Genomic DNA, 54,923 nt, shown 5'->3' on the forward strand with positions numbered 1-54,923 from the left:
GTGCCACCCACGTTGACCACAACTTCCGTGGTGTACTTCTCAGCGCCGGCTTGATCGGTCCATTTGCGGGTACGCAACTGACCTTCAATATAAACCTGAGAACCTTTACGCAGATACTCACCAGCCACTTCCGCCAGTTTGCCAAACAGCACAACGCGGTGCCATTCGGTCTGCTCTTTCATCTCACCGGTCGCTTTATCACGCCAGGATTCGGAAGTAGCCAGCGTAATGTTGGCAACTGCGCCACCACTCGGCATGTAGCGTACTTCCGGGTCCTGGCCCAGATTACCGACGAGAATCACCTTGTTTACGCCTCTGCTGGCCATGTTCGTGTCTCCTGAATACGTTTCTTAATAGTGTAAACGCGCGAGTGTACCATTTCCACGCTGCAATTTGCATAGTTGCGTAGTCGGTTCCGAAATCTCTCGCGAACTCGACATTGTTACACAGTGAATCAGAAAATGCATTCCAATACTGTATATTCAAACAGGTCATTTTGTGTCATAATTAGCCGTTTCTGACAGCCGTTTGTCCTTCAAACAAACCAGGCAATCCGTGTTCCAACCGGGAAAGGTGAATGGATAAGATCGAAGTTCGGGGCGCCCGCACCCACAATCTCAAGAATATCAACCTCATAATCCCTCGCGACAAACTCATCGTCGTGACCGGGCTTTCGGGGTCTGGCAAATCCTCACTGGCTTTCGACACTTTATATGCCGAAGGACAGCGTCGTTACGTGGAGTCACTCTCTGCATACGCACGTCAGTTCCTGTCACTGATGGAAAAACCGGATGTAGACCATATTGAAGGGTTATCACCTGCTATCTCCATTGAGCAGAAATCCACCTCGCATAACCCGCGTTCAACGGTTGGTACGATTACCGAAATTCATGACTACCTGCGTCTGCTGTATGCACGCGTGGGTGAGCCGTGCTGCCCGGATCACGACGTCCCGCTGGCCGCGCAGACCGTAAGCCAGATGGTGGATAACGTGCTGTCGCAGCCGGAAGGTAAACGCCTGATGCTGCTGGCGCCCATCATTAAAGAGCGTAAGGGCGAGCACACCAAAACGCTGGAGAACCTGGCAAGCCAGGGCTATATCCGCGCCCGTATCGACGGCGAAGTGTGTGACCTGTCGGATCCGCCTAAGCTGGAGCTGCAGAAGAAGCACACCATCGAAGTGGTGATTGACCGTTTCAAAGTCCGTGACGATCTGGCGACCCGCCTGGCCGAATCCTTCGAAACCGCGCTGGAACTCTCTGGCGGTACGGCCGTGGTCTCCGATATGGACAACCCGAAAGCGGAAGAGCTGCTCTTCTCCGCCAACTTTGCCTGTCCGATTTGTGGTTACAGCATGCGCGAGCTGGAGCCGCGTCTGTTCTCGTTCAACAACCCGGCTGGCGCCTGTCCGACGTGTGACGGGCTGGGCGTACAGCAATATTTTGACCCGGACCGCGTGATCCAAAACCCGGAGCTGTCGCTGGCTGGCGGTGCGATCCGCGGATGGGATCGTCGCAACTTCTACTATTTCCAGATGCTGAAGTCGCTGGCAGAGCACTACAAATTCGACGTCGAAGCCCCGTGGGCCAGCCTGAACCCGAACGTGCACAAAGTGGTGCTGTTCGGTTCCGGCAAAGAGAACATCGAGTTCAAGTACATGAACGATCGCGGTGATACCTCCGTGCGCCGTCACCCGTTTGAAGGGGTGCTGCACAATATGGAGCGCCGCTACAAAGAGACCGAATCCAGCGCGGTTCGCGAGGAGCTGGCGAAGTTTATCAGCAACCGTTCCTGTGCGACCTGTGAAGGTACGCGTCTGCGCCGTGAAGCTCGCCATGTGTTTGTTGAAAACACGGCGCTGCCGACCATCTCAGACATGAGCATCGGTCACGCGATGGACTTCTTCAACAACCTGAAGCTCTCCGGCCAGCGCGCGAAAATCGCGGAAAAAGTGCTGAAAGAGATCGGCGATCGTCTGAAGTTCCTGGTGAACGTCGGCCTGAATTACCTGACGCTTTCCCGCTCCGCAGAGACCCTCTCCGGTGGCGAAGCTCAGCGTATCCGCCTCGCGAGCCAGATTGGCGCAGGCCTCGTCGGCGTGATGTATGTGCTGGATGAACCCTCAATCGGCCTGCACCAGCGTGACAACGAGCGTCTGCTCGGCACACTTGTCCACCTGCGTAATCTCGGTAACACGGTGATTGTGGTTGAGCACGATGAAGACGCGATCCGCGCCGCTGACCACGTTATCGATATCGGCCCGGGCGCTGGCGTACACGGCGGCCAGGTGGTCGCGGAAGGAACGCTGAAAGATATTATGGCGGTGCCGGAGTCATTGACCGGCCAGTACATGAGCGGCAAGCGCAAGATTGAAGTGCCGAAACAGCGTGTACCGGCGAACCCGGAAAAAGTGCTGAAGCTGACCGGCGCCCGCGGCAATAACCTGAAAGATGTGACGCTGACGCTGCCGGTTGGGCTGTTTACCTGTATCACCGGCGTATCCGGTTCCGGTAAGTCGACGCTGATCAACGATACGCTGTTCCCGATTGCGCAGACGCAGCTGAACGGCGCGACGCTGGCCGAACCGGCGCCGTACCGTGACATCCAGGGGCTGGAGCATTTCGATAAAGTGATCGATATCGATCAGAGTCCAATCGGGCGGACTCCGCGTTCCAACCCTGCCACCTATACGGGCGTGTTCACACCCGTACGTGAACTGTTTGCAGGTGTGCCGGAAGCGCGTTCACGCGGGTATACGCCAGGACGTTTCAGCTTTAACGTGCGCGGCGGACGCTGTGAAGCGTGCCAGGGCGACGGGGTTATCAAGGTTGAGATGCACTTCCTGCCGGATATTTACGTGCCGTGCGACCAGTGCAAAGGCAAACGCTATAACCGCGAAACGCTGGAGATTAAGTACAAAGGCAAAACCATCCACGAAGTGCTGGATATGACCATCGAAGAGGCGCGTGAGTTCTTTGACGCGGTTCCTGCGCTGGCGCGTAAGCTGCAGACGCTGATGGATGTGGGCCTGACCTATATTCGTCTGGGGCAGTCTGCCACCACGCTGTCTGGCGGTGAAGCACAGCGCGTGAAGCTGGCGCGTGAGCTCTCCAAACGCGGTACCGGCCAGACGCTGTACATTCTCGATGAGCCGACCACCGGTCTGCACTTTGCCGATATCCAGCAGCTGCTTGATGTTCTGCATCAGCTTCGCGATCAGGGCAACACGATTGTGGTCATTGAACACAACCTGGACGTGATTAAAACCGCGGACTGGATTGTCGATCTCGGCCCGGAAGGCGGCAGCGGCGGCGGTGAAATCCTCGTCTCCGGTACGCCAGAGACCGTTGCAGAGTGCGAAGCCTCGCACACCGCGCGCTTCCTCAAACCGTTGCTGTAATTGTCACACGGAGAGTTGCTGTCGGGTCGCTTCCGGCAGCAGCTCTACCGCCTGCTGATAAGACGCGTCCACCAGATAGTAAATTTGCGAACCCGGCAGTGAACCGTCGAGATAAACGGTGCTCCAGTGCGCTTTGTTGAGATGCTTGCTTGGCCGGACGTCATGGTGCTGCTGGCGTAACAGCTCCGCCAGTTCCGGGCTGGTTTTCAGCGACGCCGCCGGGCGACCCTCAACCTCTTTCACCATCGCAAACAGAATATCCCCCACTTTAATCTGCGTGGCTTTCCAGTCGCTGTGAACGCTTTGCTCAGCGCCAGGTTTACTCATGCAGTACTGAAGTAGCTCCGAAATTGTCATCTTTATTCCCCTTGTAGCGTTGCGATAATTTTACGCGAACCACCGTGAATACGATGTTCTCCCAGCCAGATCCCTTGCCACGTTCCCAGCAGTAACCGACCATTGTGCACCGGCAGCATCAGCGATACGCCCAGCAGAGAGGATTTGATATGCGACGGCATGTCATCTGCTCCCTCATAGTCATGTTCATAAGGGGCGTTGTCCGGAACGGTTTTGAGAAAATGCTGCTCCATGTCAGACCGGACGGTGGGATCGCAATTTTCATTAAGCGTGAGAGAGGCTGACGTGTGCTGAAGCAGCAGATGCAGTAACCCCGTCCTGATGCGCGAGAGGTCGCGAATTTGCCCAATGACTTCATCAGTCACCAGATGAAATCCACGAGGTTTCGCGCTTAAGGTCAGGGTCTGTTGATACCACATGTGCTGCTCCGTTATGAAAGATGAATCTTTCTAAGTGTGCAGCAAGAAAGCGAAAGGTAAAACCCACAGCGGCGAGATTTGATTAAAAAAGAGGCAGCCTCGCCGCCCGGCGGTTAATACTCAGAATTAACAATTACTTCTTCGCCAAACTTTCCGGCCATTGGCAACGGTCGATACGTAGAGTTTGAGGCGCGTAGCACCCTGATCCCTCTGGCTCCGACGTCATGCGCGGCGGTGATATCGTTATCTGAATCGCCATAGAAGACTTTGATGTTCTTCTGTTCCAGCCATTGGGTTTTGGTGTTTTGGCCGGGTTTGTCGCCGGCAAAAATAACCGGATTCATGCTGGAAGCCGGGATCTGAAAATCATCCTGCAGCGTTTTAGAGACGGTTTCGGTTTTGGTCTGGCTGCGTCCGGTCACAAAGTAAATGCTGTCACCGCGTTTAACGTGCATGGCGATAAGCGCGCGCGCCACCTCTTTAGGAATGCTGAACTCGTCCCAGCCGTTATTCATCTTTTCCCAGAACTCGGGGTTCTTCAGATACGCTTCGCTGTCCGGTGAGTAGGTTTTTTTGCCCCGCCAGAATCCCGGGCTGGAAAACAGGACCGTATCGTCGATATCAAATCCTACAGCCATTGGCGGGCGCCCTAACAGGCTATTTTCGATTTGGGCTACGGATACCCAGTGAACAGGTGCTTGCTCGGCAAGCATGGCGGCTGTTGTGCCGGTGTAAAGCGGCGTCGGTGCGGAAGCGCGCGCGACGACGGCACTATTTAGCGAGAACAATAAGCAGGCGGCGCTGAGCGCCAGTGTGATCTTGCGCATGTTTTCCCCTGAATATTCAGTTTGTTATCGTTTTATTTTGAGTGAATGGTCAAAAAACTATCCGACCATAACCCCGGGGGGAGATGAAGGGAAGGAGTTTTTACTTATGAAGCTGAATAAAAAGAAGAAGATCACAAAGCGCGGATGGGGTCTGAAAGCCCGGTAGACGCAGCGCCACCGGGCAAGATTTTTGTGCGTCCTGATGCTCTCATTCGGCCCTCTCCCGCAGGGAGAGAGGGATGATAGTGAGTGCTTACATCACTGCAGCAAACGCCTGCGCAACACGATGAACGTTGCTGGCATTAAGCCCCGCCACGCACATACGGCCGCTGGAAATCAGGTAGACGCCGAACTCTTCACGCAGGCGATCGACCTGAGCCGCGCTGAGGCCGGTGTAGCTGAACATCCCGCGCTGCTTAAGCAGATAGTCAAAATTATGCCCTGGGACGGCCTCTTTCAGCACGTCGACCAGCTCCTGACGCATCGTCAGGATGCGCTTGCGCATAGATTCCACTTCGGCGATCCACGACGCTTTCAGCCGATCGTCACCCAGCACCGTGGCGACTACCTGCGCACCAAAGTTTGGCGGGCTGGAGTAAATGCGGCGCACGGTCGCCTTCAGCTGACCGAGCACACGCCCGGCCGCTTCAGCGTCCTCACAGACCACTGACAGGCCGCCGACGCGCTCACCGTACAGGGAGAAGATTTTTGAGAACGAGTTGCTGACCAGCGCAGGCAGTCCGGCGCTGGCAACGGCGCGGATAGCGTAGGCATCTTCTTCCATGCCCGCCCCAAAGCCCTGATAGGCGATGTCGAGGAAGGGGATCAGGTTACGCGTCTTCAGCACGTCGATTACCGCATCCCACTGGGCATTAGTCAGGTCTGCACCGGTCGGGTTATGGCAGCACGGATGCAGCAGAACAATACTGCGCTCCGGCAGCGTATTCAGTTTTTCCAGCAGCGCGTCAACACGCACGCCGTTGGTTTCGCTGTCAAACCACGGATAGGTCTGCACCGTAAAGCCTGCGCCCTCAAAAATCGCCACGTGGTTTTCCCACGTCGGGTCACTGACCCACACACCAGAATCCGGGAAGTATTTTTTCAGAAAGTCAGCGCCAACTTTTAATGCGCCCGAGCCACCCAGCGTCTGGATGGTCGCCACCCGTTTTTGTGTCAGCACGGCGTGATCGGCACCAAACAGCAGCGGCGCAATGGTGTTGCGGTAGCTGTTTAACCCTTCCATTGGCAGATAGAGCGAGGCCCCGTGCGGGACGGCATTAAGACGCGCTTCCGCTTCTGCCACGGCTTGCAACTGAGGAATAATGCCCTCCTCGTTGTAATACAAACCAATACTGAGGTTGACTTTGTCGCTGCGAGGATCTTCTTTGAAACGCTCCATTAAGGAGAGAATGGGGTCGCCGGCATAGGCGTCAACTTTCTGAAACACGCGATGATTCTCCGGAATTCGATGAGGCAGGGATTTCAACAATAAACCGGATATGACAGAAGATCGAGAGCGATATCAGATCCGTTCCTGCAGATGTCGTCGAATCTGTTCAATGCGTTCAGCGAGCGAACCAGAAACAGGCAGATAGGGGATATTTCTGTCAGTTAACGCGCGGATGTACCATGCCTGTTGTCGCTGGCGGAATGCAGCCCCCTGACGGGTACCATCCTGAACAAAAGGAAACTCATCGCCACAGAGCACCACCAGAGAATATGCGCGCCCGGCTAATTCTTCTAGCTCGCGTGGCGCGCTGCCAAACTGGTCGAGCATATAAAACAGCGTGGTTAAGGGCGAGGTATCGCAAACCAGGAAGGGAGCCGTGCTGGCCATCGCTTCACGACGTACCTGCTCGCGGGCAATATGCAGCAGATCGTCGCATCCCAGCACGCCGTTCTTGTCTTCCCAGTATTCTCGGCCAAACTCGGCGACAAATGGGGCGTTGAGCGTCGTCGCCAGCGCGCGGGAAAGCGTGCTTTTTCCTGTCGATTCGCCCCCTAATAAACAAATCCGAAAGACAAAGCTACGGTAGACCTCCGGGGACATCAGCGTGCGGTAGCGATGGACGTCAGAACGTATCAGGGTTCCCGAGGGCGCATCAGGCCCCTTCGGACGCTGGAGGCGGACATGCGTAACCTGCTTGCCAAAACGCTGGCTTAACACCGCCGCAAATCCGTCGCCGTAGTCTTCGGCGGTAAATACGGCCTGTGGCTGGCAGTGAAGTATTTTTTCACACAGCGTTGCCACGTAATGCCGGTGAAGATCGGCATCCGCATCATTATGCGGCAGTGGTTCAAGCGCATGGGTCGCGATGACCTCCGGTGTCAGCACAAGGTGATGACATTGCGGGAAGCGCGCGCTTAACCAGTGAAGGCGCTTGTCGGGGTCATAACCCGGGATTTCCGGACGCGAATAACTAATGATATAGACCGTCTCACACTGGGCCAGCGCAGCATTTATCAGCGCTTCATGCCCCACGTGTAATGGCGCAAATTTGCCCACAACCAGACCGTCGCGATAAGGCTTCACTGGGTGCGAATCTCCTTACGCCACTGATATAAACCGTGCCAGGCATTAAACCAAAACACCAGATATAAACCCGCGGTCAAATGCAGATCTCTCATCGCATATAACGGTACCGCCAGCGTGTTTACAGCCAGCCAGACATACCAGTTCTCCAGGCGTCGCCCCATTAACATAAACTGTGCAAGCACGCTGAATGTCAAAATAACGGAGTCCACCCAGGGGGCCCAGGCGTTAGTGTAGCGATGCAAGATCAGGCCATAACCCACGGCCACCAGCAGGGCGCAGGCGAGCAGGATGAAGAAATGTCTGGGCGGGGTACGCCGAACGGGCAATACCTCCCCGCGATGACCTTTGAGCCAGTGCACCCAGCCGGTAATGCTGGTGATGATGAAAAAGAGCTGCAGGGTAACGTCAGCGTAAAGCTGAACCGAATAAAAGACCCAGCCATAAAGCCCACTGCCGATGATGCCTATCCACCACGTGTGAATACTGTTTCTGGCAGCCAGCCAGACCGAGAGGGCATAAGCCAGACAAGCGGCCATTTCGGATGGTGACATTACCCCTCCCTGGAAAGGTCTGTTAGTCGATGTACTTCATCGCAACCCTTGATGTCAGGCGCGTGATAAGTTCGTAAGCACTCACTTTTGTGATTTCAGCGATGCGTTCAACAGGTAAACCCTCACCCCACATCACCACGTCATCACCCGGTTTGTCCTGTGCATCTGGCCCGAGGTCAATACAGATCATGTCCATCGCCACGCGGCCCACGATGTTCGCTTCACGGCCATTGACCAGTACCGGCGTGCCGGACGGCGCGGCGCGAGGATAACCATCGCCATAGCCCATCGCCACCACGCCAAGGCGTGTGTCGCGCTCGCTGGTCCACGTTCCGCCGTAGCCCACGGGCTCACCCGCTTTGTGATCGCGCACGGCAATCAGGTTAGACACAAGGGACATCACCGGCTGGAAACCAAAATCCGGCCCCCAGGGTCTGTTCTCCAGCGGAGAGACGCCGTAAAGAATAATGCCTGGACGCGCCCAGTCGAAGTGCGACTGCGGCCACAGCAAAATACCGCCAGACGCGGCAATGGAGCGCATTCCTGGCTTGCCTTCGCAGAAAGTATTAAAAATATCCAGCTGCTGCTCGGTCGCGCCACACTCGGGTTCATCGGCACGGGCAAAGTGGCTCACGATATTCACCGGCTGACGGACGTTTTTGCACTGACACAGACGCTGATAAAACGCGTCCGCCTTTTCCGGGCGCACTCCCAGACGGTGCATGCCGGTATCGAGCTTCATCCAGACGGTGACAGGCTCACTCAGCTCGGCGGTTTCCAGCGCCGCGAGTTGTTCTTCGTTATGTACCGCGGTGTGCAGATGCTGGTCAGCAATGGTCGGCAGATCTGCCGCTTCAAAAAAGCCTTCCAGCAGCAAAATCGGTTGAGTGATCCCACCCGCGCGCAGGCGGATGGCTTCTTCAAGACGGGCGACGCCAAAGGCGTCGGCATCGGGGAGCGTTCGCGCGGTCTCAATAAGACCGTGTCCGTAAGCGTTCGCTTTCACGACTGCAACGAGTTTACTGGCGGGAGCCAGTTCACGCAGACGTTGCAGGTTGTGTCGCAGAGCGCGGCGGTTAATGACTACAGTTGCCGCTTGCATTTGAATTCCTTAGAAATTACTCATCATCATATTGAGGACCGGCGTAGTTGTCGAAACGCGACCACTGTCCGTTAAAGGTCAGACGTACCGTACCGATAGGGCCGTTACGTTGTTTACCAATAATAATTTCGGCGATCCCTTTCAGGTCGCTGTTCTCGTGATAAACCTCATCACGGTAGATGAACATGATTAAGTCGGCATCCTGCTCGATGGAGCCCGATTCACGCAGGTCGGAGTTGACCGGGCGCTTATCAGCACGTTGTTCCAGGGAGCGGTTAAGCTGCGACAGCGCCACCACGGGCACATGCAACTCTTTGGCTAACGCCTTGAGCGAGCGGGAAATCTCCGCGATTTCCAGCGTACGGTTGTCGGACAGCGACGGCACGCGCATCAGCTGAAGGTAGTCAATCATGATAAGGCCAATACCGCCATGTTCACGGGCGATACGGCGCGCACGGGAGCGCACTTCCGTCGGCGTCAGGCCGGAGGAGTCATCGATATAAATATTCCGTTTTTCCAGCAGGATACCCATGGTGCCGGAGATACGCGCCCAGTCCTCATCGTCGAGCTGGCCGGTACGGATACGGGTCTGATCCACGCGCGACAGCGACGCCAGAGAACGCATCATGATCTGTTCTGATGGCATCTCAAGACTGAAGATAAGAACCGGCTTGTCCTGCAACATCGCCGCATTTTCGACGAGATTCATCGCAAATGTCGTTTTACCCATGGAGGGACGCGCCGCGACGATAATCAAATCCGACGGCTGTAAACCCGCGGTTTTCTTATTGAGATCGTCATAGCCGGTGTTCACGCCGGTGACACCGTCGTGCGGCTGCTGGAACAGTTGCTCAATACGCGCGACGGTAGCATCAAGCACATCAGCGATATTTTTCGGGCCTTCGTCTTTGTTTGCCCGGCTTTCCGCGATTTTAAAGACGCGGGACTCGGCGAGATCAAGCAGGTCTTCGCTGGTACGCCCCTGCGGATCAAAACCGGCTTCGGCGATCTCATTCGCCACCGAGATCATCTCACGAACAACCGCACGTTCGCGCACAATATCGGCATAAGCGCTGATATTCGCCGCACTTGGCGTGTTTTTTGACAGTTCCGCCAGGTAAGCAAACCCACCCACGCTGTCCAGTTGCCCCTGACGCTCCAGCGATTCCGCGAGCGTGATAAGGTCAATCGGGCTGCCCGACTCCTGCAGACGTGCCATTTCGGTAAAGATATGACGGTGCGGACGGGTATAGAAATCCTCGGACACCACGCGCTCGGCGACGTCGTCCCAGCGTTCGTTATCCAGCATTAAACCGCCCAACACCGACTGTTCCGCTTCAATCGAGTGCGGCGGGACTTTTAATCCTGCGACCTGGAAATCACGCTCGCGAGGTTCAGTCTGTTTGTTGAAGGGTTTGTTTCCTGCCATAGTGAATGGAGTTACCGAGATAAAGAGTGGGTCGAAAGATTACCATATTTTTCTGACGGAGGGAGCATGGCAACGCGCATTGAATTCCAGAAACATGGTGGGCCAGAAGTGTTAAACGCGGTGGAGTTTACCCCCGCAGCGCCTGGTGAAAACGAAGTTCAGGTTGAAAACAAAGCCATCGGCATTAACTACATCGACACGTATATTCGCGGCGGTCTCTATCCGCCTCCCTCCATGCCAAGCGGACTGGGAACGGAAGCGGCAGGCGTCGTGCTCAAAGTGGGCAGTGCCGTTAAGCATATTAAAGAGGGCGATCGCGTGGTGTACGCGCAATCCGCGCTGGGTGCCTACAGCTCCGTGCACAACGTGCCGGCCGATAAAGCCGCCCTTCTGCCAAATGCCATCTCGTTTGAACAAGCGGCCGCCTCTTTCCTGAAAGGACTCACGGTCTATTATCTGCTGCGCAAAACCTATGAGATCAAACCTGACGAGCAGTTCCTGTTTCATGCCGCAGCGGGCGGCGTGGGGCTGATCGCCTGTCAGTGGGCCAAAGCGCTCGGTGCAAAACTTATCGGCACGGTGGGCAGTGCACAAAAAGCCCAGCGCGCGCTTCAGGCCGGCGCCTGGCAGGTGATTAACTACCGTGAAGAGAGCATTGCTGAGCGCCTCAAAGAGATAACCAACGGCAAAAAGGTGCGCGTGGTTTATGACTCGGTGGGTAAAGATACCTGGGAGGCGTCGCTGGATTGTCTGCAGCGTCGCGGGCTGATGGTGAGCTTCGGCAACGCCTCGGGCGCCGTGACCGGCATTAATCTTGGCATTCTCAACCAGAAAGGGTCGCTGTATGTGACTCGCCCTTCCCTGCAGGGGTATATCACTAACCGGGAAGAGCTGATCGAGGCCAGCAACGAGCTCTTTTCGCTGATCGCCAGCGGCGTGATTAAAGTGGATGTGGCGGAGGCGCAGAAATACGCACTAACCGATGCCAGGCGAGCACATGAGGTGCTGGAGAGCAGAGCAACACAGGGTTCAAGTCTGTTAATTCCCTGACCCCTAAAAAGAAATTGGGCTTCCCATGGGAAGCCCTTTCTTTTTTTTAGTTCGGCTGTATGTAGGGTACAGCTCGATGAATTGTTTAGCGGCAGTCATAGTGACAGATTCGATAAGTAAATCCTATTCTGTTCTAAGCAATGCTGCCGGAAAAGTTGCAGGTATGTGACGAACACCTCAATACCTTAGTAACGAAAACGGTTATTGCGCTGATAAGTGGGCAGTTTTGGTGATTTAATCGCCCGTATCACCCACACCACGGCAATGGCCAGCAACAGCCACGGCAGGAGCTTCAGCGTCAGGGCAAATAATCCCCCGATAAACATGACCACCGTCGCCACGACGATAGCCGCCAGAATCCCGAGCAGGGAAATCCCCGTCATCATCAGCATGACAAAAAAGCCAATCACAAAAAGTAGTTCTAACATGGTGCTCTCCCACGCGTTCCCAAATGATACCGCGATCATTACAAGAATCATGCCAACCATAACCCGCTGTTCTTAAAGCAAAACGCCCCGCACGGGCGTGCGAGGCGTGGTGAATTTGACGATCTTTTAGCGAAAATTATCGCTTATCAGCGACCAGACGTAGCGCGTGTTCCAGCACCTCGATGTCTGCACCGGCTTTATGCGCGTTCTCGCTAAGGTAGCGACGCCACTGGCGTGCTCCCGGGATCCCCTGGAACAGGCCCAGCATATGACGGGTGATATGACCAAGGTACGTCCCGTTACTCAGCTCACGCTCAATGTAGGGATACATGGCGCGTACCACGGCCACCGGGTCGGTATCTGCGCCTTCAACGCCAAAGATTTCCCTGTCGACCGTCGCCAGAATGCCTGGATTTTGATACGCCTCGCGCCCGACCATTACGCCATCCATATGCTCCAGGTGTGTTTTGGCCTCTTCCAGCGATTTAATGCCGCCGTTGATCGACATCGTGAGCTGCGGGAAGTCACGTTTTAGCTGGTACACGCGCGGGTAGTCCAGCGGCGGGATTTCACGGTTCTCTTTCGGGCTAAGTCCGGAGAGCCAGGCTTTACGCGCATGGATGATAAACATCTCGCACTCGCCTTTCCCGGAGACCGTATTGATAAAATCGCAGAGAAATTCGTAGCTGTCCTGGTCGTCAATGCCGATACGGGTCTTGACCGTCACCGGAATGGAAACCACATCGCGCATCGCCTTGATGCAGTCTGCCACCAGGGATGCATTGCCCATCAGACACGCGCCGAACATGCCGTTCTGCACACGATCAGACGGACAGCCAACGTTAAGGTTAATCTCGTCATAGCCGCGCGCTTCTGCAAGCTTCGCACACTGCGCCAGCGCAGCGGGATCGCTACCGCCAAGCTGCAGCGCAACCGGATGCTCTTCTTCGCTGTAGGCCAGATAGTCGCCCTTTCCGTGAATAATTGCTCCGGTGGTCACCATTTCAGTGTACAGCAACGTATGGCGGGAGAGCTGACGCAGGAAGTAGCGACAGTGTCTGTCCGTCCAGTCGAGCATCGGCGCAATGGAGAAACGGTGTGCAGGGAAAGCAGTCTGTAATTCTGACGACATGGCGAAGTTTTAAGCATCTGGTGAAAAGGGGGCGCTACTATAGCACAAAGAAAAGCCGGAGGCGCAGCGCCTCCGGTGCACTTTAGAAGGTCATGCTCAGCTGGGCGCCTGCGCCCCAGGTCTCGTCTTCACCATACAGGCCCATCAGGTCGACATGGACCGTGTTAAACGGTGCAAAACCGACACCGCCTGTGAAGACATTGCTGTCATTACCTTTCATGTCAGCACGGAAACCCGCACGCACCGCCAGCCAGTTCAGCGGCGTCACTTCGGCGCCTACGCCAACATACTGAGAAGTGTCTTCGCTTTTGAAGCCTTTGGTTTCCGTCAGATCGCCATCGGCGGTTAACGTCACCAGATCGTTATGCCAGGCGGCACCCGCGGTAACCAGAGGGCGGATCTGGTAGGTGTCTTTATAGCTCACCACCTCCCCCGTGCGCCCGTTGCGGATACGAATGTCTTTGGTGTCGATATCGCGTGACATCAGGTTTTGCCCGCTCACGCCGACCGTCCAGTGCTCACCAAAATCGGCCGCGATACCGGCATCAACGTTAAAGCCGGTGTCGTCAGTACGGTAGCGGCTGTCATTCCACTTGTTGCTGTCATAATCGTAAATGGAGGTGGTGTAGTTATAGACCCAGGTCTTTTGCAGTTTTGGAGTGACGCCAACAGACACCGGAACACCGCCAAGCTCGAACTGACGCGCCACCGCGATACCATAGTCGGAGACAATTGCCGCCCGGCCAGACGCCGTTGAGTTGAGGTTTTTCGTGATTTGATCGGTGCCGTTCAGCGCAGCGTCCAGTGCAACGCCGGCAGCCACCGCATCGCTGCGTTGAATACCGCGCAGGTAATCAATATCTTGCTGATCAATAGAAGAACTGACGCGTCCGTGGGCATAGCCTTTAGCCATAAAGGCCACGGAAAGGACATCGTTAGGAATACTGACGGCTATCCCCGCACCCGCCGTGGCGCGTGCCGTTTTGCCCTTAAGATAGTCCAGCTCATCGGCGAGATCTTTCGCCGCGCCCTGGAACTGGTTGATGGAACCTAACGGGTTGGTAATGATCTCAATCGGTGTAAGGTTATCAACCACGTCTTTGTAATGGTTGATTTTATCATTGATGGTATCAATCTCATCCTGAAGATTGTCTTCATCGGTCACCTGCACGCCAGCGGACGGTAAAATGACCGTCACATCGTCGTCCGGTTTCGCCTTCGCCAGTAGCGCAGGGTTGATTAACGCCCCGCTGCCATAGTTTCCGGCCGCGACACCCGTGCCCCCCATGGCGTCGCTACGTGATTCTGTCCAGGTATTGGCTGCTCCCGCCTGATTTGCCATAAACAAGGAGACAGCGATGCTAACCACCGAAAATTTAAAATGTTTTTTCACAGTATGCTCGTCTTATAGTCTGTTATTAAATAACCCCTGTCTGTTATCTCCCAAACAGGAACGAACTATTGCTGTGAATAAGTGCAAAAAGACCCGCTATTTCCTTAAGTTAAATTCCCGCCAGGCCTGTTGTTATTTGTGACGGCCCTCAATATTTATAGAAGAGGAAATTATTTTTTCCCAGGTTTTCCATCGTGCGGTCCGAAAAACTGAGGAGGGTGGTCTACCCAGCGATCTTCGCGCGTGGCGGCGTACTCCGGATTAAGCGGATAATAGATACGGTTATGCTTCTTGTTGGCCTCACCCACCACCAGGAGCCGTACCTCTTCGTTGGTGTTGTTGATGAAGGTATGACAGACCCCGGTTCCGGCGGGAAAGCCCACGCTGTCGCCAGGTTCAAGTTTCCATAAATATCCGTTAATCCAGGCTTCAGGGTAGCCTTCAAGCACGTAGATAAACTCTTCTTCGTCGCTTTCAGCATGAGGATAAGAGGTCCGTCGGCCTGGCGGTAAGCGCTCATGGTGTATACCAATGCGTCCAAGGCCGAGCTTACGCGCCAGCGGTGCGCCAATGGAAAAACGTTCACTACTGTCGGGATAGGTTGAGTCATCTGCGCCTTCTACGTCGCGCCAGTGTCGAATACAGTCAGGTCTTTTCATCGTTTATTCCCCGGATTGCGTTGCGTCAGGTATAGCACAGCCTGGCGGATCTCGGTGTTTTTAGCAGAACATGATAAAGTGGGGGTTTTCCAGCCTATAACATCCGGGGTGCTAAATGGATAAGTCCACAAAAGAGCTGTTAGCGCAGGCAGAAAAGCTGTGCGTGCAACGCAATGTGCGCCTGACTCCGCAGCGCCTTGAAGTATTACGTTTGATGAGCCTGCAGCAGGGCGCGATCAGCGCGTACGATCTGCTTGATCTGCTGCGCGAAAGCGAGCCACAGGCTAAACCGCCAACGGTGTACCGCGCGCTGGATTTCCTGCTGGAACAGGGCTTTGTGCATAAAGTTGAATCGACAAACAGCTATGTGCTGTGCCATCTGTTCGATCAGCCAACCCATACGTCGGCCATGTTTATCTGCGATCGCTGCGGCAGCGTGAAGGAAGAAGGTGCGGAAGGCGTTGAAGATATTATGCATACGCTGGCAGCCAAAATGGGCTTTGCGTTGCGTCATAACGTGATTGAAGCGCACGGCCTGTGCTCAGCCTGCGTAGAGGTAGAAGCCTGTCGTCACCAGGATGAGTGCCAGCACGACCATTCTGTACTGGTGAAGAAAAAGCCGCGTTAACGGCAAAAGAAAAGGCGGCCCGAAGCCGCCCTCAGGGGGAGTAAAGGATTACCAGCGATAATCGTTACGGGTTTCCCAGTCTTTCACTTCGTTTTCAGCACGATCTTTCTCGTAGCCGTAACGTTCCTGAATTTTACCCACCAGCTGATCGCGTTTACCTTCGATGATGGTCATATCATCATCCGTCAGCTTACCCCACTGTTCTTTCGCTTTACCTTTGAACTGCTTCCAGTTGCCGCCGATTTCGTCTTTATTCATAATCGTGTCCTCGTGTTAAGCGTCTGTAAGTTTCGTCCGCTTCGTTCTTTTCTGCTGGACGTGATTATTATTGTAGTTAAGGATCCGGCAGTTGTTTTTATATTCGGAATCTTTAACCGTCACGATATATCGTGGCGGGAAGGCAGCCAAGTGTTATTTCGCCAGTGACGATGCCAGATAAAGGCCAGCGACAGGCCACGTAACGCGAGGAAAACCGCCAGAGCCAGCCACAAACCGTGGTTGCCCAGATACGGCAGCGTCAGCAACGTCAGACCAAATCCCGCCGCAGCGACCGCCATGCTATTGCGCATCTCCGCACCTCGCGTCGCGCCAATAAACATGCCGTCCAGCAGATAACACCACACGCCCACCACCGGTAAGATTGCCTGCCAGAAGAGATAGTGACTCGCCAGTTCGCGCAGCGATGGGAGGGAGGTGAGTAAGGCAACGATCTGTTCACCCAGACAGGCGTAAATGAGTGCAAACGCCAGCGCCACCAGGCCTGACTGACGACAGGCGGCCCGCCACACCTCGCGGAGCTGGCCGCTTTCGCGTGCACCATACGCTTGCCCGGAATGGGCTTCAACGGCATAGGCAAAGCCATCCAGCGCATACGCGGTAAAGGTGAGCAGCGTCATCAGGACCGCATTAACCGCGACGATCTCCGGCCCAAGTCGCGCCCCAAAGACCGTCAGCGCGCCAAAGCAGAGCTGAAGCAGCAACGAGCGCAGCATAATGTCGCGGTTAAGCGCCAGCAGCGTGCGGATATTACCGCGCCACGCGGTTTTGAGCATCGCAAGCGAGATACCGCGCAGGGCCAGCACGCGCCAGACCATCCACAGGCCGATGAAAAAGGTACCGTATTCTGCAATTGCCGTCGCCAGGGCGGCGCCCTGCACGTTCATATGCAGGCCCATGACCAGCCAGACATCAAGCACGATGTTGAGAAGATTACCTGCCACCAGCAGAATGACTGGCGCACGGGCATACTGCACGCCGAGTAACCAGCCAAGCAGAACCAGGTTCGCCAGTGATGCAGGCGCGCTGAGCCAGCGAATTTCAAGGAAGCGCCGCGCCTGCTCAAGTACCGCCTCGCTCCCGCCAACGACATGCAGCGCCAGATCAATCAGTGGCGTGCGCAACACCACGATCAGCGCACCCGCGCCCAGGGCAAGGATCAAAGGTTGTACCAGCGCACGCGCCAGACGCAACGGATCTTTTGCGCCGTACGCCTGAGCCGTAAGCCCGGTGGTACTCATGCGCAAAAAGAGCAGCAGCATAAAAAGGAAGCTGGTTGCCGTCGCGCCGATCGCGACGCCGCCCAGATAAACGGGGGAATCCAGATGACCAATAACAGCCGTGTCTACCAGTCCCAGCAGAGGGACGGTGATGTTGGAAAAAATCATTGGCAGTGCAAGACGCCACAATGCCTTATCTGATGTCGTCAGCAGTGACATGAAAAATACCGGCAGTGGAGATTGAATCAGGCTACGGCAGGTCCGTAGCCTGTTATGACATGATTACAGCCATTCACCGTTGCGGATAACCCCAACAGCCAGCCCTTCAATAGAGAAGTTATGTTCGCGGAGATCCACCACAATCGGGGAGAACTCGTTGTTTTCAGGCAGTAACTGGACGGTGTTACCCTGCTTTTTCAGACGCTTAACGGTAACTTCATCGTCAATACGCGCGACCACAACTTGCCCGTTGCGCACGTCCTGGGTTTTATGAACTGCGAGCAGATCGCCGTCCAGAATACCGATATCTTTCATCGACATGCCGCTGACGCGCAGCAGGAAATCTGCGCTCGGTTTAAACATGCCCGGGTCAACCTGGTAGTGACCTTCAATATGCTGTTGTGCCAGCAAAGGTTCACCTGCCGCGACACGGCCCACCAGCGGAATGCCTGTCTCTTCTTCCACCAGCAGACGGATGCCACGCGAAGCGCCCGATACAATCTCAATGACGCCTTTACGCGCCAGCGCTTTCAGGTGTTCTTCGGCAGCATTCGGAGAACGGAAACCCAGACGCTGAGCGATCTCCGCACGCGTGGGTGGCATACCCGTCTGGCCGATATGATCCCGGATGAGATCAAACACCTCTTGCTGCCTGGTCGTTAACGCTTTCATTCCGCCCCCTGGGTGTATATACAGTTATGCTGTGAGTATATACAGTCAAAGGCGATTTTGGAACCAAAAACTGCACAAAAAACCAGGGACTTAATTATTTCTCGAGGCTTATCGGAAATGTGACCAAAGCAGCATGACCCAGGTGATGACCGCAGTGATAATCGCCAGCAATACGGCAGCAGACCCCATGTCTTTCGCCCGGCCGGAGAGCTCATGGAAATCAGAGCCGATACGGTCCACCACGGCCTCAATAGCGCTATTGAGAATTTCCACTATCATCACCAACAGCACGGAGCCGATCAACAAAACGCGGGTAATCGCATCAACATCAAGGAAACAGGCGATAATCACCGCGATGATAGCGGCGACGCCCTCCTGGCGAAACGCGGCTTCATTGACCCACGCGGCACGGAAACCTTTCCATGAATAGCCGGCGGCTTTGATGATTCGGGTTAACCCAGTGGTATTATTGGCCATTAAAAGAACCTTTTAATTAAAATAGCGTCAGTAACAGTAGGCGCAGCGTGTTTCGCTGCTGCCTGAAGTATGACGGGTAACAACAGAAATTTTGCGCGCTTTCTGTTATCCTTGCGCCGCAATTGCATTATTAACCAGAGGCTTTACATCGTTTATGTCCGGCTGGCCACGAATTTACTACAAATTACTTAATTTACCATTAAGCGTCCTGGTAAAAAGCAAGTCTATCCCAGCGGAACCCGCGCTGGAATTGGGGCTCGATACGTCACGCCCAATTATGTACGTTTTGCCTTATAACTCGAAGGCAGACCTACTGACGCTTCGCGCCCAGTGTCTGGCGCATGATTTACCTGACCCGCTTGAACCCCTCGAAGTCGACGGCACTCTGCTGCCGCGCTATGTGTTCATTCACGGCGGGCCGCGCGTGTTTACCTATTACACGCCAAAGGAAGAGTCCATCAAGCTTTTCCACGACTATCTCGACCTGCACCGCAGCAATCCGGGTCTGGATGTGCAGATGGTGCCGGTATCGGTGATGTTTGGTCGTCGCCCGGGCAGAGAGAAAGGTGAAGAGAACCCACCGCTGCGCATGCTTAACGGCATTCAGAAATTCTTCGCGGTCTCCTGGCTGGGACGTGACAGCTTCGTGCGTTTCTCCCCGTCCGTTTCGCTGCGCCGTATGGCGGACGAACACGGCACCGACAAGATTATCGCGCAGAAACTGGCGCGCGTGGCGCGTATGCACTTCGCCCGTCAGCGTCTGGCTGCCGTCGGCCCGCGTCTTCCTGCACGTCAGGACCTCTTCAACAAGCTGCTGGCCTCCAAAGCGATTGCCAGAGCCGTTGAAGACGAAGCGCGCAGCAAAAAGATTTCCCATGAGAAAGCACAGCAGAACGCTATTGCGCTGATGGAAGAGATTGCCGCGAACTTCTCTTACGAGATGATTCGTCTTTCCGATCGTATTCTGGGCTTTACGTGGAACCGCCTCTATCAGGGAATCAACGTTCATAACGCCGAGCGCGTACGCCAGCTGGCCCATGATGGCCATGAGATTGTCTATGTCCCCTGCCACCGCAGCCACATGGACTATCTGCTCCTCTCCTATGTGCTCTATCACCAGGGTCTGGTACCGCCGCACATCGCTGCCGGCATTAACCTGAACTTCTGGCCAGCCGGCCCGATTTTCCGTCGCCTGGGGGCGTTCTTTATTCGTCGTACCTTTAAGGGCAACAAGCTCTACTCCACCGTATTCCGTGAATATCTTGGCGAGCTGTTCAGCCGCGGTTATTCCGTTGAATACTTCGTGGAAGGGGGTCGCTCCCGTACCGGTCGTCTGCTCGATCCTAAAACCGGCACGCTGTCGATGACCATTCAGGCGATGCTGCGCGGGGGAACCCGCCCGATCACGCTGGTACCCATCTACATTGGCTACGAGCACGTGATGGAAGTGGGCACCTACGCCAAAGAGCTGCGCGGTGCGACCAAAGAGAAAGAGAGCCTGCCGCAGATGCTGCGCGGCCTGAGCAAGTTACGCAACCTTGGCCAGGGCTACGTCAACTTTGGCGAGCCGATGCCGCTGATGACCTACCTGAACAACCATGTTCCGGAGTGGCGCGAGTCTATCGATCCTATCGAAGCGATTCGCCCGGCCTGGCTGACGCCTACGGTCAACAGCATCGCCTCTGAACTGATGGTGCGTATTAACAACGCCGGTGCGGCAAACGCCATGAACCTGTGCTGTACGGCGCTTCTGGCCTCTCGTCAGCGTTCACTGACCCGTGAACAGCTTACGGAGCAGCTGGATTGCTATCTGGATATGATGCGCAACGTGCCGTACTCGGTGGATTCGACCGTACCGGTAAGCACGGCAAGCGAGCTTATCGAGCATGCCCTGCAGATGAACAAGTTTGAAGTCGAAAAGGACACCATCGGCGACATCATCATTCTCCCGCGTGAGCAGGCGGTGCTGATGACTTACTATCGCAACAACATCGCGCATATGCTGATGCTGCCCTCGCTCATGGCGGCCATCATCACCCAGCATCGTCGCATCTCGCGTCAGGAGCTGTTGCGTCATGTTGAAACGCTCTATCCAATGCTGAAAGCGGAGCTGTTCCTGCGCTGGGACAAGGACGAACTGGCGACTGAGCTGGATAAACTGACCGAAGAGCTGCGTCGTCAGGGGCTGATTACCGTCACGAACGACGAGCTGCATATCAATCCGTCACGGTCCCGTACCCTGCAACTGCTGGCGGCGGGCGCGCGTGAAACGCTGCAGCGCTACGCCATCACCTTCTGGTTGCTGAGCGCGAATCCGTCCATTAACCGCGGTACGCTCGAGAAAGAGAGCCGGACGCTGGCACAGCGCCTGTCTGTTCTGCACGGGATTAACGCCCCGGAATTCTTCGACAAAGCGGTCTTCAGCTCTCTGGTGCTGACGCTGCGTGATGAAGGGTTTATCAGTGATACGGGCGATGCCGAGCCGGAAGAGACGCTGAAGGTGTACCAGATGCTGGCCGAACTGATCACGTCTGATGTGCGTTTAACGATTGAAAGTGCGACGCAAGGCGAGTGAAGCGTGCAGCGGTCTGATGACCTGTGATGAAAGCAAAAACGGCAGCCTTCTGGCTGCCGTTTTTTTACGAAAAGTAGCTCATCGCCAGCCCTAAAAACAGCACCAGACCGACATAGTTGTTATTCATAAACGCCTTGAAGCAGGCTTCACGCTCCCGTTTCGCAATCAGCTTCTGCTGGTAGACAAACAGCATTCCCGCCACCAGCACGGCCCAGTAAAACGCCCAGTTGAGCCCGTTCAGGTAACCCATCGTCACCATCAACGCCAGCACCGCAACCTGCAGGATACCGATGATCAGCTTGTCATGACGTCCGAAGAGGATCGCCGTCGATTTAATGCCAATCTTCAGGTCATCGTCGCGGTCTACCATCGCGTATTGCGTGTCGTATGCCACGGCCCAGAGAATGTTCGCCAGGAACATCAGCCAGCAGCTTAACGGGACGGACTCACTCACCGCTGCAAACGCCATCGGGATCGACCAGCCAAACGCCGCGCCCAGTACCACCTGAGGCAGGTGGGTGTAGCGCTTCATGAACGGATAAACCCAGGCCAGAGCCAGGGCCGCAACTGAAAGCAGAATGGTCATGGTGTTCAGGGTTAACACCAGCAGGAAAGAGAGCAACACCAGTACGATAAACAACGTACGGGCCTCTTTTTCGGTCACTTGCCCGCTGGGCAACGGACGATGGGCCGTACGTTTTACGTGCCCGTCGAATTTACGATCTGCATAGTCATTGACCACGCAGCCCGCCGCACGCATCAGCCAGACGCCTGCAATGAACACCCCCAGGATCCACAGCGGCGGTACCCCTGGTGTTGCTACCCATAGCGCCCATAGGGTCGGCCACAGCAGCAACAGCGCGCCGATGGGTTTATCTGTACGCATCAAGCGGTGATAAGCCAACAGCTTATTCTGCGTCAGGCTCCACTCCATTTTTTCTTCCTCTTAGTACAACGGCGATGCCGGTAAAAAAAGCTCCGTCAGTATTAACGGTTTACCGCTCAGGCGAAGGCGGGAACGACGCCCCCACAGTTCGGCATCGCGACCAATCTCAATAAAATCCCGGGTAAGCTCGGATGACGTGAAAAGATAGCGCCCCAGCGGCGTATTCCCCAGCCGTTGTAGCGCCAGCTCTGGCCCGGAAAGGGTGGACTCGGGAACGACCGTTCGTCCGGCAAGCCATGGCTCACCGTCTGCACAGAGTAAAATTTCGCGCAGCCAGTAGCGTTCTTCCTGCGGCAACAGCGGCAGCTCAGAGGCGATCTCAGCGCAAGAGACAAACCCTTCCTGAACCAGGGTCACCGTAACGGTTTTGCCCTGCTGCTCGAAACGTTTAGTCATGGAATCTTCCAGCAGCAGCCAGTCCAGTTGCTCCGGGTCAAGCGCAGGTATTTGGTCGAAATAGCGCAGCGCACGCAGTTGCGTTAGCGCGGGGTGTGACATGCCAGACTCTCCGATACATAACGTAATGGCATTGTATCGCAGAAAAGCGGATTGAGGGGGGCCAAACGTTATTTAACGATCACGATCGCAACAAGAGCGCAACAGCCCGTGTGACACCAAAAAAAGTGCGCCCACTCAGGCGCACTAAACTACTAACAAATCAGCACTGTGGGGAAACGGTTACCCCTTGCCTTTTACACTGCTGATAAAGGTGGAACGGGCAGTGGTTGAACCTAAACGTTCGGCTTCATCAAGCAGTTTCAGCGCTTTGTCGACATCGCCGCGCTTCACCGCCTGCTTAATGGCGTTATTGAAGTATTCTTCGGTGTCGTTCAGTACCGGCTCGGCTTTCTTCGCCGGAGCTGGGGCTGCGGTTGCAGCCGGAGCCGCCGCCGTAGCAACGGGTGCGGCATACACAGGCGCAGCAGTGTTCCCCACCGTGACCGGGCCTGTACCGGATGAACCAAACAGAGGGCCAACCAGTACGCTGGAAGCACTGTTTGTTGAGACTTTCAGCTTCAGCAACCCGTCGGTGACATGACGCGCTAACGGATCCGGGATATCCGGAACAGAGTTACCGGTTCCTTTGGCATAGGCTTTTGCCGGGTCGGTGAGCTTAGTGGTCTGCTGCAAATCTTTGTCCGTGGTGAAGACCAGGACATAAATCTTCTGCTGTCCCAGAGCAGGCGTCAGGCGCATTTTGCCTTCGAGGCGGTCAGCGCTCATGACGCCAGGTTCCTGGTAGCTAAAATAGTCACTCGGGAAGAAGGCAGATGGCGTCAGGTTTTGATCCAGAATCAGGACGTTAGGCGCAAATACGCTGGTCTGCTTGCTTACTTCGCTGGTCAGCGTCAGGGTCAGCTCACCAATATTGGCCGGGACGCTGAAAGCGGCAACCGGACCGGCAATCCCCGGCACGTTAAGCTGTTGGCCTGCCGCAGAAAGTTGGGTTGACTGGGTTTTGGATTGGTCAACCGGCGTCCAGGTCAGTTGCTGGAGCGCCGCCGCCGGGATGGCAGGCGCAGCGCTGGTATTTTGTGGCACGAAATTGACATCTGCGAAGGTGATCGCCGGAACACAGGCCAGCAGCCCCGCAGAGAGGCACAGCGCGACGAGACTTTTCTTCATTTTCATTGTTATTACCTCTGATAGCGTGAGCACTGCGGTGGCCAGGCAATAGCGCGCAGCACCCTAAGGATAGAGGGGCTTGCGCCCCTCTTTTTAGGTCATTACGTCAGGTCTACCGAATTACCACCAGATTTCCATCTGGGCACCGAAGGTCCACTCGTCGGAGTCGCCACGGCTGAAGGTTTTCGCGGAAGTGTCGCTATACGCTACGCCAGAGGTGTAACCTGCGCCTGAGTCGTTGTTCGCATAGCCCCATTTCTCATCCCACTTCGCGTAGGTTGCGAAGACACGGATAGCCGGGCGAGACCAGATGCTGTCGCCTGCCTGCCATTGCTGTGCCAGGGTGATTTTGTATTGGCTGTTTTTCTCGTCAGTTTTCTGAGACTTAACGTTGTCGTAGCCCACTTCAAGCAGGGTGCTCATGATTGGCGTCCATTTGAACATTGGACGCACGCCGACAGTCCACCACTCTGTACCATTGTTGTTGTCACGATCGATATTCTGGTACATACCGACGTACATCAGGTCCCAACGGTCTGCCAGGGTGATTGCACCGTGGTCCAGCACCCGCCACATGGAACCGTCGTTATCAATGCTACCGCCCTGCGGAATACCTTTGCCGTTAGAGGTCATAGAGTCCGTACCGTACTGCAGCACGAACTTGTTGAAGCCTTTCAACATGCTCTGGGTGTGTTCAGCGGTGAACAGCCAGCCATCTTTAGAGGCGCCAGGCTGCAGATAGTAATCGTCAGGAATGTTGGTGTGACCATAGTCAACACCCAGTTCCAGTGTACCACCCGGGTTGGTTTCCAGGCCGGCCAGACGGACGTCGAAGACATCGTTTGGTACTACGTTGTCATAAATACGGTCGCCGTTCGCATCACGATCGGCGAAGGTTGCAGAACCGCCGGACTCAGAAGAACGGGTCGCGGCCAGAGACAGTTTACCGAAGCCCAGATCGATGTTTTCGATACCCGCACCAGGACCAGAGATATCCCAGTAGTAGAAGTCGATCATGTGGACGTCATGACGCTGATAGAAACGCTTACCGGCCCAGATGGTGGAGCCTGGCAGCCATTCAATCAGGTTTTTACCCTGCACGTTTGCTTCACGGAAGGCCGGGCTGGTGGATTCCCAGTCATTCTGCTGAGAAACGGAATACGCAACGTTAGTGTCGAAATAGAAGCTCTTATCGCCCTCTTTCCACACTTCCTGACCCAGTTTCAATTCGGCGTAGGTTTCACATTCGTTACCGAGACGGTATTTACTTTGTGCACCGGTTGCCTGGAAACATTGTTGTTCACCGCCACTCCCGGTCCAGCCTATGCCAGAACGAGCATAACCTTTAAAGTCCACGGCACCCGCGTGTGCAGACAAAATGCCTGCCGTCACGGCGATTGCCAGAGGAAGTTTGCGCAGAGTAATCATCATTCTATCTCCTGAGATCATTGCTTTTCTTTGTAATTGGAATGCTTAAACGCCTGGCTCTTTGTGCAACCGACGACATGCGGTGCCATCCTCACGGAACAGATGGCAACGCTCTGGCGGCAAACCGATAGCGAATGTGGCACCCTCTTCTACCAACACCACGTCATTCTGGCGGTAGACCAGGTTCTGACGGATGGCGGGGATCTGGATATGAATCTGTGTTTCGTGACCAAGTTGTTCGACGACCTGAACGTCACCTTCCAGCGTCACATCGGCGATGTGGCTCGGCAGTAAATGCTCAGGACGAATACCGAGGGACATATTGGCCCCCACCTGTACGTTGGCGCTGTCGACCGGCAGCCACACTTGCTGACGGTTTGGCAGCTCCACCTGTACCTGTTCAATGGCTGTCGCGGTCACTTTTACGGGCAGGAAGTTCATCTTTGGCGAGCCAATAAAGCCCGCAACAAAGCGGTCTGCCGGGTAGTGATAAAGCTCCAGCGGTTTACCCACCTGCGCCACGCGACCGGCGTCCAGCACCACAATTTTGTCGGCCAGCGTCATCGCTTCGACCTGATCGTGGGTGACGTAAATCATCGTGCGGCCAAGACGTTTGTGCAGACGGGAGATTTCGATACGCATCTGGACGCGCAGGGCGGCATCCAGGTTAGAAAGCGGTTCATCGAGCAGGAACACGCGCGGTTCGGCGACCAGCGTACGGCCAATTGCCACACGCTGACGCTGACCACCGGAAAGGGCTTTTGGTTTACGCTCAAGCAGGTGTGCCAGCTGTAACACTTCCGCCACCTGCGTGACGCGCTGGTTAATCACCTCTTTTTTCGCGCCCGCCAGCTTCAGACCGAAGGACATGTTCTCGGCTACGGAAAGGTGGGGATAGAGTGCATAAGACTGGAAAACCATGCCGACGCCACGTTCGGCAGGCGGAATGTCATTCATTCGGGTATCACCAATCAGCAAATCGCCGCTGGTGATGGTTTCAAGACCGGCAATCATACGCAGCAGAGTTGATTTACCGCAGCCAGATGGGCCGACAAATACCACGAATTCACCATCGTGGATGTCCAGATTGATGTCTTTCGACACCACAACGTCACCCCAGGCTTTCGTTACATTACGCAGCTGTACGCTCGCCATGCCCTTCTCCCTTCGTTACAACCTGTCACCGACAGAAACATTCAAGATAAGTTCACTATGGGGTATCCATTACTTTCGTGAATCCTCCACCCCCCGGCTTTTTTATGGGGGAGGAGGCGGGAGGATGAGAGAGCAGGCTCTGCGACCGCCGCTGGAGGGCTGAGGCGAAATTCGTGAAGCCACCTGCAAAATTCACTGTGTTTTTATGTGCGCCAGCACTCATAACTTAAATTTATGTAACGGAGATCACACAAACGGGGGGTGGGGCGTAGGGGTTGGGAGGATGGAAAGAGGATGTCAAATAAGGAGACTGAGTCACGTTGAACCACCTCAGTGTATCCACGAGCACATCACCAAAAAAGGATGGCAGATATGAAGATCAAGACTGGCGCACGCGTTTTCGCATTGTCCGCCCTTGCAGCAATGATGATTTCCGCACCGGCTCTCGCCAAAATTGAAGAAGGTAAGCTGGTTATCTGGATTAACGGCGATAAAGGCTATAACGGCCTGGCCGAAGTGGGCAAGAAATTCGAGAAAGACACCGGTATCAAAGTTACCATTGAACACCCGGACAAACTGGAAGAGAAATTCCCGCAGGTGGCTGCAACGGGTGACGGTCCGGACATCATCTTCTGGGCACATGACCGTTTCGGTGGCTACGCGCAGTCGGGTCTGCTGGCTGAAGTGACGCCAGACAAAGCTTTCCAGGACAAACTGTACCCGTTCACCTGGGATGCCGTTCGCTATAACGGCAAGATCATCGCTTACCCAATCGCGGTAGAAGCACTGTCTCTGATTTACAACAAAGACCTGGTACCCAACCCACCGAAAACCTGGGAAGAGATCCCGAAACTGGATAAAGAGCTGAAGGCGAAAGGTAAGAGCGCGCTGATGTTCAACCTGCAGGAACCGTACTTCACCTGGCCGCTGATTGCTGCCGACGGCGGTTACGCGTTCAAATTTGAAAACGGCAAATATGACGTGAAAGACGTGGGCGTGGACAACGCTGGCGCGAAAGCAGGCCTGACCTTCCTGGTTGACCTCATTAAGAACAAACACATGAACGCGGATACCGACTACTCCATCGCAGAAGCGGCGTTCAACAAAGGCGAAACCGCGATGACCATCAACGGTCCGTGGGCCTGGACCAACATCGACAAGAGCAAAATCAACTACGGCGTAACCCTGCTGCCAACCTTTAAAGGCAAGCCGTCTAAACCGTTTGTTGGCGTGCTGAGCGCAGGTATTAACGCTGCCAGCCCGAACAAAGAGCTGGCGAAAGAGTTCCTGGAAAACTACCTGCTGACCGATCAGGGTCTGGATGAAGTGAACAAGGACAAACCGCTGGGCGCGGTTGCGCTGAAATCCTTCCAGGATCAGCTGGCGAAAGACCCACGTATCGCGGCAACCATGGATAACGCCCAGAAAGGCGAAATCATGCCGAACATCCCACAAATGGCAGCGTTCTGGTACGCCACCCGTACCGCCGTCATCAACGCAGCAAGCGGTCGTCAGACGGTTGATGCTGCGCTGAAAGATGCTCAGGGTCGTATCACGAAGTAAGGCTTTTATCCCCTCTCTCCCCTGCGGAGAGAGGGAGAACAAAATGTGTTGTAGAGGAAGAACCCCATGGATGTCATTAAAAAGAAACACTGGTGGCAAAGCTCTGCCCTGAAGTGGTCTGTAATGGGTCTGCTGTGTCTGCTGGTGGGTTACCTTGTTGTTTTAATGTACGTACAAGGGGAATATCTGTTCGCCATCATGACGCTGATTTTAAGCTCTGCTGGCCTGTATATTTTCGCCAACCGTAAAGCCTATGCCTGGCGATATGTTTACCCGGGCGTGGCCGGGATGGGTCTGTTTGTCCTGTTCCCGCTGATTTGTACCATTGCTATCGCGTTCACCAACTACAGCAGCACCAACCAGCTTGCGCAGGAACGCGCCCAACAGGTGCTGATGGACCGCTCTTATCAGGCGGGCAAAACCTTTAACTTCGGCCTGTATCCTGCGGGCAGCGAGTGGAAGTTAGCACTCACTGACGAAGAAACCGGCAAAAATTATGTCTCCGACGCTTTCAAATTTGGCGGCGAGCAGAAGCTGGCCTTAAAAGAGGCTGCGGCCCTGCCGGAAGGCGAACGCGCTAACCTGCGCATCATTACGCAGAACCGTCAGGCACTGACGCAGCTTACCGCCCAACTGCCGGACGAAAGCAAAGTGACCATGAGTTCACTGCGCCAGTTCTCCGGAACACAACCGCTTTATACGCTGGCGGACGACGGCACGCTGACCAACAACCAGAGCGGCGTGAAGTACCGTCCAAACAACGACATTGGTTTCTACCAGTCCATTACGGCTGATGGCAAATGGGGTGATGACAAGCTCAGCCCGGGCTACACCGTGACGATAGGCTGGGACAACTTCACCCGCGTCTTCACCGATGAAGGGATCCAGAAACCGTTCTTCGCCATCTTTGTCTGGACCGTGGTGTTCTCCATACTGACGGTGATCCTGACCGTTGCCGTGGGCATGGTGCTGGCGTGTCTGGTGCAGTGGGAATCTCTGAAAGGGAAAGCCATTTACCGCGTGCTGCTTATTCTGCCGTATGCCGTCCCGTCGTTTATCTCGATTCTGATTTTCAAAGGGCTGTTTAACCAGAGCTTCGGTGAAATCAACATGATGCTGAGCGCGCTGTTCGGCATCAAACCGGCCTGGTTCAGCGACCCGATCACCGCCCGCTCGATGATTATCATCGTGAACACCTGGCTCGGTTATCCGTACATGATGATCCTGTGCATGGGCCTGCTGAAGGCGATTCCGGACGATTTGTACGAAGCCTCGGCAATGGATGGCGCGGGTCCGTTCCAGAATTTCTTTAAGATTACGCTGCCGCTGCTCATTAAGCCGCTGACGCCGCTGATGATTGCCAGCTTTGCCTTCAACTTTAACAACTTCGTGCTGATTCAGCTGTTGACCAACGGTGGGCCTGACCGTCTTGGCACCACCACGCCGGCAGGCTATACCGACCTGCTCGTCAGCTACACCTACCGTATCGCCTTCGAAGGCGGCGGCGGTCAGGACTTCGGTCTGGCGGCAGCGATTGCCACCCTGATCTTCCTGCTGGTTGGCGCTCTGGCGATTGTGAACCTGAAAGCAACACGCATGAAATTCGACTAAGGAGGGCACAGAATATGTCTATGGTCCAACCCAAATCTCAGAAACTGCGCCTCTTCGCGACGCATTTAGGGCTGCTGATTTTTATCGCGGCAATCATGTTCCCGCTGCTGATGGTCATCGCCATCTCCCTGCGTGCCGGTAACTTCGCGACCGGGAGCCTGATCCCGGATGAAATATCCTGGGAGCACTGGAAGTTAGCGCTGGGCTTCAGCGTTGAACACGCGGATGGCCGCGTCACGCCACCGCCGTTCCCGGTGCTGTTATGGCTGTGGAACTCGGTGAAAATTGCCGGGATTACCGCGATTGGTATTGTCGCACTCTCCACGACCTGTGCTTACGCCTTTGCCCGTATGCGTTTCCCGGGTAAGGCCACGCTGCTGAAAGGGATGCTGATTTTCCAGATGTTCCCGGCGGTACTGTCACTGGTGGCGTTGTATGCCTTGTTTGACCGACTGGGCCAGTACGTGCCGTTTATCGGCCTGAACACCCACGGTGGCGTCATCTTCGCCTATCTTGGCGGTATCGCGCTGCATGTGTGGACCATCAAAGGGTATTTCGAAACCATCGACGGCTCGCTGGAAGAAGCGGCGGCGCTGGATGGCGCGACTCCGTGGCAGGCATTCCGTCTGGTGCTTCTGCCGCTGTCGGTGCCGATCCTGGCGGTGGTCTTTATCCTGTCGTTTATCGCAGCCATCACCGAAGTGCCGGTCGCTTCCCTGTTACTGCGTGATGTAAACAGCTATACGCTGGCCGTCGGTATGCAGCAATACCTCAATCCGCAGAACTATTTGTGGGGCGACTTTGCTGCGGCGGCTGTACTTTCCGCCATCCCTATCACCGTCGTGTTCCTGCTGGCGCAGCGCTGGCTGGTGAATGGCCTGACGGCGGGCGGTGTGAAAGGTTAAGTTTCATTTGTTATGCCACTGCAACCCTCAACTTTAGACGTATTGTATTGACCCAACTTGTGACTGTTGTTAGGCGGCCTCCGGGCCGCCATTTTTTTATTCCCGTTTCAGCCGTTTCGAATTGCACAGCCAGAGCGTGATCACCAGCAGCAGGATCGCCGCCGAATAGATCAGTACGTCGAGCGGGGAGGTATGATCCACGATGATCAGCCGCACAATCGCGGTGATCCCGATGTAAACAAAATAGCGTAGCGGGAAGTGAAAGCCTGACTGGAAATACTTCACAATCAGCGCGATAAATTCAAAGTAGAGAAAGTAGACCACCAGGCCTTCCACCAGCTCATATTTGCTGGTTTGTTCAGGGGCGAACAGCACATCTGCCAGATGCACCGTCTCTTTGCCTAAAAAGACGACCAGTATCAGGCCAAGGCTCAGCAGACCGAGGTTCAGCACGGTCTGGAGGATTGTTGAGATAAACTCAACGCGCGGGCGAGTCAGGGATGTCATAGAGCACCTCATTCTCCAGGGCGAGGTTCCTGTATAACGCAAAAATGTGACGGTGATCTATATTTTTTGTTTATATTATGTTCAGCGCTGTGGCATGTTGCACTGTGACACGCTTATTTCGACGAAGGGATGATGAAATTAACCATTCAACGCGCCACCGTGGATGATGCAAAACAGCTGAGTGAAATGGGGTATGCCAGCTACCGGCATCACTTTGGGCATCTATGGGAAAGCCAGACAGAGCTTGCCGCCTTTCTTGAGCAGGAATACGCACCGCAGGCGATAGCAGACAGCCTGATGCAGCCGGGCACTTACTGGCTCATTGCCAGCGCACAAATGCCAGTCGGTTTCGCAAAATTCTCAACCCAGCAGACCATCGAGCCCGAGGGGCTGTCGGGGACGCTCCTGCATAAACTCTATTTATTGCCGGATGCCACGGGACACCGCTACGGCGAGCAACTCCTTGCGGAAGTGATTCGCCAGGCAAAAGCCTGTTCGGAAAATCTGCTGTGGCTGGAAGTCCTCGAAAAGAACCCTCGCGCACGCCGGTTTTACGAAGCGCAGGGGCTGAAACATGTCAAAGACACCCTCTTCGTCACTGCGGCGCAAACCAGCACCCTCCATATTATGTCGATGCCAGTCTAAGGAGATGTATGCCAGAGCAACGCCAGGCGGCTATTCGTCATGTTGTCTGCGGCGAAAACGTCGTCATTTACGAACCCGCGAATCTTTATGAGTGTTCGCTGGGCGATAACGTCTTTATCGGCCCGTTTGTTGAAATCCAGGCTAACTCGCACATCGGTGCTGACAGCAAAATTCAGTCCCATACCTTCATCTGCGAGTACGTCACCGTCGGTGAGCGCTGTTTCATTGGCCATGGGGTGATGTTCGCCAACGATATGTTCCGCGACGGTAAACCCAATGCCGACCGGCGCAGCTGGGGACACATTCGCGTGGGCAACGACGTTTCAATCGGCAGCGGGGCCACCATTCTGGCTGTCTCAATTTGCGATGGGGCGGTGATTGGGGCGGGAAGCGTGGTGACAAAGTCCATCACCGAGAAAGGGGTTTACGCCGGCAACCCGGCGAGACTGTTGCGGCGTTTGTAAGGTGCCCGGCAGGCGTAACGCTACCGGGCACTCACGCATCATCTGAAGTTGATGTTCTTATCGCTGGTCATGTCGTACAGCTGGAATTTACGACCCAGCTGCTGACCACCGTCACGCGTCAGCGGCGTCCAGCCAATTGCCGCACGGCTGCGGGTTGGGCCTGACGAGAACAGATCCAGCGGAATGGAGACGTACACGCCTTTGGTGAAGTCCCCTTCCCCGTACTCGTCCGGCGAGACGTTAGTGATCGTGGCATAGCCACCGACCACCACACCGCTGTCGAAGTGTTTAGAGATATCCAGCGTGCCGCCTTTATCCCCCGCCAGATACTGACCAACGCTGGCTTTCACCAGTACGTCCGGGGCAAACGACGGCGTCCAGTAGGCCGTCAGGTGGCCGGTTTTAACGCTGTAGTCGGTGAACTTCATCATGTCCTGCGCGCTGCGCCAGTCACGCTGTTTCACGTAGTTGGCATCAAGACCAAACGCCCAGTTGCTGTCTACCGGACGGTAGAGTACTTCAGCCCCCGCGCCGCCAAACATCGTTTCCAGATAACCGCCGTAAACCTGGCCGTAGAAACCGTTACCAAAGTACTGGAAGTAGTTGGCCTGCAGGTTGTTTACGTAAGCGTCGTTCTGCACATATTCACGTACGCGAGTACGCACGCGCGGCAGCTTCGAGTCGTTCGGCGGGTTGGTATAGTTGAACTTGTCGTAGTTGTTGGCAAGGTTACCGAACAGGCTGCCGGTGGTCAGCAGGTGGTCGGTGACCCACAGATCCGCCGTCGCCATGACGCCCAGCTGATACATGTAGAAGTTTTCTGGCCCACCAACAGACTGGTTCAGCACCGGATCGATATGGAAATCAAAGCGCGACTTATCGATATACCAGCCCTGCTCGGTAGTGTCTGGCACCACTGGCTCAACGCGTTTTTGCACCAGTTCGGTTTCATGCCCCAGCGGTTCGCCTTCCAGATGGCGCTTAAGGCTGGCGACATCCGTTTCCGTCGTGACCTGCGGCATGTTCAGACGGTTTTCGGTCACGCGGATCGTGCTGATCCCGTCCGGCAGATCGTTCATGATGATCCGGTTGGCACGTTCGATCCCTTCCCGCGAGTCGCGGTATTTCACCTGCTCGCCGGTCACGTACAGCGTATCGCCTTTCACCTGAATCTTCGGATCCGCCAGACCGGCGTTGTATTTCAGCAGGGTCAGCTGGTTCGCCACGACGGAGTGCTGCAGAATGGCATCCTGCGGCTCCGGCTGGTAGGCAGGCCGCGCGTTGTCGTTGTAGTGTGGCCGCATATCGTTAAAGTTGGTACGCAGCGTCACGCCAAACATCACGGTATTGCCACGCTCATAGCTGAGGTTAACGTCAGCCCAGTCAGCCACACGGTAAATGGCACCGACGTTAAATTTGCTCTTCTGCTCAATCTTGCCGGCGAAATCCTGTGAATAGTCATTCCCTTCGTATTCCAGCTTCAGGCGCAGCGGCTGCCAGGGCGTCTGGTACTCTACGCCACCAAACAGCGAGGCCGGGCCGTGGAACATCTGGTCGCCGTTGATGGAACCCGCTTTCTGATAGCTGTTATCGCGATAGCAATATTTGTCGCTGTAGGAGCAGAACGGGTTTTTCACGTTGCCGCTGGTGCCCAGATACCCCCAGCCGAGACCGAGTGAGAAATCAAACGGTCCCCAGGCTTTGCTGGCCACCACGTATTCCGCATCAAACAGACCGGTACCGCCGATATCCCGTGCGCCAACGGAGACCTGCGGCATCCAGTAACTCTCTTCCCACAGACGCAGCTTCACGTCGAACGCTTTATCTTTGTAGGTCTGATCGCCGGAGAAGGACTCGACGCTGCTGTACCGTTTGGTGCGCACGTCAGTGTAGCGCAGCGTGGTTTCGAGCCACGGAAACAGCTGTACAGCGGCGGAGTAGTAGCGATACTGATCGTTATCACGGTAGTTGAGGCTGATTTCCCCTTCCCGCGCCATGCGCGCGGTAGGCGTTTGCAGTAAACCGACGCCGCCGAAGTCTGACTGAGACGGGCCAATGGGTGCCGGATACGTTTCTGCATGGCAGGCGGCACTCACGCACAACGCCAGCATGCTATAGAGATAGGTTCTTTTCATTATTCCGGTATCCGCTGTTTCAGGGAGTGAAGGATATCGGCGTTCAGTCCGTCATATGCCTTCGTCCAGAAATGGTCGGCAAAACCGACAAAAATGACGCTGCCTGGCATCGGTTCGATATGGCGTTTATTCCAGTAGGCTACCGGTGCTTTTTGCGTTTGGCCGTCCGGGTACACCACCCATGCGTAGCTCTTATCAGCACCGCTCAACAGATGTTGTTCATCGAGATAGCTCGCCACATCGCGACCCGGCATAAACGGCTTGTCACCCGGACTGCTGACAAGCCCGAACACGGTAATGGTAGAAGGCTGAACAGGTAGCCAGAGCGTGTACTCGCCTTCCAGTGACGGGTTAGCCGTTTCCGCGACGCGAACGTGGTCCGGATCGAGATTGACCGGCAACCGTCCGGTGACCTTCAGCGCCTTAAGCTGCTGGCGAAGGCTGTTAATGGCCGCCGCGTCGTCACCCTCTTCCTGCTCCGCCAGCCCTGTTAGCCTGGCGAGCAGCGCGTTGTGTTGTTGCTCCGCCACCACCGTCGCCTGTCGTTCACTGATGACCGCACCCGGCCACCAGCTGTTCGCCAGCCTTGGCTGGCCGACGAGATCGATTAAGTGTCCGGCGTTGGTCAATGTTTTAGGCTTCGTATTGTCCTGCGTATAGACTTTCACCGTCCCGGCAGACCATGCGAGCGGCGTAGCAAAGCTTGCGATCAGCGCCACGCGAATAAGTGTTTTCATGATTTCGCGGCCTTGATCAGCGTGGTTTTGACCGGGAAGAATCCGGCACCAAGATACTGTAACGACTGGCGTATCTGGCCGTCATCGTCCACCCAGAAGCGGTTATGCCAGGTTGCCTGATCGGTAGTGACCTCTTCATCCAGCACGCGAACCCGAGTTTCGTCGCTGCCCACATTGACGCTGTCCGTGCCATCCCAGCGGAAGGTGGAGCGGGTGGTGGCATAGCGAACCTGCTTGTGTTCGGTCCAGCCCATCGTGCGGGTCCAGCTTGCCCCGTCGGTTATCTGGTTCGGCTTGTTCAGCGGATCGGCAGCGAGATTGTTGACTTCAAGCAGGTTGTCGCCCCCGAGCAGGGTTTTCACGATACGGCTATGCTGCGTTACGATGGTGGCCTGATCCTGTGTCACCCATTTCTGCTGCCCGTTTTCATCGAAAGCGAGCACCACAAACAGCTGTGGGCCATCGTTGAGCTGCATGTACTGACTGGCATAGGGCATGTTCTGAAGTTCGTCATCGGTCAGATGCACGCCCGGCGTACCGAACATGCTTTCCCACAGTGAATGGCCCAGCCCTTTGGTGGTGGCCGAGCATGCCTGCAAAAGCAGACAAATCAGGATGATCCCAGGTCGCTTCACGACTCTTCTCCGCATTATTGCCGGGTGATGCTGCGCTTACCCGGTCTACAGGTCCCGAAGGCTACTGAAAAGCCAGAATAACCACACCGAAGTGTGGTTATGATTAAAACACCCGTTATTACTGGGTGCTGGTGGTCGTGGTGGTCGTGGTTCCGGTATTGGAGCCATCACCGCCACCGGTTGCCGCCAGGGCGACACCCACGGCTGAACTTACGGTGCTGGCGCTGGACGCGGTAGAAATCCCCGCAGACGCAGACGTCGCAGCCGAACCTGCCGCTTCTCCGACCTGAACCGGAGCCGCATTAACAGATGTCGCCGCAAGCGCAGATATGGCGAAAATGCCATACAGTACTTTCTTCATAAGAATTTCCCTTCATTTAATGAATGGAGATTTGCCCAAAAAGAATTTCAGGCGGATTCGAGTATACACAACTAAAGGAGAGGGTTTGCCGTAGGGGTAAATAGAAGAAGGGTTTTCGGACAATTGGATAAAATGGAAACAAAAGGACGATTAGATAATAATATAACTTATATAAATCAATGGAATAGAATTAGAACCCGTAATGGTAATTATCCGTATTTTCCTAAAATAAACCGCAGCAATTAACAGGTTAACGACTATTTTCAGATTAAACTCACTGCCGGAATTTGAGTTTAATAACAGACATCAGGAATTATCCTATAAAAAAATGCCGGCATTTCGCCGGCACTTTTTCATGACACTTTAATTACGCGCGCCATGCTTTATAACGGTTGATCAGACCATTTGTGGAGCTGTCGTGGCTGTTAATCGCGTTATCGTCACCCAGTTCAGGCAGGATACGGTTTGCCAGCTGTTTACCCAGCTCAACGCCCCACTGGTCAAAGGTGAAGATGTTCAGGATAGCGCCCTGAGTGAAGATCTTATGCTCGTACAGGGCAATCAGCGCCCCCAGGCTGAACGGCGTAATTTCGCGCAGCAGGATGGAGTTGGTTGGACGGTTGCCTTCGAACACTTTGAACGGCACAACGTGATCCAGCGTGGCCGGATCTTTACCCTGGTCGCGGTATTCCTGCTCAACCACGTCACGAGACTTACCGAACGCCAGCGCTTCAGTCTGTGCGAAGAAGTTAGACAGCAGCTTCGGATGGTGGTCTGACAGCGGGTTATGGGTAATGGCCGGGGCGATGAAATCGCACGGAACCATTTTGGTGCCCTGGTGGATCAGCTGATAGAACGCATGCTGGCCGTTAGTGCCTGGCTCGCCCCAGATGATTGGGCCAGTCTGGTAATCCACGGCGTTACCGTTACGGTCAACGTATTTACCGTTGGATTCCATGTTGCCCTGCTGGAAGTAGGCCGCAAAACGGTGCATGTACTGGTCGTATGGCAGAATCGCTTCGGTTTCAGCCCCGAAGAAGTTGTTGTACCAGATACCAATCAGCGCCAGCAGCACAGGCAGGTTTTTCTCAGGTGCTGTGGTGGAGAAGTGTTTATCCATCGCATGCGCGCCGGAGAGCAGCTCAACAAAGTTGTCGAAGCCGACGGAGAGGATGATCGACAGGCCGATAGCGGACCACAGAGAGTAACGACCGCCCACCCAGTCCCAGAACTCGAACATGTTCGCGGTGTCGATACCGAACTCGCTAACGGCTTTCCCGTTGGTCGACAGCGCGGCGAAGTGTTTCGCCACGTGCTTGTTGTCGCCTGCGGTTTTCAGGAACCAGTCGCGCGCGCTGTGGGCGTTGGTCATGGTTTCCTGAGTGGTGAAGGTTTTAGACGCGACCAGGAACAGGGTCGTTTCCGGATTCACGTTCTTCAGCACCTCGGCGATGTGGGTACCATCGACGTTAGAAACAAAGTGCATGTTGAGGTGGTTTTTGTATGGGCGCAGCGCTTCGGTGACCATGAATGGGCCAAGGTCAGACCCGCCGATACCGATGTTAACGACATCCGTAATCGGTTTGCCGGTGTAGCCTTTCCAGCTTCCGGAGATGATCGCTTCAGAGAAAGCTTTCATCTTTTCCAGCACCGCGTTCACTTCCGGCATCACATCTTTGCCGTCAACGACAATCGGAGTATTGCTACGGTTACGCAGCGCCACGTGCAGCACGGCACGGTCTTCGGTGCGGTTGATCTTCTCACCGGAGAACATGGATTTGATGGCGTCGGCCAGCTCAGTCTCTTTCGCCAGATCCTGCAGCTTCGCCAGCGTTTCTTCGGTAATGCGGTTTTTGGAGAAATCCACCAGCATCAGGTCATCGAAGGTCGCGGAGAACTTATTGAAACGATCGGCATCTTTCGCGAACAGGTCCGCGATGGTGACGTCTTTCATTTCATCATAATGTTTCTGTAGTGCCTGCCAGGCAGCGGTCTGCGTTGGGTTGATGTTTTTCATTAGCAATACTCTTCTGATTTGAGAATTGTGACTGCGGTCGATTGTAGCGCCTGCAAATAAAAATTGTGATGGTTTTTATGCCATTGCCCTGGCCTGCATCAAACACAGGTGAAAAGACCCGAAAAGTATAGCTGCTGAAACGCCCTTCAGGGGCGGCGAAATGTCGGTCAAAAGGCGGTAAAAAGAAGCATAAAATATGGCCCTGTTATAAGTCCTGTTACTGAGGGGTACCCCCCCATAAAAAATCCGCATAATCCCAGCATTGACAGGACCTCCCCCACATTTTATTTATAGGGCCGTATTTTGCGCCTGCACCTGTTCTCGTTTCATTCTTGTGCCAAGGTCGCTTTATTCATTCCCTGACACGAGGTTGTTATGACGAGTTTTGTGGTCGCCAAATTTGGCGGCACCAGTGTGGCCGATTACGATGCCATGAACCGCAGCGCCGATGTGGTGCTGGCCGATCCGAATACCCGCCTGGTGGTGCTTTCCGCCTCTGCTGGCGTGACGAACCTGCTGGTTTCTCTGTCTGAAGGACTGGAAGCAACCGAACGTTTCGTTAAGCTGGACGCACTGCGCAAAATTCAGTTCAACATCCTTGAACGTCTGCAGAATCCGAACGTGATCCGTGAGGAAGTGGAACGCCTGCTGGAAAATATCACTACCCTGGCTGAAGCCGCCTCTCTGGCGACCTCCACCGCGCTGACCGATGAACTGGTCAGCCACGGCGAGCTGATGTCCACGCTGCTGTTCGTGGAGATCCTCCGCGAGCGTAACGTCCATGCTCAATGGTTTGACGTGCGTAAAGTCATGCGCACCAGCGATCGCTTTGGCCGTGCCGAGCCGGATGTTGAAATGCTGGCCGAACTGACCCAGCAGCAGCTGGCTCCGCGCCTGGCAGAAGGGATGGTGATCACTCAGGGCTTTATCGGTAGCGAAGCCAAAGGCCGTACAACAACGCTTGGCCGCGGCGGCAGTGACTATACGGCAGCCCTGCTCGGCGAAGCGCTGCATGCCACCCGTGTGGATATCTGGACTGACGTGCCGGGTATTTACACCACCGACCCGCGCGTGGTCTCTGCGGCGAAACGCATTGATGTGATCGCGTTTGAAGAGGCGGCAGAAATGGCCACCTTCGGCGCGAAAGTATTGCACCCGGCGACGCTGTTGCCGGCCGTGCGCAGCGATATCCCGGTCTTCGTTGGCTCCAGTAAGGATCCCAAAGCAGGCGGTACGCTGGTGTGCAAGAAAACCGAAAACCCACCATTGTTCCGAGCGCTGGCCCTGCGCCGCCGCCAGACGCTGGTGACGCTGCACAGCCACAATATGCTGCATTCTCGCGGTTTCCTGGCGGAAGTGTTTGGCATCCTCGCGCGCCATAATATCTCCGTGGATTTGATCACCACATCCGAAGTGAGCATCGCGCTGACGCTGGACACCACTGGCTCCACGTCAACCGGCGACACCCTGCTGACGCAGTCGTTGCTGATCGAACTCTCTGAGTTGTGCCGCGTGGAAGTGGAAGAAGATCTGGCGCTGGTTGCTATCATCGGCAACAAGCTGTCGCGTGCCTGCGGCGTGGGCAAAGAGGTCTTCGGCGTACTCGACCCGTTCAGCATTCGTATGATTTGCTACGGCGCCTCCAGCTACAACCTCTGCTTCCTGGTGCCAGCCGATCAGGCCGAGCAGGTCGTGCAAAAACTTCATCAGAATTTGTTTGAATAAAATTCGTTAGCACGATAAACAATACCTATAAGCCGGGCACAGACCCGGCTTTTTTATAACTAAACAACACGACAATACTGCAAGGACTATCTATGTTATCCGCCATCACCCGGCTGTTCCCGTTGTGGGCACTGCTGCTTTCCGTACTCGCGTATTACACTCCCACCCACTTTACGGGCATTGGCCCATGGGTCACGACGCTGCTGATGCTGATTATGCTCGGCATGGGCGTACACCTGAAAATTGACGACTTCAAACGCGTTCTGTCGCGCCCGGCCCCCGTAGCGGCAGGAATTTTCCTGCACTACCTGGTCATGCCGCTTGCGGCGTGGCTGCTGGCCATGGCCTTTAAAATGCCGCCAGATTTATCCGCCGGTATGGTGCTGGTTGGCAGCGTGGCCAGCGGCACGGCATCCAATGTGATGATTTACCTGGCAAAAGGTGATGTGGCGCTCTCGGTGACCATCTCTTCCGTTTCAACGCTGGTGGGTGTGATTGCCACGCCGCTGTTAACGCGTCTGTATGTGGATGCGCAGATTCAGGTAGACGTCATGGGGATGCTGCTCAGTATTCTGCAGATTGTGGTGATCCCGATTGCGCTGGGCCTGGTGATTCACCATCTGTTCCCGCGCGTGGTCAAAGCCGTTGAACCGTACCTGCCTGCCTTCTCGATGGTCTGTATTCTGGCTATCATCAGCGCCGTGGTTGCCGGCTCCGCCTCGCACATTGCCTCAGTGGGCTTTGTGGTGATCATCGCGGTAGTGTTGCATAACACCCTTGGTCTTTTGGGCGGTTACTGGGGCGGGAAGCTGTTTGGTTTCGACGAATCTACCTGTCGTACGCTGGCAATCGAAGTGGGGATGCAAAACTCGGGGCTGGCCGCAGCACTGGGCAAAATCTACTTCTCGCCGCTGGCGGCCCTGCCGGGTGCGCTGTTCTCCGTCTGGCATAATCTGTCCGGCTCGCTGCTGGCAGGCTACTGGTCAGGCAAACCCATTAATGAGCCCGCGAAAAAAGATGCAGTGAAACAGGGTTAATTTCCTTCGCTTGCTTTACACTGGAGCCTCCCCTTCAGGAGGCTTCAGCAATGGCTACACCACGTTTGACCCAGAAAGACATGACGGAAGCTGAGCAGCGCGAACTGAAAACGCTCCTCGACCGCGCTCGTATTGCCCATGGGCGTACGCTGACTAACGCCGAAACCAATCAGGTTAAAAAAGAGTACATCGATAAATTGATGGCTCAGCGTGAAACTGAGGCGAAACAAGCCCGCAAGCTGAAAAAAGAGCAGGCTTATAAACCCGATAAAGAAGCGACCTTTTCCTGGTCAGCCAATACCTCACCCCGTGGAAGGCGCTAATTAGCGCCCTTTCTTTTTACGGCCCGGCTGGACGAAGCGTTTGCCCGCAGGCTTGCCGCGGCTTTTCTCTTCTGATGGCGGCGCTTTCACCACCGGGCGCTTAATGGCCTGGGTTTTCGGTTTGGCTTTCGTTTTTGGCTTCGCTTCAGACGATGAATTCTCGATGAGCCTGAACAGCTCAATCAGTTCGTCATCCGTTAAATCACGCCACTCGCCCAGTGGAATACCGGACAGACTCACGTTCATAATGCGCGTACGTTCGAGCTTCACCACGTCATAACCGAAGTGCTCGCACATCCGGCGGATCTGACGGTTTAAGCCCTGCACAAGGGTAATGCGGAAAGCAAACGGCGCCTCTTTCTTCACCTTGCACTTCTTCGTGACGGTCCCCAGAATCGGCACACCTGCGCCCATACCGCGGATAAAGTCGTCCGTGATCGGCTTATTGACCGTGACGATGTACTCTTTCTCGTGGTCGTTACCGGCACGCAGAATTTTGTTCACCAGATCGCCGTGGTTGGTCAGGAAAATCAGCCCCTGTGAGTCTTTATCAAGGCGGCCAATCGGGAAGATACGGCTGCTGTGGTTAACGAAATCAACAATGTTGTCCCGCTCGCCGTCTTCCGTGGTACTGACGATGCCAACCGGCTTATTCAACGCGATAAATACCAGGTCTTCCGCATCACGCGGTTCAATGAGCTGACCATTCACTTTGACCACGTCACCGGGGACGACCTGGTCACCGATGGTGGCGCGTTTGCCGTTGAGGAACACGTTACCCTGTTCAATGTAACGGTCCGCCTCGCGACGTGAGCAGATCCCGCTCTCGCTAATGTATTTGTTTAATCGTGTTGATTGAGTTGGCAGCATAGTTTCTCCTGTAAAGGCGAAATATACCTTAGGTTTGGGCTGGTAAAAAGATTAGCCGACGGTTACCGGGCATCATGCCCGGCGTAAACCTGCTGGTTTTCAGGTTAACCACCTTATAAAGGCGCTTTCAGAGATTAATATTCATCTCGATCGTCGTCTTCATCCGGCTGCTCCATGACGCTATAAGCGACCGCGCAGAATAACGAGTTGAGACGCTTCATGTCCCCCAGCAACCCCAGGTGCAGGGAGCTGGTTTCAATGCTCTGGACGTTCTGCTGGTGCAGTCGTTCAACGTGGGCGTGCGAGTAGCGCCGGTTGAGGATACGGAAGCGATGTTTGTTACGACGCAAACGGCGTGCGCTCGGTACGTCGCTGGAGAAGAAGACCAGCATTGCCAGCTTCAGGTTGCTCAGCAACTGCTCGTGCAGCGCCTCGAGCTCCTTCAGGCCTTCAACCGAGAAGGCGCGGCGCGCGGCAAGGGATTTGTCAGCAATTTCACTTCCCATACGCTCAACGATATCCGAGGCCTGCTCGAGGTTAAGCGACATTTCGATGATTTCCGCCCAGCGGCGGGACTCTTCCTCTGCCAGTTCATCCTGCGGAATACGCGCCAGGTAGAGCTTGATGGCGGTATAGAGCACGTTGATATCGTCCGCCAGCCTGCGCAGCTCTTTCTCTTCTCGCGGCTCTCCGTGCATGACCTTTTGCAGCCCTTCAAGCATCGTTTCCATGGCATCGCCCATGCGCAGCGTCTCGCGCGCGGCATTAGCCAGCGCCAGTGCCGGGGTATCCAGCGCGGAGGTGTCCAGATGCTTAGGTTTCAGACGCGCATCCAGCTCCGGTTCATCCCGAATAAGCCGTTCGCAGAAGCGGGCCATGGGTTCAGCAAAAGGCACCATCGCCAGACAACGCACCAGGTTGTAAAACACGTGGAAATAGATAACCAGCTCAGCCTTCGGTAACGGGAGATTGTCCATCAGGTTGGCCAGCGGATAGACAAACGGCAGAATAATCAGGCTGCCCACCAGCTTAAACAGCAGGCTTCCGAGCGCCACGCGCCGGGCAGCAGCGTTTGCGGCGCTGTTATTGAGCATCGCCAGCAGGCCAGATCCAAGGTTGGCCCCGATCACCAGACACAGCGCGACCGGGAAAGAGATCGCCCCCGCGGCGGTTAACGTCGCCGTCAGCAGCACAGCGGCCAGGCTGGAGTAACTGACGATGGCAAATACCGCGCCGATCAACGCATCCAGCATGATGTCCCCGGTCAGCGAGGCAAAGATGACCTGAACGCCGTTGGCCTCGGTGATGGGGGTCACCGCCTGCACAATCAGCTCCAGCGCCAGCAGGATCAACCCAAGGCCAATCCCCACGCGGCCAAGCTGTCCGGCACGCGTCTGCTTACGGCCAAGGAAAAAGATGACACCGATAAAAATCAGCAGCGGCGACAGCCAGGAGAGATCGAAGGTCAGGATACGCGCCATCAGCGCGGTACCCACGTCAGCGCCCAGCACAATGACCAGCGCGGGTGCCAGCGCCACCAGATCCTGCGCCACAAACGAGGTCACGAGCAGGGTCGTCGCATTACTGCTCTGCACCAGTGCCGTCACGCCGATGCCCGCGCAGAAGGCGAGCGGCTTCTTCTCAACGCTGCTGCTGAGAACGGTGCGTAAGCGCGCGCCAAAGACGCGCATAACGCCGGTACGGACAATATGCGTGCCCCATACCAGCAGTGCTACTGCGGAAAGCAAGTGTAACAGGGTCAGCACGGAAGGTTCTCCTCCTTATCGTTCTACGTTTTTATGATTCAGTATAAGGGTTTAAACGTAAGAAAGAGACAGGGCGCCTCATGAGCGCCCTGTTTGTTGTAAGGAAAAGTGACGTTAGTCAGCGTCGTAGCCTAAATTGGGTGCCAGCCAGCGTTCAACCTCTGAGACACTCATGCCTTTGCGCAGGGCGTAATCTTCAATCTGATCGCGCTGCAGCTGCGCGACGGCGAAGTATTTGCTGTCGGGATGGCTGAAATACCAGCCGGACACTGATGCCCCAGGCCACATGGCGAAAGACTCGGTGAGCTTCATGCCGGTATGGGCTTCTACATCCAGCAATGTCCAGATAGTGCCCTTTTCGGTGTGTTCCGGGCAGGCTGGATAGCCCGGAGCCGGACGAATCCCCTGGTAGTTTTCGCGGATCAGCTCCTCGTTGCTGAGGTTCTCATTGGCCGCGTAGCCCCAGTGCACCTTGCGCACGCGCTCGTGGAGGTACTCTGCGAAGGCTTCCGCCAGACGATCGGCAATCGCTTTCACCATGATTTTATTGTAATCATCGTGCTGCACGTCGAACGCCTCCGCCAGCGCATCTTCTTCAAGACCCCCGGTCACGGCAAACGCCCCGATATAATCCGCTTTCCCGGAAAGCTTCGGTGCAACGAAATCGGCCAGGCAGTAGTTAGCAAAGCCCACTTTCTCGGTTTGCTGGCGCAGATGGCGACTTACTGCCAGCACGTGCGTGCGGGTCTCGTCGCGATAAATTTCGATGTCATCGCCCACACGGTTCGCCGGGAACAGGCCCACCACGCCGCGCGGATTGAGGCTTTTCTGCGCACTCAACTGGTCAAGCATTTCGTTGGCGTCGTTGAACAGGCGTTTGGCTTCTTCCCCGACCACCTCATCTTCAAGGATGCGGGGATATTTACCCGCCAGTGACCAGGTCATGAAGAACGGTGTCCAGTCGATGTAGTTACGCAGCGTCTCGATGCTGGCAGTAACGTCCTGAACGCCCAGACGATGCGCCACAGGGGGCGTATAGCTGGCCCAGTCAAACGCCAGATCGTTATCGCGTGCGGCCTGGAGTGTCACCGGCGGCGTCCGCGGTTTCTTACGGCCATGCTGAATACGCACGGTCTCGTACTCTTTGCGGGTACGCGCGACAAAATCATCACGCTGGGTGGCAGACAACAATGCCGACACGACACCCACGGTACGCGAGGCGTTTTGCACATAAACCGTCGGGCCACTGTAGTTCTGCTCGATTTTCACCGCCGTGTGCGCTTTGGACGTTGTCGCCCCGCCAATCAGCAGTGGAATGGTAAAGCCCTGACGCTCCATCTCTTTCGCCACGTTGACCATCTCGTCCAGCGACGGGGTAATCAGCCCGGAAAGTCCAATCAGGTCAGCATTCACTTCGCGCGCGGTTTTGAGGATTTTATCCGCCGGCACCATCACGCCAAGATCGATAATCTCGTAGTTATTACACTGCAGTACGACGCCCACAATGTTCTTACCGATGTCATGCACGTCGCCCTTCACGGTGGCGATCACCATTTTACCGTTGCTGGAGCCTTTCTCTTTGCTGGCTTCGATAAAGGGTTCGAGATAGGCCACCGCCTGCTTCATGACGCGTGCGGATTTCACCACCTGCGGCAGGAACATTTTGCCTTCGCCAAACAGATCGCCGACCACGTTCATGCCGTCCATCAGCGGCCCTTCGATCACTTCAATCGGGCGCGTCGATTGCTGACGTGCTTCTTCGGTGTCCTGTTCAATAAACTCGGTAATTCCCTTAACGAGTGAGTATTCCAGACGTTTTTTCACATCCCAGGCACGCCACTCCGCCTGCTGAATGTTTACCGATGCATCGGATTTACTGCCGCGGTATTTCTCGGCCAGATCCAGCATGCGCTCGGTGGCATCATCACGCCGGTTGAGGATCACGTCTTCTACGGCGTCGCGCAGTTCCGCCGGCAGGTCGTCGTAAATGGCCAGCTGTCCGGCGTTAACGATCCCCATGTCCATACCGTTACGGATAGCGTAATAGAGGAACACGGCGTGGATAGCTTCACGCACCGGATCGTTACCGCGGAAGGAGAATGACACGTTCGATACGCCGCCGGAGATCAGCGCATGCGGCAGCTCGCGTTTGATGTCTTCACACGCGCCAATAAAGTCCTGCGCGTAGTTATTGTGCTCTTCAATACCGGTGGCAACCGCGAAAATGTTCGGATCGAAGATGATGTCTTCCGGCGGGAAGCCCACCTCTTCGGTCAGAATTTTGTATGCGCGGCGACAAATCTCGATTTTGCGCGCGCGGGTATCGGCCTGGCCCATTTCATCGAAGGCCATCACCACCACGGCGGCACCATAACGGCGCACCATCTTCGCGTGGTGGATAAAGGTATCAACGCCTTCTTTCATCGAGATGGAGTTAACAATGCCTTTACCCTGAATACACTTCAGCCCTTTCTCGATGACTTCCCACTTAGAGGAGTCAATCATGATCGGCACCCGGGCAATGTCCGGCTCGCCGGCAATCAGGTTGAGGAAGCGCACCATCGCCGCTTCGGCGTCGAGCATCCCCTCATCCATATTGATGTCGATGATCTGGGCGCCGCTCTCAACCTGCTGGCGGGCCACGTCCAGCGCTTCACTGTACTTCTCTTCTTTAATCAGCCGTTTGAATTTCGCCGAACCGGTCACGTTAGTCCGCTCCCCGACGTTCACAAACAGGCTATCGTCACCGATGGTCAACGGCTCAAGGCCGGCCAAACGGCAGGCAACCGGCAGCGTAGGCAGTTGACGCGGCGGCAGACCCGCCACCGCATTGCTCATCGCGGCAATATGCTCTGGCGTGGTACCGCAGCAACCACCGACGATATTCAGAAAACCGGATTCGGCCCACTCGCGGATTTGCGCCGCCATGGTGTCTGCATCCAGATCGTATTCACCAAAGGCGTTCGGCAGGCCGGCGTTCGGGTGTGCGGTGACATAGCATTCAGCGATGCGCGAAAGTTCCTGCACATACTGACGCAGCTCATCGGGACCCAGCGCGCAGTTCAGGCCGAAGGAGAGCGCTTCAGCGTGACGCAGGGAGTTGTAAAAAGCTTCTGTGGTCTGGCCGGAGAGGGTACGACCAGAGGCGTCGGTGATGGTACCGGAAATCATGATCGGCAGGTCGACGCCCAGCGCCTCGAACTCCTCTTTCACCGCGTAAATCGCGGCTTTGGCATTGAGGGTGTCGAATACCGTTTCAATCAGGATCAGATCGGAACCGCCTTCCACCAGCGCTTTGGTCGATTCACGATACGCCGCCACCAGCTGATCAAAGCTGATGTTACGAAAGGCCGGGTCGTTCACATCGGGTGAAATCGACGCGGTGCGGTTGGTCGGGCCAAGCACCCCGGCCACGTAGCGCGGTTTGTCCGGCGTACGGGCTGTCCATTCATCAGCGCAGGCGCGGGCCAGCTTTGCCGCGGCAAGGTTTATCTCCGCCGACAGGGATTCCATCTGGTAATCCGCCATGGCGATGGTTGTCGAGTTAAAGGTGTTGGTTTCGACGATATCCGCACCTGCCTCGAAATACGCGTTGTGGATCGCCGAAATGACCTGCGGTTTGCTGAGCACCAGAAGGTCGTTGTTACCTTTGAGGTCGCATGGCCAGTCGGCGAAACGCTCACCGCGGAAATCGTCTTCACTCAGACGATAGCTCTGGATCATGGTACCCATGCCGCCGTCCAGCACCAGAATTCGTTTATTTAACTGCGCACGCAGTTGCTCTACTTTGCTGCTCACACTTGCTCCCGACAACGCTCAACCAGGCCAAAAGGCCAGCAGTCCATACTGGCACAATCTCGCAGGGTGTAAAAGTCACACAGCGGTAACATGAGACATGTTCACTATCACTCATCCGATCAGTCAGGATAACGGTTGCAAAATCACCAAATAAAACGAAAATGATTTCCACGATACAGAAAAAGGAGTTCGTCATGGTCACGACCGTTCCCGCTAAACGCGGCAGAAAACCTGCTGCCACCACCGCCGCCTCTCAGGGCGGACAGGTTCAATCGCTCACGCGCGGTTTGAAGCTGCTGGAATGGATAGCCGAGTCGCACAGCAGCGTGGCCCTGACAGAGCTGGCACAGCAGGCTGGCCTGCCGAACTCAACGACCCATCGACTGTTGACCACGATGCAGCAGCTGGGCTTTGTGCGCCAGGTGGGCGAGCTGGGACACTGGGCGGTGGGCGCACATGCGTTTATCGTCGGCAGCAGCTTCCTGCAGAGCCGCAACCTGCTGGCGATTGTGCACCCTATTCTGCGTAAGCTGATGGAAGATTCCGGCGAGACGGTAAACCTGGCCGTGCTCGACCAGAGCGACCATCAGGCCATTATCATCGACCAGGTACAGTGCACCCAGCTGATGCGTATGTCGGCACCGATTGGCGGCAAGCTGCCGATGCATGCCTCCGGGGCGGGGAAAGCGTTTCTGTCGCAGCTCAGCGAAGAGCAGGTCACCGGGCTGCTGCACCGGAAAGGGCTGCACGCCTACACCCACGCCACGCTGGTCTCACCGGTACATCTGAAAGAAGATCTGGCCCTGACCCGCAAGCGCGGCTATTCGTTTGATGACGAGGAGCATGCGTTAGGCCTGCGCTGCATTGCGGCCTGCATCTTTGACGAGCACCGCGAGCCGTTTGCCGCCATTTCGATCTCCGGACCGATTTCCCGTATGACCGATGACCGCGTCACGGAGTTAGGTGCGCTGGTGATTAAGGCGGCGAAAGAGGTCACGCTGGCATATGGCGGGATTCGATAACATCGGGTGCACCTGAATCCCTCTCCCGTCGGGAGAGGGGGCATTACACCGCATATCGGATGCAAAACCGTTGTTTGCGGCGATAGGCATACACATCTTCCACATGCCCATTCTTGATGCGCGTCTGCAGACCCCGCCAGTAGCTGGCACGAAACAGGTCATCATGCATCTCTTCAAACAGTGGCCTGATGCGCGGGTCAGCGCACAGCCAGTGGCGAAACTCCTCAGGAAAGACATCTCCCGGTGAGATGCTATACCACGGCTCGCCGGACAGTTCATCTTCCGGATAGCGGGGCTGCGGTATATCGCGGAAATTCACCTCAGTCATATAGCAAATTTCATCGTAATCGTAGAACACCACCCGCCCGTGACGGGTGACCCCGAAGTTTTTAAACAGCATGTCGCCCGGGAAGATATTCGCGGCGGCAAGCTGACGGATAGCGTTGCCGTATTCTTCTATGGCATCCCGTAATGCCTGACCTTCGGACTGCTCCAGCCAGATATTGAGTGGGATCATGCGGCGTTCGATATAAAGATGGCTGATGGCAATTTTGTCGCCCAGATCGGTGATTTTCGCCGGCGCTTCCTGCAGTAATAACGCCATTAATGCCGGATCGATCTGCTGCTTATCCAGCACAAAGTTCTCGAACTCCTGGGTGTCCGCCATTCGCCCGACGCGATCGTGCTCTTTAACCAGCTGGTAGCAGGCGCGGACGTGAGCAGCGGTCATCTCCTTCTGCGGCGCGAACGTATCTTTGATGACCTTAAACACCCGATCAAAACCCGGCAGGGTAAAGACCAGCATCACCATGCCGCGAATACCGGGGGCTTCGATAAATTGCTCATCTGCCGTGGTGACATAGCGCAGATATTCCCGATAGCTTTCCGTCTTGGCGTGTTTCTGACAGCCAATGGCCATGTACAGCTCGGCGGTGGTTTTCCCCGGCAGGATCTCGCGCAACCACTCCACCAGAGCAGCAGGCAGCGGGGCATACACCATAAAGTAGGAGCGGGCGAAACCAAAGACAATGCTGGCCTCGGCGCTGGTCGTCAGGCAGGCATCAACAAACAGTTCACCGTCATCGGTACGATGGATGGGTAACAGAAACGGCACAATGGCCGACGGTGTCATCAGTTTACCGACCAGCCAGGCAGCCTTATTACGGTAAAAAAGCTCATTGGCAACCTGCAAATGGCTTTGCCCGAGCACCTCTTCGCCAAAGGTCTCCTTGAGATGCGCAGAGATATAGCCGATATCACGGGTTTTATTCTCCCAGGGCAAACGCAGCGGCAAATCCGTTAATACGCGATGCAGGAGCTTTTCCCAGCCGCGATCGGGAAAGAAATCCTTCGCCAGCGGACGCGGAATAGTGCGAAAGCGGCGTTCCGGCTGAGAGCTAAAGATAAATAACCGCTCAGGAGATAATGAGCGGTGGTCAAATAACCGGCAATAGACGGAGTTGAAAAAGCTCTCCGCAATCTCGAAGCGCGGGTAATCTGGTAACAGATGGGTGTAATGCTCCTTCACGCGCAGTAAAAACTCCGCGTCAGGGATTTTGCCGTCGGTAATGCAGCGCAACTGCTCCACCACCAGACCCACATGGTGATCGTAAAGGTGGATTCGCTGCTTCATGGCCTGCTGAACCGCATGCCAGTCGGCGTGCTCAAAACGCTGCTGCGCGCCGGATGTGACTTCCAGGAAACGTCCGTACTGGGCATCGAAGCCCTGCAGAATAGTTTGGGCAATCAGTAATTCCAGACCACGCGACATTGTTCATGCTCCCTCACCCCGGCCCCCTCCCGACGGGAGAGGGAGTATGTTCACAGGCCCGGTAGCGTGCCACCGGGCGTTACATGGCTCAGAACTGGGCTTCTTCCGTCGATCCCGTTAAGGCGGTGACGGAGGAGGTGCCCCCCTGGATGATAGTGGTCACGTTATCGAAGTAACCGGTCCCGACCTCCTGCTGATGCGAAACGAAGGTATAGCCCTCTTTACCGGCAGCAAATTCCGGCTGCTGCACCTTCTCAACGTAATGCTTCATGCCTTCACCCTGCGCGTAGGCATGCGCCAGGTCGAACATGTTGAACCACATGCTGTGAATGCCAGCCAGCGTGATGAACTGATATTTGTAGCCCATGTCGGACAGCTGCTGCTGGAAGCTGGCGATGGTTTTATCGTCCAGTTTCTTCTGCCAGTTGAAGGACGGCGAGCAGTTATAGGCCAGCAGTTTGCCCGGATATTTGGCGTGGATAGCATCGGCAAAGCGTTTTGCCAGCGCCAGGTCCGGCGTGGAGGTTTCGCACCAGACCAGGTCCGCATACGGTGCATATGCCAGCCCACGGCTGATCGCCTGTTCAATGCCAGCATGGGTACGATAAAACCCTTCGCTGGTGCGTTCACCGGTAATGAACTCGCTGTCGTAAGGATCGCAGTCAGAAGTGATCAGGTCAGCCGCATCCGCATCGGTACGGGCAATCACCAGCGTGGGTACGCCGAGCACGTCAGCCGCCAGACGCGCCGCAACCAGCTTCTGAATCGCTTCCTGGGTTGGGACAAGGACTTTCCCGCCCATGTGTCCGCATTTCTTCACTGACGCCAGCTGGTCTTCGAAGTGAACGGCCGCTGCACCGGCCTCAATCATCGATTTCATCAGCTCAAAGGCGTTCAGCACGCCGCCGAATCCCGCTTCCGCATCCGCGACGATTGGCAGGAAATAGTCAATAAAACGCGGATCGTTTGGCTCAATGCCTGCCGCCCACTGGATCTGATCCGCACGGCGGAAGGTGTTGTTGATCCGATCCACCACGGTTGGTACCGAGTTTGCCGGATAGAGCGACTGATCCGGATACATGCTGGAGGCCAGGTTGGCGTCCGCCGCAACCTGCCAGCCGGAAAGATAGATGGCTTCGATGCCGGCTTTCGCCTGCTGCAGGGCCTGGCCGCCAGTCAGCGCGCCGAGGCTATTGATGTAACCTTTTTTGGCACCGCCGTGCAGCAGATCCCACATTTTCGCCGCGCCGCGCTGCGCCAGGGTACATTCCGGATTGACCGAGCCACGCAATTTCACCACCTCGTCCGCGCTATACGGGCGGCGGATGCCTTCCCAGCGAGGTTGGGTCCACTCTTTCTTCAATTCTTCGATTTGTTGGGTACGGGTTTTCATGTGCAGATGCTCCATATTGTTGTGGGGTGAATTACGCCAGGAAGCGGTAGCCCGGCAGGGTCAGGAAGTCGATTAAGTCATCGGATGTGGTGATTTGCTCCATCAGGCGTGCGGCGTCATCAAAACGTCCGCTGCTGAAGCGGTGTTCACCCAGTTCGTCCTGGATCACCCGCATCTCTTCGGCCAGCATCTGACGGAATAGGGATTTGGTCACCGGCTTGCCGTTGCTGAGCGTTTTTTGATGGTGGATCCACTGCCAGATTGAGGTGCGAGAGATTTCGGCGGTAGCAGCATCTTCCATCAGGCCGTAGATCGGCACGCAGCCGTTACCGGAGATCCACGCTTCAATGTACTGGACGGCTACGCGGATATTGGCGCGCATGCCCTCTTCCGTACGCTCGCCCGCACACGGTGCCAGCAGGTGTTCTTCAGCCGTTGGGGCATCCTCATCACGCGTCACAAACAGCTGGTTTTTGTTCTCACCGAGTACGCGGTTGAAGACGTCCATTGCCGTATCCGCCAGACCCGGATGCGCGATCCACGTTCCGTCATGGCCATTTCGTGCTTCAAGCTCTTTATCGGCTTTCACCTTGTTGAGCACCTGATTGTTACGTTCAGCATCTTTGCTTGGGATAAATGCCGCCATTCCCCCCATCGCAAAGGCCCCACGCTTGTGGCAGGTCTTAATCAACAGGCGTGAGTAGGCACTCAGGAACGGTTTATCCATGGTGACCACCTGGCGATCCGGCAGTACACGATCGGGATGATTTTTCAGGGTTTTGATGTAGCTGAAGATGTAATCCCAGCGTCCACAGTTCAGCCCAACAATATGGTCGCGCAGCGCATGCAGAATTTCGTTCATCTGGAACACCGCAGGCAGCGTTTCAATCAGCAGGGTGGCTTTAATGGTGCCGCGCGGCAGGTTGAAACGATCTTCCGTGTAGCTAAACACTTCACTCCACCAGGCCGCTTCCTGCCAGGCCTGTGTTTTCGGCAGATAGAAATAGGGGCCGCTGCCTTTTGCCAGCAGATTCTTGTGGTTGTGGAAGAAATAGAGGGCGAAGTCAAACAGACTGCCCGGAATGGCTTCGCCACGCCAGGTGACATGCTTTTCAGGCAGATGCAGTCCACGTACGCGACAGATCAGAACCGCCGGATTGGGTTTCAGTTGATAGATTTTGCCGGCTTCGTTGGTATAGCTGATGGTGCCATTCACGGCATCGCGCAGATTGATTTGCCCGTCGATGACCTTATGCCAGTCCGGCGCCAGTGAGTCCTCAAAATCTGCCATAAAGACTTTTACGTTCGCGTTCATGGCGTTGATCACCATTTTGCGCTCCACCGGGCCGGTGATTTCGACGCGCCGATCCTGTAAATCATCCGGAATGCCGCGGATTTTCCACTCACCACGGCGAATGGAAGCGGTTTCCGAAATAAACCCAGGCAACTTGCCATCGTCAATTTCCTGCTGCTGATGAATGCGTGCCGCCAGCAGCTTATTGCGCGTTGGCGTAAAGCGGGTCACCAGTTCGGTCAGGAATTCGACAGCGTCTGCTGTCAAAATTTGCTGTTCTTGCTCGCCATGCGGCTGGGTAAAGGCCAGTTCATCGACCGTCGTTGCCTGTTGAGTCATTACTCTGCTCCTCATCAAAGATCCAAAATCACGCCCCCGATGCGAACGAAAGATCGTTGTGTAGTTTTCGCTCAGCAGAATTAAGACTATCTATATTTTTTCCAAAATCAAAAACAATTTCCATTTTAATTATTAAATGCATTTAACACATTGATTAATATAAAATTAAAGTTTTATTGTTTGTTGAGTGGTATTTCGGAAATGAAAAAGGCACCCGAAGGTGCCTGATGTGAATAGCTGAAACGCTTTAGGATCGTTTAGCGCAGAAGATTACTCCAGCGTTGGATTCATGTGGCGCAGATCGTATGGCGTGATCTGGTAGACGTAATAGTTGAGCCAGTTCGTAAACAGCAAATTCCCGTGGCTACGCCAGGTGGCTCTCGGTTTGTTCTGTGGATCGTTTTTGGGGAAATAGTTGTACGGAACGTCCGGATTCAGACCGGCTTCAACGTCACGGAAATACTCCGACGCGAGGGTGTTCGGATCGTACTCAGGATGGCCGGTAACAAAGGCAATGCGCTTGTCTTTACTGGCAAACAGGTAAGCATCCCCGTCTTCGGTTTCGGCCAGGATATCGAGATCGGTGTAATCACGAATCAGCTGTGCCGGGAAATCGGCGTAGCGCGAGTGTGGGGCCAGGAAAGAGTCATCAAACCCGCGCGTCAACAGGGCGTGAGGTTGAACAAGGTGGTGCTCGTAAACACCTGAAAGCTTCTCAGTGCGGGTTTGTTTGGGGATCCCATAGAGGATATTCAGGGCAGCTTGCACCGCCCAACAAACAAACAGCGTGGACGTGACGTGATCTTTAGCCCACTCCAGTACCTGTTTGATCTGCGGCCAGTAGGCAACATCATTAAATTCGACCAGGCCCAGCGGTGCACCGGTCACAATCAGTCCGTCGAAGTTTTCGTCGCGAATGTCGTCGAAGTTACAGTAAAAATTATTCAGATGCTCAGAAGGCGTATTTCGCGACTCACGGGCATCGATTCGCAGCAGCTGGATATCAACCTGCAGCGGCGAGTTCGAAAGCAAACGCAGGAACTGGTTCTCTGTTTCGATCTTTTTCGGCATCAGATTGAGAATAAGCACCTTCAGTGGGCGAATTTCCTGACCTGTAGCGCGTGAAGTCGTCATCACAAAGACGTTTTCATCACGTAAGAAATTGACGGCTGGTAGCTCGTCCTGCACCCGAATCGGCATAACCTCATATCCTCACAGCATACGTATAAACGTTTAGACATCCAGACAGCTAACGATACCCAAAAACAGGCTGAATGTCGAGTCTGCAAGCGGAAGGTGAGAAAGTTTCAAGGAGGAAGTAAGAAGCCCAAAAAGCAAAAAACCCCGCACCATACGGTACGGGGTTCTTTTAATTGATGCCTGGCAGTTCCCTACTCTCACATGGGGAGACCCCACACTACCATCGGCGCTACGGCGTTTCACTTCTGAGTTCGGCATGGGGTCAGGTGGGACCACCGCGCTAAAGCCGCCAGGCAAATT

The 54,923-nt window shown here is 55.3% G+C and carries 48 protein-coding genes and 1 rRNA gene (1 of these 49 only partly in view); 13 read left to right on the forward strand and 36 right to left on the reverse strand.

Annotation, left to right across the window (positions count from 1 at the left end):
• Nucleotides 1–326: the 5' portion of a single-stranded DNA-binding protein SSB1 gene (gene ssb1, locus BJP35_RS05145; RefSeq protein WP_020882840.1), read on the reverse strand. It extends 202 nt beyond the left edge of the window; only the first 326 of its 528 coding nucleotides appear in the window; its start codon is at nt 324–326; its stop codon lies off the left edge, out of view.
• 251 nt (nt 327–577) lie between these two features.
• On the opposite strand from ssb1, the gene uvrA reads away from it, so the two are divergent.
• The gene (gene uvrA, locus BJP35_RS24155) at nt 578–3,400 is read left to right on the forward strand and encodes an excinuclease ABC subunit UvrA (protein WP_047742373.1); all 2,823 of its coding nucleotides are present in this window, start codon (nt 578–580) and stop codon (nt 3,398–3,400) included.
• 3 nt (nt 3,401–3,403) lie between these two features.
• Here the strand turns inward: uvrA and BJP35_RS05160 are convergent, their stop codons facing one another.
• The 8 genes from BJP35_RS05160 to dnaB form a co-directional block, all read right to left on the reverse strand.
• Nucleotides 3,404–3,757, reverse strand: coding sequence for an MmcQ/YjbR family DNA-binding protein (locus BJP35_RS05160; protein WP_014168219.1), 354 nt, complete (start codon nt 3,755–3,757; stop codon nt 3,404–3,406).
• Nucleotides 3,758–3,759: 2 nt separating this feature from the next.
• The gene (locus BJP35_RS05165) at nt 3,760–4,176 is read right to left on the reverse strand and encodes a secondary thiamine-phosphate synthase enzyme YjbQ (protein WP_014168218.1); all 417 of its coding nucleotides are present in this window, start codon (nt 4,174–4,176) and stop codon (nt 3,760–3,762) included.
• A 113-nt stretch (nt 4,177–4,289) separates the two neighbouring features.
• Complete coding sequence (aphA, locus tag BJP35_RS05170) at nt 4,290–5,003, reverse strand: acid phosphatase AphA (protein WP_014168217.1); 714 nt, start codon at nt 5,001–5,003, stop codon at nt 4,290–4,292.
• Between the two features lie 253 nt (nt 5,004–5,256).
• The gene (gene tyrB / locus BJP35_RS05175) at nt 5,257–6,450 is read right to left on the reverse strand and encodes an aromatic amino acid transaminase (RefSeq protein ID WP_047742372.1); all 1,194 of its coding nucleotides are present in this window, start codon (nt 6,448–6,450) and stop codon (nt 5,257–5,259) included.
• 75 nt (nt 6,451–6,525) lie between these two features.
• Nucleotides 6,526–7,536 carry an AAA family ATPase gene (locus BJP35_RS05180; protein ID WP_047742371.1) on the reverse strand — a complete coding sequence of 337 codons (1,011 nt, stop codon included), beginning with the start codon at nt 7,534–7,536 and terminating at the stop codon, nt 6,526–6,528.
• Nucleotides 7,533–8,090, reverse strand: a complete 558-nt coding sequence (gene pnuC, locus BJP35_RS05185) for a nicotinamide riboside transporter PnuC (protein WP_047742370.1) — start codon at nt 8,088–8,090, stop codon at nt 7,533–7,535. The genes BJP35_RS05180 and pnuC overlap by 4 nt, the downstream gene beginning before the upstream one ends.
• Nucleotides 8,091–8,112: 22 nt before the next feature.
• Nucleotides 8,113–9,192, reverse strand: coding sequence for an alanine racemase (gene alr / locus BJP35_RS05190; RefSeq protein WP_014168212.1), 1,080 nt, complete (start codon nt 9,190–9,192; stop codon nt 8,113–8,115).
• 16 nt (nt 9,193–9,208) lie between these two features.
• A complete protein-coding gene (dnaB, locus tag BJP35_RS05195; protein WP_008503375.1) occupies nt 9,209–10,621 on the reverse strand; it encodes a replicative DNA helicase in 1,413 nt (470 codons plus the stop codon).
• 66 nt (nt 10,622–10,687) lie between these two features.
• Between dnaB and BJP35_RS05200 the strand changes: the two genes are divergently transcribed.
• Nucleotides 10,688–11,671 (forward strand): quinone oxidoreductase, encoded by a 984-nt coding sequence (locus tag BJP35_RS05200; protein ID WP_014168211.1) that lies wholly within the window; start codon nt 10,688–10,690, stop codon nt 11,669–11,671.
• Nucleotides 11,672–11,856: 185 nt separating this feature from the next.
• On the opposite strand, the gene pspG is transcribed toward BJP35_RS05200, so the two are convergent.
• The 4 genes from pspG to BJP35_RS05220 all read right to left on the reverse strand — a co-directional run bounded on the left by pspG (nt 11,857) and on the right by BJP35_RS05220 (nt 15,283).
• Nucleotides 11,857–12,099: an envelope stress response protein PspG gene (pspG, locus tag BJP35_RS05205; RefSeq protein ID WP_020882842.1), complete on the reverse strand. Its 243-nt coding sequence runs from the start codon at nt 12,097–12,099 to the stop codon at nt 11,857–11,859.
• Between the two features lie 136 nt (nt 12,100–12,235).
• Nucleotides 12,236–13,231, reverse strand: coding sequence for a tRNA dihydrouridine(20/20a) synthase DusA (gene dusA / locus BJP35_RS05210; protein ID WP_014168209.1), 996 nt, complete (start codon nt 13,229–13,231; stop codon nt 12,236–12,238).
• An 82-nt stretch (nt 13,232–13,313) separates the two neighbouring features.
• Complete coding sequence (gene traF, locus BJP35_RS05215) at nt 13,314–14,573, reverse strand: conjugal transfer protein TraF (protein WP_153853120.1); 1,260 nt, start codon at nt 14,571–14,573, stop codon at nt 13,314–13,316.
• A 221-nt stretch (nt 14,574–14,794) separates the two neighbouring features.
• Nucleotides 14,795–15,283 (reverse strand): cupin domain-containing protein, encoded by a 489-nt coding sequence (locus BJP35_RS05220; RefSeq protein ID WP_086462942.1) that lies wholly within the window; start codon nt 15,281–15,283, stop codon nt 14,795–14,797.
• A 115-nt stretch (nt 15,284–15,398) separates the two neighbouring features.
• Here BJP35_RS05220 and zur point away from each other — a divergent pair, with 115 nt between their 5' ends.
• A complete protein-coding gene (zur, locus tag BJP35_RS05225; RefSeq protein ID WP_014168206.1) occupies nt 15,399–15,911 on the forward strand; it encodes a zinc uptake transcriptional repressor Zur in 513 nt (170 codons plus the stop codon).
• A 48-nt stretch (nt 15,912–15,959) separates the two neighbouring features.
• Here the strand turns inward: zur and BJP35_RS05230 are convergent, their stop codons facing one another.
• From BJP35_RS05230 to BJP35_RS05245, 4 genes are all read right to left on the reverse strand, one after another.
• Complete coding sequence (locus BJP35_RS05230; RefSeq protein WP_014168205.1) at nt 15,960–16,169, reverse strand: CsbD family protein; 210 nt, start codon at nt 16,167–16,169, stop codon at nt 15,960–15,962.
• A 119-nt stretch (nt 16,170–16,288) separates the two neighbouring features.
• Nucleotides 16,289–17,626 carry an MATE family efflux transporter DinF gene (gene dinF / locus BJP35_RS05235; RefSeq protein WP_014168204.1) on the reverse strand — a complete coding sequence of 446 codons (1,338 nt, stop codon included), beginning with the start codon at nt 17,624–17,626 and terminating at the stop codon, nt 16,289–16,291.
• Nucleotides 17,627–17,689: 63 nt separating this feature from the next.
• Nucleotides 17,690–18,298 (reverse strand): transcriptional repressor LexA, encoded by a 609-nt coding sequence (gene lexA, locus BJP35_RS05240; RefSeq protein ID WP_014168203.1) that lies wholly within the window; start codon nt 18,296–18,298, stop codon nt 17,690–17,692.
• Nucleotides 18,299–18,406: 108 nt separating this feature from the next.
• The gene (locus tag BJP35_RS05245) at nt 18,407–18,775 is read right to left on the reverse strand and encodes a diacylglycerol kinase (RefSeq protein WP_086462943.1); all 369 of its coding nucleotides are present in this window, start codon (nt 18,773–18,775) and stop codon (nt 18,407–18,409) included.
• A gap of 154 nt (nt 18,776–18,929) precedes the next feature.
• On the opposite strand from BJP35_RS05245, the gene plsB reads away from it, so the two are divergent.
• Nucleotides 18,930–21,350, forward strand: coding sequence for a glycerol-3-phosphate 1-O-acyltransferase PlsB (plsB, locus tag BJP35_RS05250; RefSeq protein ID WP_020882845.1), 2,421 nt, complete (start codon nt 18,930–18,932; stop codon nt 21,348–21,350).
• Between the two features lie 64 nt (nt 21,351–21,414).
• Here plsB and ubiA read toward each other — a convergent pair whose 3' ends face one another.
• The 5 genes from ubiA to malK form a co-directional block, all read right to left on the reverse strand.
• Nucleotides 21,415–22,284, reverse strand: a complete 870-nt coding sequence (gene ubiA / locus BJP35_RS05255) for a 4-hydroxybenzoate octaprenyltransferase (protein ID WP_025206398.1) — start codon at nt 22,282–22,284, stop codon at nt 21,415–21,417.
• A 12-nt stretch (nt 22,285–22,296) separates the two neighbouring features.
• Complete coding sequence (gene ubiC / locus BJP35_RS05260) at nt 22,297–22,794, reverse strand: chorismate lyase (protein WP_014168199.1); 498 nt, start codon at nt 22,792–22,794, stop codon at nt 22,297–22,299.
• A 180-nt stretch (nt 22,795–22,974) separates the two neighbouring features.
• On the reverse strand, nt 22,975–23,928 hold the full coding sequence (malM, locus tag BJP35_RS05265) for a maltose operon protein MalM (RefSeq protein ID WP_086462944.1): 954 nt from the start codon (nt 23,926–23,928) through the stop codon (nt 22,975–22,977).
• A 114-nt stretch (nt 23,929–24,042) separates the two neighbouring features.
• Entirely contained in the window at nt 24,043–25,353 is a 1,311-nt protein-coding gene (locus BJP35_RS05270; protein ID WP_020882848.1) for a maltoporin, read from the reverse strand.
• A 42-nt stretch (nt 25,354–25,395) separates the two neighbouring features.
• Nucleotides 25,396–26,505: a maltose/maltodextrin ABC transporter ATP-binding protein MalK gene (gene malK, locus BJP35_RS05275; RefSeq protein WP_086462945.1), complete on the reverse strand. Its 1,110-nt coding sequence runs from the start codon at nt 26,503–26,505 to the stop codon at nt 25,396–25,398.
• A gap of 372 nt (nt 26,506–26,877) precedes the next feature.
• On the opposite strand from malK, the gene malE reads away from it, so the two are divergent.
• The 3 genes from malE to malG all read left to right on the forward strand — a co-directional run bounded on the left by malE (nt 26,878) and on the right by malG (nt 30,584).
• Nucleotides 26,878–28,068 carry a maltose/maltodextrin ABC transporter substrate-binding protein MalE gene (malE, locus tag BJP35_RS05280; RefSeq protein ID WP_020882849.1) on the forward strand — a complete coding sequence of 397 codons (1,191 nt, stop codon included), beginning with the start codon at nt 26,878–26,880 and terminating at the stop codon, nt 28,066–28,068.
• A gap of 66 nt (nt 28,069–28,134) precedes the next feature.
• Nucleotides 28,135–29,679 (forward strand): maltose ABC transporter permease MalF, encoded by a 1,545-nt coding sequence (malF, locus tag BJP35_RS05285; RefSeq protein ID WP_020882850.1) that lies wholly within the window; start codon nt 28,135–28,137, stop codon nt 29,677–29,679.
• A 14-nt stretch (nt 29,680–29,693) separates the two neighbouring features.
• Complete coding sequence (malG, locus tag BJP35_RS05290; RefSeq protein WP_014168193.1) at nt 29,694–30,584, forward strand: maltose ABC transporter permease MalG; 891 nt, start codon at nt 29,694–29,696, stop codon at nt 30,582–30,584.
• A gap of 96 nt (nt 30,585–30,680) precedes the next feature.
• On the opposite strand, the gene psiE is transcribed toward malG, so the two are convergent.
• Nucleotides 30,681–31,091 (reverse strand): phosphate-starvation-inducible protein PsiE, encoded by a 411-nt coding sequence (gene psiE, locus BJP35_RS05295; protein WP_020882851.1) that lies wholly within the window; start codon nt 31,089–31,091, stop codon nt 30,681–30,683.
• 129 nt (nt 31,092–31,220) lie between these two features.
• Here psiE and BJP35_RS05300 point away from each other — a divergent pair, with 129 nt between their 5' ends.
• The gene (locus BJP35_RS05300) at nt 31,221–31,736 is read left to right on the forward strand and encodes a GNAT family N-acetyltransferase (RefSeq protein ID WP_052951135.1); all 516 of its coding nucleotides are present in this window, start codon (nt 31,221–31,223) and stop codon (nt 31,734–31,736) included.
• Between the two features lie 8 nt (nt 31,737–31,744).
• The gene (locus tag BJP35_RS05305; protein WP_020882853.1) at nt 31,745–32,200 is read left to right on the forward strand and encodes an acyltransferase; all 456 of its coding nucleotides are present in this window, start codon (nt 31,745–31,747) and stop codon (nt 32,198–32,200) included.
• Nucleotides 32,201–32,238: 38 nt separating this feature from the next.
• Here BJP35_RS05305 and BJP35_RS05310 read toward each other — a convergent pair whose 3' ends face one another.
• From BJP35_RS05310 to pgi, 5 genes are all read right to left on the reverse strand, one after another.
• A complete protein-coding gene (locus tag BJP35_RS05310) occupies nt 32,239–34,335 on the reverse strand; it encodes a YjbH domain-containing protein (protein ID WP_014168189.1) in 2,097 nt (698 codons plus the stop codon).
• A complete protein-coding gene (locus BJP35_RS05315; RefSeq protein WP_047954910.1) occupies nt 34,335–35,072 on the reverse strand; it encodes a capsule biosynthesis GfcC D2 domain-containing protein in 738 nt (245 codons plus the stop codon). Before BJP35_RS05315 ends, BJP35_RS05310 begins: the two co-directional genes overlap by 1 nt.
• On the reverse strand, nt 35,069–35,707 hold the full coding sequence (locus BJP35_RS05320; RefSeq protein WP_050737731.1) for a YjbF family lipoprotein: 639 nt from the start codon (nt 35,705–35,707) through the stop codon (nt 35,069–35,071). The genes BJP35_RS05315 and BJP35_RS05320 overlap by 4 nt, the downstream gene beginning before the upstream one ends.
• A gap of 118 nt (nt 35,708–35,825) precedes the next feature.
• Entirely contained in the window at nt 35,826–36,068 is a 243-nt protein-coding gene (gene yjbE / locus BJP35_RS05325) for an exopolysaccharide production protein YjbE (RefSeq protein ID WP_014168186.1), read from the reverse strand.
• Nucleotides 36,069–36,435: 367 nt separating this feature from the next.
• Nucleotides 36,436–38,085, reverse strand: coding sequence for a glucose-6-phosphate isomerase (gene pgi / locus BJP35_RS05330; RefSeq protein ID WP_025206404.1), 1,650 nt, complete (start codon nt 38,083–38,085; stop codon nt 36,436–36,438).
• Nucleotides 38,086–38,460: 375 nt separating this feature from the next.
• On the opposite strand from pgi, the gene lysC reads away from it, so the two are divergent.
• From lysC to BJP35_RS05345, 3 genes are all read left to right on the forward strand, one after another.
• Nucleotides 38,461–39,810, forward strand: coding sequence for a lysine-sensitive aspartokinase 3 (gene lysC / locus BJP35_RS05335; RefSeq protein ID WP_014168184.1), 1,350 nt, complete (start codon nt 38,461–38,463; stop codon nt 39,808–39,810).
• A gap of 92 nt (nt 39,811–39,902) precedes the next feature.
• Nucleotides 39,903–40,847, forward strand: a complete 945-nt coding sequence (gene panS / locus BJP35_RS05340) for a ketopantoate/pantoate/pantothenate transporter PanS (RefSeq protein WP_014168183.1) — start codon at nt 39,903–39,905, stop codon at nt 40,845–40,847.
• Nucleotides 40,848–40,897: 50 nt separating this feature from the next.
• Entirely contained in the window at nt 40,898–41,170 is a 273-nt protein-coding gene (locus tag BJP35_RS05345; protein WP_014168182.1) for a DUF3811 domain-containing protein, read from the forward strand.
• Here the strand turns inward: BJP35_RS05345 and rluF are convergent, their stop codons facing one another.
• The 3 genes from rluF to metH form a co-directional block, all read right to left on the reverse strand.
• Nucleotides 41,171–42,040 (reverse strand): 23S rRNA pseudouridine(2604) synthase RluF, encoded by an 870-nt coding sequence (gene rluF / locus BJP35_RS05350; protein ID WP_086462946.1) that lies wholly within the window; start codon nt 42,038–42,040, stop codon nt 41,171–41,173. It lies immediately after the preceding gene.
• 134 nt (nt 42,041–42,174) lie between these two features.
• Complete coding sequence (locus tag BJP35_RS05355) at nt 42,175–43,806, reverse strand: Na/Pi cotransporter family protein (RefSeq protein WP_020882860.1); 1,632 nt, start codon at nt 43,804–43,806, stop codon at nt 42,175–42,177.
• Nucleotides 43,807–43,920: 114 nt separating this feature from the next.
• Entirely contained in the window at nt 43,921–47,604 is a 3,684-nt protein-coding gene (metH, locus tag BJP35_RS05360; RefSeq protein WP_086462947.1) for a methionine synthase, read from the reverse strand.
• Between the two features lie 194 nt (nt 47,605–47,798).
• On the opposite strand from metH, the gene iclR reads away from it, so the two are divergent.
• The gene (gene iclR / locus BJP35_RS05365; protein WP_020882862.1) at nt 47,799–48,626 is read left to right on the forward strand and encodes a glyoxylate bypass operon transcriptional repressor IclR; all 828 of its coding nucleotides are present in this window, start codon (nt 47,799–47,801) and stop codon (nt 48,624–48,626) included.
• 43 nt (nt 48,627–48,669) lie between these two features.
• Here the strand turns inward: iclR and aceK are convergent, their stop codons facing one another.
• From aceK to rrf, 5 genes are all read right to left on the reverse strand, one after another.
• The gene (gene aceK, locus BJP35_RS05370) at nt 48,670–50,397 is read right to left on the reverse strand and encodes a bifunctional isocitrate dehydrogenase kinase/phosphatase (protein WP_079231507.1); all 1,728 of its coding nucleotides are present in this window, start codon (nt 50,395–50,397) and stop codon (nt 48,670–48,672) included.
• Nucleotides 50,398–50,485: 88 nt separating this feature from the next.
• Entirely contained in the window at nt 50,486–51,790 is a 1,305-nt protein-coding gene (gene aceA, locus BJP35_RS05375) for an isocitrate lyase (RefSeq protein WP_086462948.1), read from the reverse strand.
• Between the two features lie 31 nt (nt 51,791–51,821).
• Complete coding sequence (aceB, locus tag BJP35_RS05380; protein ID WP_040018674.1) at nt 51,822–53,423, reverse strand: malate synthase A; 1,602 nt, start codon at nt 53,421–53,423, stop codon at nt 51,822–51,824.
• 270 nt (nt 53,424–53,693) lie between these two features.
• Complete coding sequence (metA, locus tag BJP35_RS05385; protein WP_014168174.1) at nt 53,694–54,623, reverse strand: homoserine O-succinyltransferase; 930 nt, start codon at nt 54,621–54,623, stop codon at nt 53,694–53,696.
• Nucleotides 54,624–54,801: 178 nt separating this feature from the next.
• Nucleotides 54,802–54,917 (reverse strand): 5S ribosomal RNA (rrf, locus tag BJP35_RS05390).
• Nucleotides 54,918–54,923: the final 6 nt, after the last annotated feature.

The sequence above is a fragment of the Enterobacter sp. J49 genome, from assembly GCF_002148625.1.
In the GTDB taxonomy this organism is placed as follows: Bacteria; Pseudomonadota; Gammaproteobacteria; order Enterobacterales; family Enterobacteriaceae; genus Enterobacter; species Enterobacter ludwigii.

Coding starts and splice junctions, on each gene's coding strand:
- BJP35_RS05160 (WP_014168219.1), bottom strand. CDS start 3,757: ATGACAATTTCGGAGCTACTTCAGTACTGCATGAGTAAACCTGGCGCT.
- malE (WP_020882849.1), top strand. CDS start 26,878: ATGAAGATCAAGACTGGCGCACGCGTTTTCGCATTGTCCGCCCTTGCA.
- dusA (WP_014168209.1), bottom strand. CDS start 13,231: ATGTCGTCAGAATTACAGACTGCTTTCCCTGCACACCGTTTCTCCATT.
- BJP35_RS05305 (WP_020882853.1), top strand. CDS start 31,745: ATGCCAGAGCAACGCCAGGCGGCTATTCGTCATGTTGTCTGCGGCGAA.
- BJP35_RS05315 (WP_047954910.1), bottom strand. CDS start 35,072: ATGAAAACACTTATTCGCGTGGCGCTGATCGCAAGCTTTGCTACGCCG.
- zur (WP_014168206.1), top strand. CDS start 15,399: ATGGATAAGTCCACAAAAGAGCTGTTAGCGCAGGCAGAAAAGCTGTGC.
- BJP35_RS05245 (WP_086462943.1), bottom strand. CDS start 18,775: ATGGCCAATAATACCACTGGGTTAACCCGAATCATCAAAGCCGCCGGC.
- metA (WP_014168174.1), bottom strand. CDS start 54,623: ATGCCGATTCGGGTGCAGGACGAGCTACCAGCCGTCAATTTCTTACGT.
- malM (WP_086462944.1), bottom strand. CDS start 23,928: ATGAAAATGAAGAAAAGTCTCGTCGCGCTGTGCCTCTCTGCGGGGCTG.
- ubiA (WP_025206398.1), bottom strand. CDS start 22,284: ATGGAGTGGAGCCTGACGCAGAATAAGCTGTTGGCTTATCACCGCTTG.
- lexA (WP_014168203.1), bottom strand. CDS start 18,298: ATGAAAGCGTTAACGACCAGGCAGCAAGAGGTGTTTGATCTCATCCGG.
- aceA (WP_086462948.1), bottom strand. CDS start 51,790: ATGAAAACCCGTACCCAACAAATCGAAGAATTGAAGAAAGAGTGGACC.
- malF (WP_020882850.1), top strand. CDS start 28,135: ATGGATGTCATTAAAAAGAAACACTGGTGGCAAAGCTCTGCCCTGAAG.
- yjbE (WP_014168186.1), bottom strand. CDS start 36,068: ATGAAGAAAGTACTGTATGGCATTTTCGCCATATCTGCGCTTGCGGCG.
- BJP35_RS05300 (WP_052951135.1), top strand. CDS start 31,221: ATGATGAAATTAACCATTCAACGCGCCACCGTGGATGATGCAAAACAG.
- lysC (WP_014168184.1), top strand. CDS start 38,461: ATGACGAGTTTTGTGGTCGCCAAATTTGGCGGCACCAGTGTGGCCGAT.
- psiE (WP_020882851.1), bottom strand. CDS start 31,091: ATGACATCCCTGACTCGCCCGCGCGTTGAGTTTATCTCAACAATCCTC.
- BJP35_RS05345 (WP_014168182.1), top strand. CDS start 40,898: ATGGCTACACCACGTTTGACCCAGAAAGACATGACGGAAGCTGAGCAG.
- malK (WP_086462945.1), bottom strand. CDS start 26,505: ATGGCGAGCGTACAGCTGCGTAATGTAACGAAAGCCTGGGGTGACGTT.
- pgi (WP_025206404.1), bottom strand. CDS start 38,085: ATGAAAAACATCAACCCAACGCAGACCGCTGCCTGGCAGGCACTACAG.
- BJP35_RS05270 (WP_020882848.1), bottom strand. CDS start 25,353: ATGATGATTACTCTGCGCAAACTTCCTCTGGCAATCGCCGTGACGGCA.
- BJP35_RS05220 (WP_086462942.1), bottom strand. CDS start 15,283: ATGAAAAGACCTGACTGTATTCGACACTGGCGCGACGTAGAAGGCGCA.
- BJP35_RS05200 (WP_014168211.1), top strand. CDS start 10,688: ATGGCAACGCGCATTGAATTCCAGAAACATGGTGGGCCAGAAGTGTTA.
- ubiC (WP_014168199.1), bottom strand. CDS start 22,794: ATGTCACACCCCGCGCTAACGCAACTGCGTGCGCTGCGCTATTTCGAC.
- dnaB (WP_008503375.1), bottom strand. CDS start 10,621: ATGGCAGGAAACAAACCCTTCAACAAACAGACTGAACCTCGCGAGCGT.
- aphA (WP_014168217.1), bottom strand. CDS start 5,003: ATGCGCAAGATCACACTGGCGCTCAGCGCCGCCTGCTTATTGTTCTCG.
- iclR (WP_020882862.1), top strand. CDS start 47,799: ATGGTCACGACCGTTCCCGCTAAACGCGGCAGAAAACCTGCTGCCACC.
- pspG (WP_020882842.1), bottom strand. CDS start 12,099: ATGTTAGAACTACTTTTTGTGATTGGCTTTTTTGTCATGCTGATGATG.
- BJP35_RS05230 (WP_014168205.1), bottom strand. CDS start 16,169: ATGAATAAAGACGAAATCGGCGGCAACTGGAAGCAGTTCAAAGGTAAA.
- uvrA (WP_047742373.1), top strand. CDS start 578: ATGGATAAGATCGAAGTTCGGGGCGCCCGCACCCACAATCTCAAGAAT.
- panS (WP_014168183.1), top strand. CDS start 39,903: ATGTTATCCGCCATCACCCGGCTGTTCCCGTTGTGGGCACTGCTGCTT.
- traF (WP_153853120.1), bottom strand. CDS start 14,573: ATGGCAAATCAGGCGGGAGCAGCCAATACCTGGACAGAATCACGTAGC.
- aceB (WP_040018674.1), bottom strand. CDS start 53,423: ATGACTCAACAGGCAACGACGGTCGATGAACTGGCCTTTACCCAGCCG.
- aceK (WP_079231507.1), bottom strand. CDS start 50,397: ATGTCGCGTGGTCTGGAATTACTGATTGCCCAAACTATTCTGCAGGGC.
- malG (WP_014168193.1), top strand. CDS start 29,694: ATGTCTATGGTCCAACCCAAATCTCAGAAACTGCGCCTCTTCGCGACG.
- alr (WP_014168212.1), bottom strand. CDS start 9,192: ATGCAAGCGGCAACTGTAGTCATTAACCGCCGCGCTCTGCGACACAAC.
- dinF (WP_014168204.1), bottom strand. CDS start 17,626: ATGTCACTGCTGACGACATCAGATAAGGCATTGTGGCGTCTTGCACTG.
- pnuC (WP_047742370.1), bottom strand. CDS start 8,090: ATGTCACCATCCGAAATGGCCGCTTGTCTGGCTTATGCCCTCTCGGTC.
- rluF (WP_086462946.1), bottom strand. CDS start 42,040: ATGCTGCCAACTCAATCAACACGATTAAACAAATACATTAGCGAGAGC.
- plsB (WP_020882845.1), top strand. CDS start 18,930: ATGTCCGGCTGGCCACGAATTTACTACAAATTACTTAATTTACCATTA.
- BJP35_RS05165 (WP_014168218.1), bottom strand. CDS start 4,176: ATGTGGTATCAACAGACCCTGACCTTAAGCGCGAAACCTCGTGGATTT.
- BJP35_RS05310 (WP_014168189.1), bottom strand. CDS start 34,335: ATGAAAAGAACCTATCTCTATAGCATGCTGGCGTTGTGCGTGAGTGCC.